Raw genomic sequence first — 57,671 nt, forward strand, 5'->3', positions numbered from 1 at the left:
CTCGGGAATGACAGCCGCTCATTGCGGAGCAAACGACTTTCCCGGCAAAACCTACGACAGCGCCGTACGGATACCAAACAGAATGATGATAATTCCGGCACCTTTTGCAAGGGCACTCTGGAAGCCCGGTTTATGCAGCCAGCGTTTCATATAGCTGACGGTTTCAACGACAAGCAGGAACCAGGTCATCGATATAACCAGCATAATGAGAGCTAAAATAATCAACTGTATTACTCCGGATATTTCCGCATCCTGCATGACGAACTGCGGCAGAATCGTAATATAGAATATGAGTACTTTAGGGTTCAGTATATTGCTTATAAAGCCGTTCATATAAGATGAGCGCAGACCGTTCGATTTCGGATTTTTATCTTCCGCATGATCGAGCGATGACGCCGATACAAGAGTCGTCGCCATAAAGCTTTTCACACCGATATAGATTAAATACGCCGCACCCATATATTTAATAATATTAAATAAGGCCGGAGAATTCGTAATAATAACGGCAAGACCAAGAATCGACACGACAATCCACAAAAAGTGGCCAGCCAGTATGCCAAGCACTGTCATACGCCCCGCAGATTTTTGATACATCATCGTATTCTTCATTACAATCATCGAATCAGCACCTGGCATTATCGTCAGCACTGTTACGACCAGTATGTATGACACTATTTCATTCATGCTTCAGCCCTCAATTCAACGACAACAACTTCCGGATGATTAAACACTCTGAACGGAAAACGGCTGTTGCCGAGACCGCGGCTTACCACCATCGTTGTGCCGTTCTGTTCATGCATACCTTGTGTATACTTAGGATTCACACCCTGATGCGGCGCATACAAACCCTTCACTACCGGCAGACGAATCTGCCCGCCATGTGCGTGACCACAAAAAACAATATCTACATTGTTTTTACTGTATATCGACAACAGCTCCGGCCGGTGCGCAAGCAGCACTGTAAAACCGTGAGGCAGTCCGCTCACTTTATCTCGAAGCTCATTTTGGAAATTACGGTACGTTTTAGGATTTCCTTCATCACCAAAAAACCAGACGTCATTAATACCGGCAATATTAATCTTCTCGCCGTTACGCTCGAGCTCAGCACTGTATTTCGTAATATTACGGACCTCAGACCTGCCGATTACATCATAGAGCTTATTAAAATGCTTATAATGCGCTTCATGATTGCCCGTCACATAAAATGTCTGTCCAATTCCAGTAATTTTTTCGATTAAAACCGCTGCACGTTTTAAATTCGGCGTCCGGCGGTCCACAATATCACCCGTGATAACAATCGCATCAGGTTTCGCTTCTTCGACCGCTTTCAGCAGATTTTTCGAACGGCGTCCCAAATAAGCATTGTGAAAATCCGACACCTGGACGATTTTATAACCATCAAAACTCTTCGGAAGCTTTTTTGAACGGTACGTATAATGCGTCGTTACGATATGTTTATCTTCGGTCCATAAAAAACGGGCCGAGGCGATTATGAAACTAGGAATAACATGGCTCACCTTTAACTTATTTAATATTTTCATCGTTCACGCCTCATTTTCCCTGCATCAGCTCAGCATCTAATTTTGTAATTTTTACGAGACGGATCATATTATCTTCCATCTCCATTATTTTGAATTCCAGATTATCGAGATGCGTAATATCGTTTTCTGCCGGAACTTCCTCAAACACAGACAGCAGGAATCCTGACAGCGTATCCTCTTCTTGCGGAATCTCCGTTTCAAACAGCTGATTCAGACGGTGCAGCGTAATTTTCCCGTCGCAGAGAATTTTATCGTCGCTGAATGCACGGACTACTGAATCATTTTTAAGATCTGTTTCATCTTCGATTTCAAAACCAAGCATCGTTTCAATAATATCTTCATGCGTCAGAATTCCTTCTGTCCCGCCGTACTCGTCGAGTACGATGGCCATGTGGCGGCGCTGCTTGCTCATTCGGCGCAGCACATCCTCAACATTCTGGAACTCTCTTATCGTAAATGGATCGTCGTCGCAGAAATTCATCAGAGGCTGTTGTGGATCGAGCGACCACTGCAACAAATATTTTGAGTGGAACATACCTACGATATTATCCAGATCTTCATCGTATACCGGATATCTCGTATGCATTTCGTCGATAATTCTGTCTCTCACCATTTCAAAACTGTCGTCAACATGTATCGCGACCATTTCTGTACGCGGTGTTGTCATAACGTCTTTTACGTTTAAATCCCTAAAATCCAAAATCCCTCTCAGACGTTGAGATTCTGCACCTTCGAGGGCACCTTCACTATTCGCAATCTGCACGAGATTAACAATTTCTTCGCGTGACACTGTCCAACTAGGCTGAGCTCCTTTTGATAAGAAACGCGTTATCACGTCCGTCAATGAGTTAAGCAGGAATGTCAGCGGATAGAGTACGACATTCAAAAAAGATATAACCGGTCTGACCAAATGCGATATACGTTCTGGAAATGCAGCAGCAATTGATTTTGGAATAACCTCTGCGAAAATAATAATCGTCACCGTCAGTACAACTGATGCGATTGTCACACTCCAGCCGTACTGAATTGCCATCGACGTCACAAGTACCGGTACGATTAAGTTCGCAATATTATTACCAATCAGTATCGTTGTAATGAACTGACTTGGTTTGCTGACCAAATCATACAGCTTTTGGGCTTTCTGATCGCCCCCTGCCGCTTTCGATTGTAATTTAAGCTTGTTCACTGCAGTTAATGCAGTTTCACTGCCTGAAAAGAACAGTGACATGAACAGTAAAAATATAACCACAAATATCAAGCGTGGTATCCCCCTTATATTTTTTATAATCTTATAGAACATTCTATCATTATCTGATTTAAATTTACATAAACAAAGAATCATCCGCTGATTTACGCGGATGATTCCTATGATTAAAACTACCTTTGTTCTGCTATTTTACATCGTAACCCTGATCTTCAATTGCTTCAGTCATTTTTCCGCGGTCGACAATTGTATCATTGTATTCCACAGTGACATTGTTCTCTTCTAAATTAACGGCTGCTGTAGAAACACCGTCCAGATTGTGAAGCGCCCCTTCTACTGATGATTTGCAGTGTCCGCAAGTCATGCCTTCTACATCGATTACTGTTTTAGCCATAATATTCATCCTCCGTTATAATTTTATTTATACTCTTATATACCTATATTTTAACACGTTTTAAACGTAATGCGTTTGCTACAACACTCACAGAACTAAACGCCATCGCAGCGCCCGCTACCCATGGTGCTAAAAATCCGAGTGCAGCAATTGGAATCCCGAGCGTGTTGTACAGAAATGCCCAGAACAAGTTCTGCTTAATATTTTTAATTGTTTTGTGGCTTAAGTTAATTGCTCTTGGTATCAGCGTTAAATCTTCACCTAAAATAGTCAGGTCAGCCGCTTCAATCGCTACTTCAGTTCCTGTTCCCATTGCGATACCAACATCTGCAAGTGCCAGTGCCGGTGCATCATTGACGCCGTCTCCGACCATTGCAACAACTTTTCCTGTCTCCTGAATCTTACGGATTTCTTCCGCCTTTTGTTCGGGCAGTACTTCTGCAATGACTTGATCAATGCCGACTTCACGCCCAATTGCTTCTGCTGTTCTCACGTTATCACCTGTCAGCATAATTACTTCAAGTCCCTGCTCGTGCATTTCTTTAACAGCCTGTTTCGCTGTCTTTTTAACTGTATCAAGGACTGCAACAGTTCCGCGCAGTTTACCGTCAGCAGCGACAATCATTGCTGTCTTGCCTTCATATTCAAACTGCTTCATATCTTCTTCTATTGAAGAAATATCTATATTTTCATCCTTCATCAGCTTCCGTGTACCGACCAGCACCTCATGTCCGTCAATAACCGCACGGATACCATGTCCGGGTATAGCTGAAAAATCGGCCGCTTCAGCAAGTTCAATATTATTCTCAGCTGCATAAGCCGTAATCGCTGATGCCAGCGGGTGCTCTGATCCTTTTTCTGCACTCGCGAGAAGACGCAGTGCCTCGTCATCACCTGAGAAATCCGTTACCTCCGGTGTTCCGTTCGTAATTGTCCCGGTTTTATCGAGTACAACAACGTCGACTTTATGTGTTTTCTCTAAATGCTCGCCGCCTTTATAAAGAATACCGTTTTCAGCACCTTTACCTGTACCGACCATAATCGATGTCGGGGTTGCAAGACCAAGCGCACATGGACACGCGATAACGAGCACTGAAATCGCTGCAACGAGAGCAGGTTCGAGATTACCCGGTGAGGCGAAGAAATACCACACGATAAATGTCATCAGGGCTATAACAATAACTATCGGCACAAAGTAGCCTGAAATAATATCAGCCATCCGCTGAATCGGCGCCTTATTCCCCTGTGCCTCTTCAACAACTTTGATAATACCCGCAAGGGCAGTATCTTTCCCTGTTTTTGTTACTTTTAAATTCACTGTACCGTTCTGGTTCATCGTCGCGCCGATTACCGAATCACCTATTTCTTTTTCTACCGGAATTGATTCGCCCGTCAGCATTGATTCATCAACTGACGTCCGTCCGCGGACCAGCTCGCCGTCCAGCGGGAATTTCTCACCCGGCTTAACGATAAGCACATCGTTTACTTTAACGTCTTCAACCGGAACCATAGACTCTATTCCGTCACGCACAACACGCGCTTCTTTCGCCTGCATATCGAGCAGTTTTGAAATCGCGCCGGTCGTTTGGGATTTCGCTCTTGTTTCTAAATATTTACCGAATAAAATCAGTGTAATAATAATGGCACTGGTTTCAAAGTACAGATGCGGATGTTCGACTGCACCTGTCATCCATAAATACGTCTGATATAAACTGAAACCGTATGCTGCTGTTGTCCCCATAACAACGAGTACATCCATATTCGCTGTAAAGTTTTTTAAATTTTTATATGCCCCGACATAGAACTGCCAGCCGAGTATAAACTGGACCGGTGTCGCGAAGGCCAGCTGGAACCAGGGGTTCATAAAGATTGCCGGCAGGCTCATACCGAATAAATGATCGAGCATTGTAACTAAGAGAGGCAGTGATAATAATGATGCTATAATCACTTTCCACTTCATCTTTTTAAGTTCTGAATCCTTATGTGAAATTTTATCTTCAGCTGATTTTTTCGGTTCTGCACCGTAGCCGAGATTGCCGATACGGCCGATAATTTCACGCTCGTCAATGACTCCGGGATTATATTCAATCGTCGCATTTTCCGTCGTTAAGTTAACTGTAGCTGATTTTACACCATCTGTTTTATTGAGCACTTTCTCTATTCTGTTTGAACACGCAGCACATGTCATGCCTGTAATGTCCAAATCACTTTTCTCGTACAGTACACCGTAGCCGATATCTTCGATGCGTTTCGTGATATCTTCAACTGAAGCTTTGTCTTTTTCGTAATCGACACTTGCTTTTTCAGTCGTTAAATTCACGCTCGCATCGACACCGTCCATTTTGTTCAGTATTTTTTCTATTCTGTTTGAACACGCTGCACATGTCATGCCGCTGATATTTAAATTAACACGTTCTTTTTCTGTCATGGATAAATCCCCCTTTCCCTATTTAGAAAATTGTTTGAGCACAGCCATTAATTCTTCAATTGAGGCTTCTCCGTCACCTGAATTTATCGCATCGGTCACACAATGCTTCATGTGGCGTTCTGTTATCGTAATTCCCGTATTTTTTAAGGCACTTTGAATTGCGCTGATCTGTACTAAAATATCAATGCAGTAACGATCTTCCTCGACCATCGTCTGAATGCCGCGCACCTGTCCTTCCACGCGTTTAAGACGATTTAAGATTTTCTGCTTCTCATCATCCGGACGCGGTCTCGACATATGTTTTACGTCTTCCATCATTTACACCCACTCTCATTTTTATCTTTCATTACTTTTATTATATACCCCCATAGGGTATTAGTCAAGTGTTGAAAAAACCGGCTGTCTGTTATCTGGACAGCCGGCTGAAGTTATTGCTTCTATTGACCTAATCCGAGTGCAACATTGACATGTGCACGGACCCCGTCGATAAATGCGTCTTCATCAATTGCAAATTTAGGGTGGTGATGCGGGTAGATATAATCTTTCTCTTCATTATAAGTTCCGAGAAGAATATATACCCCCGGCAGGTTCTCAGTGAATGCGCCGAAGTCTTCGCCGCCCATCATCATTTCCTGTTCAATGACTCTGTCGTCACCGAATACTTCATTTAATGTCTGTCTGACTCGTGCAGTTTCAGCTTCGTCATTCATTACTGCTGCATAGCCGTACTCGTAGTTCAGATCGTACGTCGCACCGTAAATTTCACAGTTCGCTTTTATTACCGCTTCAATTTTCTCTTTGGCAAGTGCTCTGATTTCAGCACTTGCTGAACGGACACTCGCGCTAAGTTTCGCAGTATGCGGAATAACGTTTTTAGCACCAGTTCCAGCATTAAAGTTCGTCACAGAAATCACTAAATTATCCATCGGTCCGGCTAAACGAGATACGATATCCTGCAGCTGTGTAACGATACGGGAACCGATTAAGAGCGGATCAACTGAGTTTTCCGGCTGTGACGCATGCCCGCCCTGACCATTGATCGTTACTTCAAACTGGTCAGAGTTCGCAGTCACTGCACCGGATTTAATATGAATTTCACCAAGCGGTTTGGACGTCATAATATGCTGTGCAAACACAACATCCAGATCATCGAACAGACCCGTTGCGACCATTTCCTGTGCTCCACCCGGCGGCAGTTCTTCCGCGTGCTGGAATATAAGATAAATTTCGCCGTGAATTTTATCTTTATTATCGGCCAGCACCTGTGCCGCACCGAGCAGCATTGCAGCATGTGAATCATGCCCGCATGCGTGCATTACGCCGTCAATTTCAGAGACGAAATCCAGGTCGTCGCGGTCTTCCTGAATCGGCAGCGCATCAATGTCCCCGCGCAGACCCACTTTACGTCCCGGATGATCACCTTTAATAATACCCAGCACGCTCGTTTCTGTCGGCCGGCTTATTTCAATACCGTTCATTCCTTTTAAAGCCGTTTCAATATATTCGCTTGTCCAGTACTCTTCAAATGAAAGTTCAGGATGTCTGTGCATCGCACGTCGCCATTCAATTACTTTCGGTTCAACTTTTTTAATTGCATCATCTATCATAAAATCATTCATCTCCCTGTTTTAAAATCAAAGACCCCGATATTTATCGAAGTCTTCTGATAATTTAAATATAGTATATCATTATTTTACTATGGCAGGTAAATTGGACCATTTGGACCGACAGGCAGGCCGATCAGGTACCAGATAATAATAAATGCTGACCAAGTAATCAGAAGCGCAATTGAATACGGCAGTAAGTTCGCAATCACTGTACCGAGCTTAATGTCTTTCTGATAACGCTGTGCGTACATAATAATCAGCGGCAGGAACGGCATCATCGGCGCAATCGGGTTCGTTACCGAGTCACCGACTCTGTAAAGCATCTGCGTAAATGCCGGGTCATAGCCGAGGAACATAAACATCGGTATAAATACCGGTGCAAGAATCGCCCACTTGGCACTGGCCGAACCAATCAGCAGGTTAATGAGCGCAACGACAAGAATAAAGCCGATAAACAGCGGAATACCTGTCAGGTTAATTGTCTCCAGTAAATCTGAACCGGATACAGCTAAAATTGGGCCCAGATTACTCCAGTCGAAATATGCCAGCATTTGGGCGGCAAAGAACACGAGTACTATGTACTGTCCCATTGACCCCATTGAATCGCCGAGCATTTTTGCAAAACCTTTAGTGCCGTCAATATTTTTCATTAACATACCAAATACTAAACCTGGTACAAAGAATAATATTGTAATCAGAAGTACTGCCGAGTCCATCAGCGGTGATTCCCGAAGTATTGAACCTGTCTCAGCATTACGGAGTATTCCGTCAGGCAGCAGTGTTGCCACCGCAATGATAGCTACGGTAATAAGTGCTGATATATTAGCCCACAGTAATGATGATTTTTCTTTTTTAGATAAAGGCTCCTCATCAACAGGAGGACCATCGTATTTTCCTAAACGGGGAATTGAAATTTTCTTCGCTACAAAGTAAATAATCATCATTAAAAATATTGCTGATACAGCAATAAAGTAATAGTTCATTGCAATATTTCCGGTATAATCCGGATTGACTAACTGTGCTGCCGGTTCAGTAAATGCTACTGCCAATGCATCTGTCATACCCAATATAAAGTTTGCAGCAAATGCACCGTTCGTCGCTGCATATGCCATGAATATTCCGCCGATCGGATTTAATCCGAGACGTATAAATATCATTGCTGCGATTGGCGGCAGAATTACCGGCCCCGCATCACCAGCAACGTTACTGATAATCCCTACAAAAATTACCATCGGAATAATTAAAAACGTCGGTGTGATTTCCAATGAACGTTTCATCAGTGCTTCAAAGTATCCTGTTTTCTCAGCGATACCGATACCGATCATAACGACAAGCACCATCGCAAGCGGCGGGAACGCGCCGAAATTACTTATCGCTTCAGTAAGTATCATTACTAGGCCTTCGCCGGATAATAAGTTTACAGCTTCAATCGTTTCCCCATCAGCAGGATTTTTAACGGATACACCGAGCATGCCGGCAATCCATGAAGCGACAAGTATTAATGCTGCGATAAGCATGAATAATACTATCGGATCCGGGAGTTTATTACCCAGTTTTTCAATAATGTCCAAAAAGGACTGTCCTATTCCTTTTTTCTTTTTTTCATTTTCCAAAAGATGACATCCCCTTTTATGTATTTTTGTCAGTAAGCCTTTTCACAAAGACTTATAAAAACGATTTTACTATACTTCTGTCTAAATAAAAACAAACCTTTGCAGAAATACTGCAAAGGTTTGTGAATTATCTGATAAAATTTTATATATTTATTTTTCTTTTAAAAACCCGAGAATATTCCACAGCGGTGCGGGGATTGTCAGTTTTTCATCGTCGCCTTCAGCTAACAGTGACTTGGGTAATTCATTATTTTTTAAATGGTCAACAAAGTCCGGGTTAATTAAATGGGCTTTGCCGACACTCATTAAATCAAAGCCGCTGCCAATTGCTTCCTCTGCATCTTCGACAGATTTTATCCCCCCCGCACCCATTATAGGAATTTCTTTCAGCTTATCACCAGCATTATCCAGATATTTTTCTAAAAGCAGCTGCTCGTCTTCCGTGTCGATAATTGATGTCCGCTGCCAGTTATTTATACTGAAATGGAAATAATCTATCGTGTAGTCCGCCAGATGATTTAACAGATACATCGTATCTTCAAAATTAATACCCGGTTCTTCCAGTTCCTCAGGAGAGAAACGGTAGCCGATTATAAAGTCCGGTTTATTTAATTTCACTGCAGTTTCGCGCACTTTTTCAGTAACTCTTCTCGGAAAGCGCAGTCTGTTCTCTCTGGATCCGCCCCACTCATCATCGCGTCTGTTTGAATGCGGTGAGTAAAACTGCTGCAGCAGATATGTATTCGCACCGTGCAGTTCCACACCGTCGAAGCCCGCTTCAATCGCACGGCGTGAGGCATCAGCAAACAGCTGAATCAGCTCTTCAATTTCTTCCACTTCAAGCGTGCGGGGTTCTGCAGCATTATCACGCAGCGCTGCAATATTGCTCGCTGAAATCGGCTGACGGCCTTTATTCAGTTCAGGTGTGCCCATGCGCCCTGCATGATAAAGCTGAATAATCGCTTTCGACCCTTTATTTTTAATGCCTGCTGCGAGCTTTTTCAGACCTGGGATTTTATCGTCTGTATCAGCACCAAGTGCGCCTTCGAATGCACGCCCGTAATTGTCGATAAAAGTACTTTCTACGATAACTGCTGCCGGCCCGCCTGCGCGGAGTGAATAATATTGAACCAGCTCATCGGTAACCGAACCGTCATGATAAGAGCACTGCGTTGTCATCGGCGCCATGACCAGTCGGTTTTCAAATGTCTGTCCGGATGATAATTGAACTTTATCGAATATATTTTTAGTCATTATAAATTCTCCTATCTTCTGCTGATAAAACATATTTTATATATACTCATTCTACATGTTATCCTACTAAAATAACATATTACTTTAGTATGAATTGTAAGTTTAAATTAAATTCTAAATTATCTGATAATATATTGCCTTTTTATTTCCCAGCTGATACAATGATAACAATTTTCAAATTTGATAGAGACAATTTAGGGGGACCCAATGTATGACACAGCAACTTCAAATAACTAAAGCACGAAATTTAAAAGAAAAACCTGAAGTGGCGGGTATTCCTTTCGGAAGTTACTTTACAGACCACATGTTTTCAATGGACTACTCGGCAGAACTTGGATGGCATGATGCGTCTATTATTCCATACGCGCCTATCGAAGTATCACCCAGCGCACAGGCGCTGCATTACGGACAAACCGTATTTGAGGGACTAAAAGCATATAATGTAGATGGTGATGTCACTTTATTCAGACCGGATGAAAACTTTAAACGGCTAAACCGTTCGCTTGAACGTCTGTCTATGCCGAGAATCGATGAAGAATTTGCACTCCTTGCCTTAACCGAACTTCTGAAACTGGAACAAGATTGGGTACCGGGTGGCGAAGGCCAGGCTTTATATGTACGCCCGTTTGTATTCGCCAACGAACCTTATCTCGGTGTACGTCCGGCTAAAAATTATAAGATGCTGATTGTACTGTCACCGGTGGCGGGATATTACGGCGCGCAGCTTAATCCGACAAGTATTTTCGTTGAAGACAGCTACGTGCGTGCAGTACGTGGCGGTGTCGGTGAAGTGAAATTCGGCGGTAACTACGCTGCCAGCCTTCACGCTCAGCAAAAAGCGGCTGACCTCGGCTACGAGCAGGTATTATGGCTTGACGGTGTGCATCAGGAATATGTGGAAGAAGTCGGCAGCATGAATATTTTCTTCGTAAGAAACGGAGAATTACTGACACCTGAATTAAACGGCTCAATCTTACCGGGTATTACTAGAAAATCTCTGATTGAACTCGCAAGCGGTATGGGCTATACAGTAAATGAAGAACGCATTCATATTAAAGATATAGAAGAAGGAATCAAAGATGGCTCTGTCACTGAGGTATTCGGTGCAGGCACTGCTGCTGTAATCGCTCCCGTCGGCATTATGAATATCCACGGCACGGACTACAGAATTAACGGCAATGAAATCGGTGAAGTGACACAGAAACTCTACGATAACCTGACAGGCATTCAGACATGTGAACTTGAAGACAAGTACGGCTGGGTGCATCAGGTAACATCGACGGTGAAATAATATAATTTAAATAACGGATCGGCTCTTTGAGCCGGTCCGTTTTAACTCAGTAGCTCCAGGAGCTGCACAAGCAAATGCATGGCTAGCTTCAGATTTATTAACTTACTTGACCGGAACAGTTTTAAACGTAAACGGCGGTTATACTTCAATGTAATAGTGGTTTTATCTGCACAGAAATCTTAGTTTTTGTGCTTTTTTTGTTTTCTTCGGTTATTGATTAGTAAGCTGCTGGTGTGGACTGGCGTGATTGGGTCTCATGTGTATCCCAGACTTCCAGAACTGGCGTGATCGGGTCTCATGTGTATCCCAGACTCCCAGAACTGGCGTGATTGGGTCTCATGTGTATCCTAGAACTCTATTTTAAACTTCTTCTAAAAATCCATCCAGAATTCCGACAATCTCATCTGCACTCTTCCCGCCTATTCCGACCAGCACTGTATCATTAAAGTTTTCTTCCAATGAATATGCAGACATACAAATAATTTTATGTTTTTCTGCCTCACTCCGCAGATCAGCTCCGGGTACCTTAAGGACAAAGTGCATGCCCGTATGTTCTCCGCTGATTTCAATGTCTGGATAACGGCTCCCCAATTCTGCAACGATTTTCTCCATCTTATCTCCGTAAAATTTCCGGACCCGGTTTATATGCCTGACTAAATAACCATCATCAATAAATCGCGCGACGATATGCTGCATCTGTCTTGAAACGTTGCATGACAAGCCGCTCTCATAATATTTCTCAGCCAGTTCCGGCGGCAGTATCATCACAGCAACTCTCAATGATGGATATATTGATTTCGAAAATGTATTCATATATATTGTTCGGTCATTATGATCCAGACCCTGCAGAGAGGACAACGGACGTCCTGTATAACGGAATTCACTGTCGTAATCGTCTTCTATTAAATAACCGTTCCGCTCACTCATCGCATTTAACAATCTGATTCGTTTGTTCAAAGACATTACCGCGCCGCTCGGGAACTGATGTGACGGTGTAATGTGCGTCAACTTATTATTCAGCTGTTTTACTGTTTCAATATTAATTCCATCAAACTCCACTGGTGCCGTGTCATAAGGTATTTTTAATCTCTCCAGCACATTCTTGACCGTTGGATAACCCGGATCTTCCAATGTCACTTTCGGATAATCCAGCAGATAAAATACCTGTTCAAGCAAATGCTCTGTTGAAGGCCCGATAAATATCTGTTCCGCGCTGCATTGCACACCCCGGTTTACATATAAATATTCACGAATGGCTTCTTTCAGTTCAGCTTCACCGCTTTTATTTCCGCTATTTAACAATGATATATCCGAAAACACTGCAGCACTCAGCTGTCTGATGACATCGTTCTGGACAATCGACGTATCCACTTTTCCGAGCGGCAGTACAGATTCACTTAATTTAGGCAAACGAATGGCCGAAAGTTTTTTATCCTGCGTACGGAGGGTTTCTGTCGGCACAACAAAGTGACCACTTTTTTCTTTCGTATAAATCATATTTTCATCAACCAGCAGATTGTACGCCCGCTCAATCGTTGTCATGCTGATTGCAAGATCCGCACTCAGCTGTCTTTTACTCGGCAATTTCGTCTCTCCAGCCAGGTGTCCGTTTAAAATCTTCTTCTTAATATCCTGGTACAGCTGTTCATATAACGGTATAGTGTTTTCTTTATCGAGATTGATAAACATAATCTGACCCCTAATTTTTTATGTATTCTGACACTTATAGAATATCACATTATATTTTAAACTGATATTAAATTAAGAAGGAAGAGGGATAAATATGGGATTGGCAGAAGAATTAAAAGGCGGCGTCATAATGGACGTTGTTAACGCGGAGCAAGCAAAAATCGCGGAGGCAGCAGGGGCAGTTGCAGTAATGGCCTTGGAACGTGTACCATCGGACATTCGTGCAGAAGGCGGCGTAGCCCGTGCGTGTGATCCGACAATTATTGAAGAAGTAATTAATGCAGTATCAATACCGGTTATGGCGAAATGCCGTATCGGACACATCGTTGAAGCGCGCGTCTTGGAATCAATGGGTGTCGACTACATAGATGAGTCGGAAGTGCTGACACCGGCTGATGAAGAATACCATCTTAAAAAAGATGACTACAAAGCACCCTTCGTCTGCGGCTGTAAAGATTTAGGGGAAGCTGCAAGACGTATCGGTGAAGGTGCATCAATGCTGCGTACAAAAGGCGAACCTGGTACAGGAAATATCGTTGAAGCAGTCCGTCACATTCGTTTAGTCAATCAGCAGGTCAAACAAATCAGCGTGATGAGTGATGATGAATTAATGACTGCAGCGAAAGATTTAGGCGCTCCGTACGATGTTCTTAAACAGATTAAAGCAGAAGGCAAACTGCCTGTAACGAATTTCGCAGCAGGCGGCGTTGCAACACCTCAGGATGCAGCATTAATGATGGAACTCGGTGCAGACGGCGTCTTCGTCGGCTCAGGTATTTTCAAATCGGAAAACCCTGAAAAATTCGCAAAAGCAATCGTTAAAGCAACAGAAAACTATACAGATTATAAATTAATCGGTGAACTGTCTAAGGAACTCGGCAGTGCGATGAGAGGCCTTGATGTTCACGGTCTATCACTTGAAGAGCGCATGGCAGAACGCGGCTGGTAACGTGAATCGGTCAAAAATAAGCTCCCCAAAGGGAAGCTTATTTTTTTATTTCTATTTCAACACTGCCGAATCCTTCAAAAATACCTTCATACTTTCCAACTTCCAGTTTCACCGGCAGAATGAATGTACCTGACGAAACAAATTGTCCCACCTCAAGCTGTTTGCCCTGGCTGCCCAGTTTTTCAATCAGCCATTTCATTGCGTTTACAGGATGTCCCATCACTTCGCCCGACTGTCCGCTTTTAAGTTCTTCCCCGTTGAAATTAAGTGTTCCGGTAATATTATCTAGCTCATCATAGCTCGCTGATTTAGCTTCCCCGATGACAATTGCACCGGCAACGGCACAGTCTGCAACGACTTCGTATTTTGAAATATTCGGAAACCAGTCATCATATCTGCCGTCCGGCAGTTCAAGTGCCGGTGCCACTGTACATTTCGATAATATATTTTCAGCGTCATCTTCTAAACTCAGCGTTTCATTCACATAAAACACAAGCTCGAGCTCTGCCAAAGGAATATTATAATCTGCTAAACTCATTTCAGAAATAATCTGGCTTTCAGTAAATGGACCAAAGACCGGTTCACTGCTGTCAAACAGTCTTTGAGTCTCAGGACTCGTCATACTGATTTTATAGCCTGCTGCAGATTCATTCTGCATATTTAAAATTTCATCTTGAATTTCATATGCCGCTTCAACAGTATCAGTTGTGATATCCTGTCCCGGCCTTAAATTAGTTCTTTTTAATCTTGCATCATATAATTTCTGTGCATCATTCATGCTACCCCTCCTGAATATTACAATACAATAAATATATCATAATATTCACTCAATTCTAAAATATAATTGCGACTATTTTAAGCGGTGTATCTTCAGTGTTTACTAAACCGTGCGACTGACCTGAAGTAATGATGCAGCAATCACCTTTCGTTACAGATTTAAATGTACCATCCGAATCCTGGAATTCACCTTTTCCTTCTATTATATGATAGATTTCGCCCTCATCTATATGCTGGTGATAGCCGATTGATGCATGCGGTTCAAGTTCAATTTCCAGCACTTTGCGAATACCTTCAAAATCCCCTTCTTTAATATAAGATGTCGAAAAAATGCTGCCCCTGCCGTCAAATCTGTTTTTTAATTCAATAGTCTCTTGTGGATTGATAATCATTTAATCCGCTCCTTTATTTAAGTAAGTTTGGCAGGAATGTTGAGATTGACGGCACGAATATAATCAGTACCACCATAATCGCTACAATAAATAACACGTGCAGGATGTACGGGAGTGTTTCTTCGATTCCCATCTTTTTATCGGTTACAGATGCCCCGGCAATCAATGACAGTCCAACCGGCGGTGTAATGTTCGCTAGTGCAAAGTTCATAATCATAACCATGCCGAAGTGAATCGGATCAATACCGAATTCCATCGCAATTGGCATAAAGATCGGTGTTAACAGAACAATCAGTGATGTCACCTCTGTCAGCATTCCTAATATTAATAGTATCAGAGATACGGCTAATAGGAATACAAGCGGTGAATCCGCGAAGTTCAGGAAGAATCCTGATACTGCATCGGGAATATGATTCACAGTCAGTACGTATGTAAAGACGTTCGCCATCGAAATAATAATTAGAATCGTTGCAGATGTTACCGCAGAACCTGACATAATATCTTTAACTTTAGCCCAGTTCAGTTCTCTGTAAAACAGCGATAAAATAAAGCCATACACCACTGCGATTACAGCCGCTTCAGTTGCTGTTGCATAGCCTGAAAAGATGCTGCCTAAAATAAATATCGGTGTTAAAAGCGGGAAGAATGCGGATTTCGTAACTTTCCATAATTCTTTCCCTGTAATTTTTTCTGTCCGTATATCACCGAATCCTTTTTTCTTACTCATATACCAGACGTAAATACATAGTGCGAGCGCCAGCAGCACCCCCGGTATAATACCTGCGAAGAATAGATCGCCGATTGAAATATTTGCTGTAATACCTAAAATAACCATCGTAATACTCGGCGGGATAATCAGCCCAAGTACCCCCGCTGGTCCAATAATGCTCGCGATAAACGAATTAGAGTATTTCTCTTCTTTCAATCTCGGCACCAGTACGGAACCAACTGCGTAAGTCGTTGCGACTGTGGAGCCCGAAACCGCTCCGAACAGCGCTGAGGTCACAACAGTCGTAATTGCCGTCCCGCCTGACAGCTTGCCGACGAAAGCATTCGCAAATGCCATTAAGCGTTTCGTGAGGCCGCCTTTTCCCATAATGTCCCCTGCCAGTATAAATAACGGAATCGCTAAATATGAAAAGTTATTAACACCGGCAAAGCTCCGCTGAATAATAATTTCGAGCGGCACGCCGCCAGCGAGCAGCATGACAAGTCCGACAATCCCGATAACAAATGCGATTGGCATTCCTAAGAACAGGAGCAGAAAGAATAATATAAGCATACTGATTGCGAGCATTAAACCGCCTCACTTTCTTCTTGAGGTTTCCAGGCATTTAATATTAAGAAGTAAAGCGATAGTAAACTGCTGACCGGTATCGCGAGATAAAATACAGTCATCGGCAATTGCAGCGTCGACGATGTAAAATCAAGCGACTGATAAGAGAATACAAAACCGTATACTGTCAGGACCAGGAAAAACAGTCCGAGCAGCATATTGACCATTAAGTATAAATAAGGACGCACCTTATCACTCGCACGTTTAACAAAAAAGTTAACCGCGAGGTGTCCCCGTTCATAAACAGCAACGCTCATTCCGAGGAACGTCATCCAGACAACTAACAAACGGGAAAGCTCTTCAGTCCCTGGCATTGAATAATCAAAAAATCTCGATATGACCTGCGTCAGAACAATTAATGTGAGCAGAGCAATAACAACTGCACACGCAATATATAAAACCTTTACTAATGCTTTCGTCATATTACTCATCATCCTCCCATCCGGAATTCCTGCGGTACATATTCATCATTTCTTCACCGAACACGTCCTCTTCCCACTGCTCGTAAACAGGCAGCATCGCTTCTCTGAATGCTTCTTTATTCACATCATCGTTAACTTCCATACCGTTCTCAGTAAGGTATTTTATATGCTCCGATTCTGTATCATCGTTTGCATCCTGAATTTCTTTAGAAATTTTATCGATTTCATCGGTAATTATCTGCTGATCCTCGGGATTGATTTTCTCCCACGTTTCACCGTCGAACACAACCATCACAGTGTTATAGAAATGTCCGGTCAATGATAGATAATCCTGCACTTCATTAAAACGAGGTGCAACGATGTTCGCGAGCGGGTTTTCCTGTGCATCGAGCGCGCCCTGCTGCAGCGCACCGTACACTTCACTGAACGCCATTACTGTAGGGAGCGCACCGACCTGTTCAAACGTATCGACACGAAGTGCAGTTTCAGCAACCCTGATATTCATCCCCTGTAAATCTTCCGGTTCGACGACCGGTCCTTCATTATTCGTCACGTGACGGAAGCCCCATTCCAAATATCCCGCCGTGTGCATGCCGTACTCCCCTGCAATATCTGCTATGTAATCTCCAAATTCACCATCATATGCATCACGTGCCGCATGTTCGTCCGGCCACATATAAGGCAGGTCTTCAATCGCGAGCCTCATATCCATCGTCTGCATCGAACCGACCATCACTGCAAGTCCGTGCATTGCACCGACATCAACCTGCTGCAGCATTTCAGTTTCACTGCCGAGCTGTGAGTTCGGGTAAATTTCAAATTTCACTCTGCCGTCGGTCTCCCTTTCAACAGCTTCGGCCATTTCATTAATTTTAATTGCCTGATTTGTATCCGGCGGCAAGGCGTGTCCAAGTTGCAAGGTCACACTTTCATCTTCATTGCTGCATGCACTGAGTAATAATAAAAACGATAAAATACCGATTAATAATATATGTTTTTTCAAACCCACATCAGCTCCCCTTTGTTATTTTCCTTATAATTATAAGTTAAAATGCAATATTATACAAATATGAATTCAATTTGCTTTTTATTAACTGAAAATTCTATAATAGAAAGAATAGTTCATTATAGGAGTGAAATAAATGCCAGAATTAAATCCGCGTGCAACAGCATTATCCATCCCCGGTATCAGAGTATTTTCAAATCAGGTTCAGCTGTTTGAAGACGGTGTCAATTTAACAATCGGACAGCCTGACTTCCCGACACCCGACAGCGTAAAGAATGCGGCAATCACAGCAATCAATAATAATAAAACCGGCTATTCATTAAACGCAGGTATCGTTGAACTTCGCCAGGCCGCTGCAGAATTTTTTGCAGATAAGTATAACGCTCACTACACTGCCGACGAAGTGGTTATTACGAACGGCGCAAGTGAGGCATTGGACTCAGTACTCCGTACGATATTAACAGATGGTGATGAAGTGATTATTACGGCACCTGCCTATCCTGCATATGAATCGCTGATTAAACTGAACGGCGGTGTTGTTAAATACCTTGATGTCAGCGATACAGAATTTGTTCCGAATATTGAGAAATTAGATGCTCTAGTTACTAATAGCACTAAAGCTGTGCTCTTAAACTACCCATCGAACCCGACGGGCGCATCTTTATCGGAAAAAGATGTGAAGGATATCGCCAATTACATAAGCACTAAGGACTTATTCCTTATCAGCGATGAAATATACAGCGAAAATGTTTATGAAAATAAACATATTTCGTTTGGCAGCATGGAAAATATACGCGATAAAACAATACTGATTCACGGCGTATCTAAATCACATTCGATGACAGGCTGGAGAGTCGGCTATACATTATCACCCAGACACTTAAGCGATGAAATATTAAAAGTACATTTAAATAACTCAATCTGTGCAGCAGTACCAAGCCAGTACGCGGCACTTGAAGCGTTAACGAATGCCAAAGACTTCCCTAAAGTAATGAATGAAGCATACTTAAAACGCCGGGACTACGTTTACGAACGACTCATTAAGATGGGGTGTACCGTAGAAAAACCGGGCGGCGCATTTTATATATTTCCGAATATCGCATTTACGGGAATGGACGACTGGGACTTCGCTACAGCATTATTAAAAGAAAAACATATGGCAGTCGTCCCGGGATCTTCGTTTTCAGAGCACGGTGCCGGCCACATCCGAATATCTTTCGCGAGCACGATTGAAACATTGGAAGAAGGCATGAACAGACTGGAAGCATTTGTGAAAGACTTGAGTTAATAAACAGAAAAAGGTTCGCCGGAAAATTTCCGGCGAACCTTTTTTGATGGGTATTTGGGATTATATCTGAGGAGCGTGCCACCGTCAGTTCTCGGTGGCACAGAATCATACTTTGCGCGCCGCCGTGGGATTTCAGCCACCTAATAAAAACAGGACAGATTCCCATTAAGGAGTCTGCCCTGCCTCATTTCTTATGCTTTTCTCTTCCTGTAAACAATTACGGCAATAACCGCAGCAAGGATAATCCCTGCTCCAATTGCTATTTTAATTATCTTATCCTGCAGTTCCTGTTTTCTAGCTTCTTCAGCAGCTTTTTCACGTTCTGCCGCTTCAAGCGCTGCCTGTTCTTCAGCGGCTATTCTTTCTTCTTCAGCTTTTCTCTCTGCTTCTTCACGGGCTTCCTGTTCTTCACGCAGGCGCTGTTCTTCCGCTTCACGCTGCGCCGTTTCATCGGCTTCCCATTTCTCTTCCAGATTGCTGTTTAAATTATCGACTTCAGCCTGCTTCAGGTTTTCATCGCTGGCGATATAACTTTTCGAGTTGGCCAGTGCACGGGTTAATGTTTCTCCCATTTCACGGTCAGTATACGCTGCTTCCACTTCTGCAATTGTCGCTTCAAGTGCCGATGTATCGGCATCCGGTATACTGCCTGTCAGCGCTGAACGTGTATATGATTTATACAGTTCTTCGCCGCTGGCGTTTTTCGCTACAATATGAAAGTCATAAGTCGTATCTGTATTTAATCCTTCTATTATGAAACTGCTGCCTGCTGTTGTTCCGACAGATTCACCGTTACGGAACATTTCGTATTCCACTGCATCTTCGTGCGCATCCCAATACATCGTCGCAGTGTTTCCTGTAACTTCTCCGGTTGATAAAATCCGGTGGTTAAAGTCATCGAAGAATGCATGAGTTCTCGGCGCTTTCTCCGCCAATTCTGCACGCGATTCCGCTGTGTAGTAATACATCGCGAATGTTTCACCGAAATATTCGCCGACCATATCGTAATACTCACGCTGCGAATTGCTGTTCATCAGCTGATCCACCTCAGCAGCATGAATTGCTCTGAACTCCTCAGTCTCACTGACCTGCACACCGACCGTAAATGAATCGACGACATGTCCGTATTCATGGAGTTCCAGATTAATCGTCGAATGTCCTCTGCCGTATTCACTGTAGCCGATCCGTGCCATCGACACATGACCGCCTGCCCCAGGTATGTCATCCCAGGAGTTTGTATGGCCTCTCGGTACTACTCCTTTTAAATGTGCAAATTCCGGCTGTTCAGTAATCGGTGTATCCGCAAGAATAAATACAGCACCGTTGTTATTAGTCTGATATAAAATTTGGTTTTCTACATTATTCATACGGCTAATCATCCGCTGTGCTTCTTGCCAGCTTTCGTCAGATGATGCACGAACATCAACCATATTTTGCAAATACGGGTTGATTGCTTCCTGTGCATTAGCATTTGGTACCCAAAACAATAATATTACCAGTGTAAATAACGTAACTCTCCTAGCTGCCCTCATCACTATCACTCCGAACTTTTAGAACTCGTAATTCGTTTCCATATCCCATTCCTGAATTTTATAATCTCTCGCACCCAGCGAAATGTAGGGATCCTGCTCTGCGAGTGAAACCGCTGACGCCTCATCTTCAGCACGGTAAATAATAAGACCGCCTGAACCATCGGTGAAGCGCCCGTTCATCAGCACCGTGCCCGCATCTCTTTGACGTGTCAGAAAGTCCAGATGCTCCGGTCTATGTACACGTGATAATTCTTCATCTTTCATCGATAATAATACTGCGAAATACTTCATCACTTCATCTCCTTACCAGTAATATACACTAAATGAAAACAGACTGGAAACTCCAGCCTATTTCAGTGACTCTATACGCTCTGTTAAGATTTTGCTGATTTCTTCTTTACTCTGCTCTGCCGGTTTATAAGCAGTCAGGTGCTCGCCATTTATAAATACTGTCGGAACAATCTTCAGTCCGCGTTCATTAAAATCTTCGAGCACTGCCGCACCGCGTTCATACGCCGCAGTTTTTTCAGGTAGCCCCAATGTATCTTCACACATTTCGAGTGTTTTTCTGAAACTCTTCACCCAAGATTCCTGGGTCTGGAATAATTTCTTCATTGCGGCAAAACCTTCTACTGGATCATCGTGGTCGACATAGTTATTAGCAACAGTTCCGCGGAGCAGCTGCTCCTTCGTCCGGTCTACATGCTTAACTACAAATTTCACGTGACCGCTGTCTGTATACGGTTTAATCACTTCAGATGCAATTTCAAAAAACTTCGCACTGTACGGACACCCAAGATTCACAAAAGCTTCCACTTCAATCGATGCGTTCTCGAGCCCCACTGTTAAGTATTCTATATCAGCAGTATATCTGTTCTTCACAAAAACTCCCCCAATTTTTATTTCGCTTAGTACTAAACATACCCAAATTCACTGCTGCGCAATCTCATTAATAAAAGAGAACAGACACTTTCCCGGGCGGAAAGTGCCTGTTAAGGGGTTATATATTTTAAAACAGCTAAGCAAATTTAATTATCTTCTAAAATATCATTACTTCATTATCAATGTCAATATGTTTTCAGAAAATTCAGCATTTTTAATTTGCATCTAAATAATCATAAGCAAACTGGGTGAGTATCGCCGCCCCGTAATGCAGCGCATCTTCATCTACATTGAATTTCGGGTGGTGGTTCGGATACGCGGTATCTTCACCGCCATTTGTCCCCAGTCTGAAGAATACGCCGGGGACTTCACGTGCAAAGAAAGAGAAATCTTCGCCGCCCATGCTCGGATTAACATCGAGCAGCTGTCCTTCTCCGAGTATTTTATCGACTGTTGTTCTGAGTGTCGGAATTAAGGCCGGATCATTAAATACTGACGGATAGCCGTATGTGTATTCCAGCTCATATGACGCCCCCATCCCGCTCGTGATACCGTTTAAGTATTCATGCATTGTTTCTTTCACCTTCGGACGGAGTTCAGGATTTAACAAGCGGACTGTTCCTTCCAGTGTGACTTCAGGCGCAATGACATTTCTTGCAAAGCCCCCTTCAATTTTCCCTATCGTAAGCACAATATTTTCAAGCGGATCAATATTTCTGCTGACAATCTGCTGCAGAGACGCAATGACTGTTGAGGATATCGCTATCGGATCAATTGATAAATGAGGGTGCGCCGCGTGCCCGCCTTTACCGATAATTTTAATATCGAAAGAATCTGTACATGCTGTCGCAAATCCTTCTGTAATTGAAGTTTCCCCGCTTTTAATCGTCGGATGGACATGCAGTCCCGCTACAGCATCCACATCGGGATTTTTCAAAGCGCCTTCCTGCACCATAACATCAGCTCCGCCGTACCCTTCTTCCGCCGGCTGAAACAAGAGCTTGATGTTACCGCGTTCCGGCGGATTTTCACTGATGATATGAGCAGCTCCGAGCAGTATCGCTGTGTGAGCATCATGACCACAGAGATGACCCACACCGTCCACGGTTGATTTATATTCTGTCTCGCCTTCTTCCTGAATCGGCAGAGCATCCATATCGGCACGCAGAGCCACCGTCGGCCCTTCCGTTTTTCCTTTTAACGTCGCAACCAATCCTGTTTTCGCTACCGGGTACTCAATTTCAAAATTGAGTTTCTCCAGTTTTTCTTTTACAAATTCCGCTGTTTTGTATTCTTCAAATGATAATTCCGGGTGCCTATGCAAATGTCTGCGCCATTCGATGATTTTATCTTTTAATTCTTCTGCGTAAGGTAAACTAGTATGATTACTCAAATACTGCATCCCCTTTAATATTAATTTGATTTAAACCTACCTTAGGCGAATAATCATGTCAATCAATAGTCTGAATAATCTATTAAAAAGAACAGTTAGATTTACGCCTATACACCAATTCCAAGAACGAAGAGCCAGACTGGCAGAGCTATCAGGCTTAACAGCGTGGTGATAAAAGCCCCAAGGGAGACGGTGTCCGGTTTCGTATTATATGCCGCAGCAATCATCGTTGCATTCGCTGCGACCGGCATCGCGTTCAGTATGATAAAGACCAGTTTAAACGTATCGTCAATCGGCATGAATAAAGTCAGTACCATTGCAATGACGGGCGACACAACCATACGCATTGTCACAAGCCCTGTAACTTCAGTGATTCTACTGTGACCCATTTTCATTTCAGCGAGCTGCATACCTAATATCAGCATGACGATTGGAATCGATGCCGCACCGAGCATTTCAATAATTTCCATAAATGCCGGCGGGATTTCGAAGTTTATCAGCTGCAGTACAATCGCAATGACTACTGCATATATTACGGGTACACGCATAACGCTCCTTAGACCTTCACGCACGGTAATTGCTGCACCGTTGCCGTACGATGCTATAAAGATTCCAACCGTGCTGATAATAAATGTATGAATAACTGTCAGCATAATTGCATAATCAAATGCCGCGGCATTTATCGCAAACAGGACGACCGGTGCACCGTAGTTTCCGCTGTTTGGAAACAGCACGCCAAGCAGCATCGCACCGATTTCCGCTCTGCCGTATTTTAGAAATCTCGCAATCACTATAGTAATTGCTGTTAAAATCAGCATTAAAATTACCGAGAACAGCAGCGCATATAAAAATTCCCCGTCCAGCGGATTCGTATAAAATGTCGTAAAGGCCAGTGCGGGAAATAATATGTAAAGCGAGACGGATGACACAGATTTAATGTCCATTTTCAAAAGTTTTTGTGCGGTAAAGCCAATCACAAAACCAGGAATACAGGCACGACAATCATTAATAATGACAGCATTGGCATTCCCCTTCTATATACTATGTTTTATTTTATTCTATCATCACTGTCAAAATCAGCTGAAATTATAATAGAAATAATTTTATATTTATTTTAAATTTACACTATAAAATTTCATTGTAAGTTTTCACAATACATTACAGAACATGTGTAAAATCAAATTTTTCATATGTGAAAAACCGAGGGCAAACTGAAATATATTAATCGTTATGTTATAGTTATAAAGTATAAATTTGCTCAACTTTATAAAGTAAAGGAGACAACTATGTTAAGTATAAAGAATTTAACTAAGATTTACGGCGGCAATAAGACAGCCGTTAACGACATTTCTCTCGATATCGATGAAGGTGAATTTATCGCGTTTATCGGTACAAGCGGCAGCGGTAAAACGACTGCGCTTCGCATGATTAACCGGATGATTGAAGCGACTTCCGGCACGATTACAATAAACGGTGAAGATATTACAAAGAAAAATCCCGTGGAACTCCGCCGCAGCATCGGCTATGTAATTCAGCAGATTGGCCTCTTACCGCATATGACGATTAAAGAGAATATCACTTTAGTCCCGCGACTTTTAAAATGGTCCGACGAAGATAAAGATAAAAAAGCAAAAGAATTAATTAAGCTCGTCGATCTGCCGGAAGAATTTTTAGACCGCTATCCTTCTGAACTTTCAGGCGGACAGCAGCAGCGTATCGGTGTTGTCAGAGCACTCGCAGCCGAACAGGACATTATACTTATGGACGAACCTTTCGGGGCACTTGATCCAATTACACGCGATACATTACAGGACCTGGTTAAAGAACTTCAGCAGAAACTGGGCAAAACATTTATTTTTGTTACTCACGATATGGATGAAGCGATAAAACTCGCAGACAGAATTTGTATTATGAGCCACGGCGACATTATTCAGTTTGACACACCTGACGAAATTCTGCGCAATCCGGCAAATGACTTCGTCCGCGATTTTATCGGTGAAGGCCGCCTGATCCAAGACAGACCGAATATGCGTACTGTTGCAGATGCAATGATTACGCCCGTCAGCATTACTATCGACAAGTCTATTAACGATTGTATTGCACTGATGCGCGAAAAACGCATCGATACAATTCTTATTACCGACAGTCATAAAAAGCTGCTCGGCTTTATCGATATTGAAGACATTAACGATGGCTACCGTAAAGGTATGGATATCGTTGACTTAATGGGTCGCGATATTTACAAAATCGGCATCGATTCAAAACTCCAGGATTCTGTCCGCACGATTTTAAAACGTAACGTCAGAAACATTCCTGTAGTCGATGATAATAATACATTAATCGGCTTAATCACGCGCTCTAACTTAGTAGATATCGTGTACGACACAATCTGGGGCGAGGAGACGGCTGCTCCGGTTACGTCAGGAGCTGATGAAGTATGATGGAATTTTTAAGTGTAAACGGCTCAGAACTGCTCGTTAAAACCTGGGAACACTTTTACCTGTCAATTATTTCATTAATTATTGGTGTTCTGATCGCTGTGCCTTTAGGCATGTCGATTGCCAATACTAAAAAATTAAGTAACTATGTCCTAACTACTGCAGGCGTGCTGCAGACTGTACCGACACTCGCAGTGCTCGCGCTGATGATTCCGCTCTTTGGAGTCGGACGCGTACCGGCGATTATCGCGCTTAGCGCCTATATCCTCCTGCCAATTTTAAATAATACGATTATCGGTGTTAAAAACATTGATCCAAACGTCAGAGAAGCAGCGAAAAGTATGGGCATGACACGTATGCAGCTAATATGGAATGTCGAACTGCCGATCGCCATACCGCTGATTTTAAGCGGTATCAGATTATCATCGGTCTATGTCATTTCATGGGCAACACTGGCCAGCTACATCGGTGCCGGCGGTCTTGGAGACTTTGTTTTCAACGGATTGAACTCGTACCAGCCTGAACTGATTATCAGTGCTGCCGTTATGGTTACCCTGCTCGCACTCATTGCAGATTTTATTTTATCGCTGACAGAAAAATGGGCGACGCCAAAAGGTTTAAAAGTATCCCGATAGGAGGAGTATCATGAGACAAATGAAAAAATTATTAGCCGTCGTACTGGTATCTCTGACTGTCTTATCCGGGTGCAGCCTGCCCGGTCTCAGCAGCAGTTCCAGTGATGGTATTGCAATCACATCAATGACAACAACAGAATCACAGATTGTCTCTCACATGTCTCGCTTAATGATTGAACATTACAGCGACGGAGAAATCGAACCGACGATGATTAACAACCTCGGTTCATCAACAATTCAGCACAATGCACTGCTCTCAGGAGATGCACAGGTATCCGGTGTACGCTATACCGGCACTGAGCTTACCGGCGTGTTAGACAAAGACCCCGAAAGCGATCCTGATGTTGCACTGGAACAGACACAGAAAGCTTTTGATGAAGATTTCGATATGAAATTTTACGACTCTTACGGTTTCGATAACACGTATGCCTTTATGGTAACGCGTGAAACTGCTGAAGAATACGATCTTGAAACGACATCAGATTTAGCCGACTACACGGATGAATTCGCAGTCGGCGTTGATACTTCATGGTTCAATCGCCCAGGTGACGGTTATCCTGCATTCCAGGAAGCATACGGCTTCGAGTTCGACAATATCCGTGCGATGCAGATCAGTCTTGTATATGAAGCATTAAACACTGGCAGTCTGGACCTTGCACTCGGCTATACTACTGACGGCCGTATCCCCGCATATGATTTAGTTGTCCTGGAAGATGATTTACAGTTCTTCCCGCCGTATGATGCGTCACCATTTGCGACACATGAAATAATTGAAGAATATCCGGAAATTGACGATGCGCTATCTCGTCTGGTCGGCACAGTTTCAACAGAGACAATGCAGAATTTAAACTACCGTTCCGATGAAGAAGGCATTGAGCCTGCGCTCGTTGCGGAAGAATTTTTAGAAGAACACAACTACTTTGAAGAGGAAGGTGAATAATATGACAGGTAATTTATTAACAGATTTATATAATTATTTCGTCAACAACTTCGCCTACCTGCTGAGCCTGTTTACAGACCACCTGCTGATGAGTATTTACGGCGTGCTTTTTGCAGCAATCGTCGGTATTCCGATTGGGATTTTTATCGCGCGTTATGCGAAACTCTCAGGTGTTGTGATTACACTTGCGAATATTATCCAGACGATTCCCGCCCTCGCGATGCTGTCGATTTTAATGCTCGTTATGGGACTTGGTACAAATACGGTTATTCTGACGGTATTTCTGTACGCACTCCTGCCGATTATTAAAAATACTTACTCAGGTATTACAGGTGTCGATAAAAATATTACCGACGCCGGGAAAAGTATGGGCATGACGCGCAACCAGGTACTGCGCATGATCGAGCTGCCGCTTGCACTGTCAGTGATTATCGGCGGACTCCGTATCGCTCTAGTCGTTGCCATCGGTATTGTTGCTATCGGTTCATTCATTGGTGCCCCGACGCTGTCTGATTTAATTATCCGCGGTACGAATGCAACTGACGGCACGGTATATATTTTGGCCGGTGCAATTCCAATCGCATTAATCGCGATTATGATCGACTTTGCGCTCCGCTTTCTGGAACGCAAACTCGATCCGACTTATAACCCGGACGATAAAACACCGAAAGCCCAAACGGTTAACGATTAACATCTTTTCAGTCCTGCCGTTTTGGCGGGGCTGTTTTTTATTAACTTATAAAAGGAGATTATCAGATGGCTTTAATGCGAATTAATTTTTTCTCGGAAGCACTCGGTAAACATCATCACTTTAATTTAATACTGCCGGAGCAGCAAGAACATTATGATATTAGTGAGGTACCTTCCCACTTGCCGTCAGTGATGATACTTCACGGTTTATCGAGCGATAACAATTCATATTTACGGTTTACGAATGTTGAACGCTACGCAAATGAACACAATATCGCAGTCATTTTACCGGATGGCGACCACAGTTTCTATGCTAATATGCTGTACGGTCACAGCTATGCCGATCATATTATGGAAGTGTGGCGCTACGCCCACCAGGTATTCCCCTTGTCAAAAGAGCGGAAAGATAACTTTTTAGCCGGTCATTCCATGGGCGGTTTCGGAGTCATTAAAACAGCATTTGAGCAAGCTGAGCTCTTCGGGAAAGCATGCTTTATGTCCAGTGCGACTGACATCGAACGGCTGTTAAACTACGACTGGCCGGATTTTAAAATGTACGGTATCATCGGTGACGTTACAACAACAGCCGGCACTTCTCTAGATATTAAAAAGATTGTTAAAAATGGAATTGATGCAGCTGGAATTAAGGAACTTCCTGAGTTATACATGATGTGCGGCACTGAAGATTTCATATATAGCGATAACGTGGAGTTCAAAAAGTTTCTTGACTCTAAAGGTATTTCATTTAAATACGAGGAAGGTCCCGGGGAACACGACTACGCATACTGGGATCAAGGTATCCTGAAAGCGATACAGTGGATGACGAAAAATGAGCAAGGCTGAAATCAGCCTTGCTCATTTTTTTATTATACGTTGGGTCCGTAGAGTCGTTTTGAGTCATCTATCTGTTCTCCGGCAAGCAGTTTATCGAGTGTTGATTTCCAGCTTGGCGGCGTATATTCAGAATCCCGCAGATTCTCCATCAGACCAATATTTCCACGATTATGGTACAGAACTTCGTTCATCCGGGCAATCGTCCATTCCGGACATGGTCGTTCGATCAATTTAAATGTATCGCCGGCTTGGATATTACCTTCTTTAAGCACACGGAAATACCAGCCGGTACGGCCTGTATCTTCAATTTTCTTCGCTAAATCGATATCCTGATGACGGCGTGCCGGTTTCCAGCACGGCCGGCGCGGCTGCGATACTTGAATTACTGCTTCACCAAGTTCGTATATATCGCCGATGTGCACAGTCGTTTCATCCATATGCATGACCGCAATATTTTCACCGTTGCCTCCGGCTTTAATATCCGGATTGCCGAGCTCGCGCTGCCATTTATCGTAATGAGCCAGACTGTACGCAAATAATGCTTTTTCAGCGCCGCCGTGATTTTTCTTATCTGCACATTCATCGCCTTTCAGCCCTTCTTCAGATAAAAATATAGGCTCATCTGTCTCACTTTTAAACGCGCCGGTTTTCCACTGCTGATCCATTTTACTCTTTGCTTCAGGATTTCCAATAGTCTTTACTCTGCCTTTGTAAAGTGTATGAATTTTTCCGTAGATCGACATCACGCATCATTCCTTTTCGAATCGATTAGTCAGACGGCCGAGCGATTCAATTTCAACCGTAACTGTGTCACCGTCTTTAATCCATGGTTTATCAGCGGTTTTATAACCTGACGCCACGCCTTCAGGTGTCCCTGTTAAAATAATATCACCAGGTTTCAAGGTCATATATTGCGAAATATGACTGACCAGCCCCCTGCTCTTAAACACCATATCATTCGTATTCGAATCCTGGCGCAGCTCGTCATTTACATACGTCTTTATACGTAATTTGTGCGGCTCACCGATTTCTCCTAATGTCGCGATATATGGACCAACCGGACAGAAACCATCATATGTTTTCCCCGCCAGCCACTGGCTCGTCTCAAATTGTGAGCTTCTTTCGGATACATCATTCGCATTCGCATAGCCGAATATGTAATCCATCGCATCTTCCCGGTTAATATTGCGGCCTTCTTTACCGATAATAATCGCGAGCTCGCCCTCGTAATCAATCATATATTTATCCTGCGGTATTTTTATCGTACTGTTATGCGCAGCCAACGTATTATTAAACTTTGAAAAAATAATTGGCGTTTCCGGAATTTCTATTTTCATTTCTTCCGCATGGCGCTTATAATTCACTCCGATACAAATAATCTTTTCCGGATTCGGCACGACCGGTCCAAGCTCGAGTTCGTCGATACGCTTCAGTTCGATATACTCCGCTTCCAGATAAAATTCAATCAAAGCCTCTGCCTTTTCTTTGTTCGCCATGACATCCTGCAGCGTTTCAAAATCCTCGGAAATATCCAGTACACCTTTAGATGTCAGCACACCAAGATGATATTTTCCGGTTGTTTCATCTACAAAAGTCAGTAATTTCATGTCAATTTCGCCCCATTTCTGATTGCCTTATCTATCTATCATACCCTTTTAACCAAAAACGATAAACTCCTTTGAAATATTGCAGATAGAGAATGATATAATTACGTTAAGTTATCTTTAGGAGGAAATTTCATGAGCGCTTATGTAGCAGAAAAAGAAATACAAATATTATATGCCGATACCGACATGATGGGAGTTATTTATCACGGCAACTATATAAAATGGCTGGAACTCGGACGCATGCAGCTGATTGAAGATATCGGCTATGATTATTTAAAATTGGAACGTGAAGGATATCTAGCCCCTGTCCATAACGTCAACATTACATACGCGAAATCTCTTAAGTACGGAGATCGCGCATTCGTCCGCACATGGGTGGAAGAAAATACAGGTGTCCGTACAGTCTACGGCTTTGAAATCGTCAACGGAGACGGCGAAGTCTGCACACACGGTACAACAACACTGATTGTTGTTAAAAAAGTAGACGGCGAATTCCAGCCCGTCATTTTCAAGCGCGTTTTTCCGGAATGGTACGCCAAATACGAAGAAATCAAAGTTAAAAAATAATATTTATTTGGGAACGCGCCTGGCGGCGCGTTTTTTTGTTTGGATTAGGTCGGATGTTTATCATAATCGTGCTCGGTGGCGCGCAATCCTTTGTTCTGTGCCACTGTAGTTTCTCGGTGGCGCGCAATCCCTTGTTCTGTGCCACCGTCGTTTTTCGGTGGCGCGCAATCCCTTGTTCTGTGCCACCGTCGTTTTTCGGTGGCGCGCAATCCCCTGTTCTGTGTCACCGTCGTTTTTCGGTGGCGCGCAATCTAAATTTTAGTCAGATGATTCTTGTATCTTCTAATATATTCCTGGTTTCCAACCACATCTTCATAAGTACCGTAATTAAATTCATAATAGCTCGCCGTACTCATCTCGAAACGAGTACAATATTTACCCAGCATTCTCACAACCGTGCGCGGGCTTAGTCTATAATCGATAAACTCCAAAAATCGTTTCCTTGTCAGTTTTTCATTCATAAACAAAACAGTATAATCACTCAATGCCCGAATGATGTGATATTCTTTCGTTTCTTTAGACCCGCATGAAGTACAAAAGAAGTGATATGATAATTTCTCAACCTCAAAACTCCCGCAGTTTCCGCAATATAATCCTTTACGCACCGCTTCAAAATCCGCACTTTTATCAAAATATGGATTATCGATAATATGTGCCGAAATCGCGTCCACAATACCTTCTGCGTATCGTCCTGCATAATCATTTTTAAACTGCTTTAAATAATCCCGCAGCTCCGACCGCATCACCAGCTTTTTCCGCACTTCCTGATTATCGCAGTTCAATCGGAAATCAATATGCGGAAACACAACTTTCCCTGATATCTCGAAATTCAGCCGGTGAATGTACTGAAGCCTGAGCAGTTTGTTCATCGCACGCTTCAGCTGAGACGGCGGATCATCAGGCACTTCAAAATTCCCGGCAAACCATTTTTCCTTTTCCACACGATAAAAACCCGAGTAGTTTTTAATCTCATTAACTGTAATCCCCGCATCGCTCACGATTAACGCATCGTACTGTGCAAAACTATCTTCAATCCCTAAATAAATATCGCGGAACACAAAAACAGAACCGTGCCCAACATCATCAAATACTTCATCGTAAATACCTTCGCCAGCAAACCCGCGTTCCAGCACCGATAATTTTTTCGCATCTTCACCGTTCAGCTGGCACCGAAAACTTAATGCTCTGTAATACGCGAGTTCTTTACTGATTTTCCGTTCCGATATAATCATGAGTTCCTCCTTATAAAAAAGTCCCTTCATACTATATATACGGAAAATCAGCGATTTATTTTTATTTCGTACAGGTTAATTTATAAACCTGTAAATACTGAAATAATTCCCGCCAAAATGGAAAAAACCGCCCGAAGGCGGTCCATGATCATTAAATCTCTATAATCTGCAGCGCATCGCGCATTTCATGCACGATATCTTTCGTCCGCCACTCGCGTTTATAGCCGAGACATGCACAGAGATAATCCGTGCCGCCTTCACTGACCTGATGTCTAAAATGAATATGTCCCATAATGCTGTAGCGGATATCGTAGTCTTCGTAAAACTGATCGAAGTCCGATGTGCCGATGAAGGCGTTATAATAATCGAAAAGACGGTTCGGCATGGGCACCCGGAACGTTTTGTGCGTGACAACGTGCGTCATTAGAATAATCTTCTTATCCCGCACTGCTTCCAAATCGGCCGCGGCGCGTGCCGCCATCAACTTAGATACTTCCGGATCCGTCATACCCCAATTTATTTTTACTTTATCCTGCCACGTGCCGCCGTAAAATTCCCGCTGACTTAAACGTTCCTGAGAAAAACGGTCGCTCGCATACGTATAATCGTACCAGGCCGGATTCATTACAAGTGCCCAGTCATCACCGAGATCAATCGGCGAACCTTCTTTAAAGTACTTCGTATCCTTAAAGTATTCATATATTTCCCGGGTACTTTTCTGATCCCCGCTGAAGTTCCAAAAATCGTGATTGCCGGGCACGAAATAAATCGTCACACCGGTCATCTGCTCGAGTTCCTGCATAAAGCGGTACGAACGGACATGGTCGTTTGAAATATCGCCGGCAATCAGCAGCATGTCGAGCGCCGCTCTCGACACTTCATTTGCAAGCGTGAGAGAAAAGTCTTTCTGCTTCAAAGTCTCGCTGTTGTAGCGATCGATATGCAAATCTGAAATAACTCCAATTTTCATTACTCATTCGCTCCCGCATCAATTTATTTATTCAATGCTACCACAACTTTTATCCTTCATAAAAAGTTCCGCTTCACGCTACTTATCTTTCACACTGACTTTTGGAATGACAACCATTGCGAAGACAAATGCCGCTATTAAGAGAACAACGTTAACGATAAACGCCGCGCTCCCCGCTGCTGCGACTGAAACTGTGTTCGACAGTGCCGAGTAAACTGCGACGATAATCGCAATACCGAATGCCCCGCCGAGCGTCGATGCCATTTTGAAAATCGCAGACGCAACGCCGACTTTATTTTTCGGCGTCGTTGACACGGCCGTATCGAGCGCTGGTGTCGCAAACAGACCAATACCGATACCGAAAAATCCGAATCCAATCAGGCTTGAAACAATATATGCAGTACTGCCTAAGAATGTTAGAGACAGCATAATTAACCCGGCACCTAAGAGTAACGGTGCAGACACAAGCGCAGGTTTCGGCCCGAGTTTAGCGATGCTTTTCTCTCCGATTTTAATGGCAATGAGCATCGTTAAAATATAAGGAATCGTTATAAGCCCAGCTGAAAATGCAGTCATACCAAGTCCCTGCTGCGTATAAATATTGAATAATGCGAGCGAACCGACCGCTGTATTTAACAGGAAGTTCGTTACGACAGTGCCTAAAAATGCTTTATTCGAAAACAGAGTTAAATCGAGAAACGGCGCATGTTTTCGCTGTTCTACAATAACAAAAACAATCAGTCCGATAACGAACACCGCTATCAGCAGAATCGATGTAAGACTGCCCCACCCGAGCACCTCTCCCTGCGTAATAAAAATACTGATTGCACCGATCATCACAACGAAAATAGATAAGCCTGCAAAGTCGAATTCAATCGGCCCGCGGTTTTTATCTTGTACGTCTTTAATGTTTTCAAGTAAAAATAAAGCGATAACCGACAATACAATCGACACGATAAAAATCCACTGCCATGCAACGAATGTTGCCATCGTTCCTGCGAAAAGTGATGCAAGACCGGTACCGCCGAATGCACCGAGCGACCAGTAACTGAGCGCTTTGCGGCGCTGCTCGCCTTCAAATATGTTATTAAAAATTGAAATAGTTGCCGGCATAATCATTGCTGCCGAGAAGCCCTAAACAATACGTCCGATAATTAAAAATGATGTATGGAATGGCAGAATAATAATGATTGACCCGATAATACTTAAGAAAATACCGATATAAGTAATCTTCGTATAGCCAATCTTATCTGCGATGTTTCCTGCTGCGACCATGAAAATCCCGGTAATCAGCGATGTTAAACTGACAGACAGGTTAATAATACTGCGGCTCGTCGTGCTGTAAGTTGCTTGAACTTCAGGTGCAATGTTTAAAAATGCTTGGGCAAACAGCCCGTAAGTCAGGATGGATAAAATAACACCCAGTATTACCTTATTAGGGGTTTGCGCTTTCATAATTGTCTGAGACAAAATTCTCATCTCTGTTTTTGTTAGCTTCCCGTCCATTATAAATGAAAACGCTTAAAATTATTTGCTGGAACATTGAAAGTCACAAAAAAGTCATTCTGATTAAAAAAATGCCGCCGAACCCGGCAGCACCTAATCAATTATTAATCATCATCTTCAATTTCGCTGTCTTCTTCATCATCGTCGTCGGAATCGTCGAGCATATCGTCTTCCATATCAGACTCTTCGACGCCCGTTTCTTCAACGCCTGTGTCTTCATCTTCTGTATCCTCGCCGCATGCCGCAAGTGCGAGTACTGCGAGCATTGTTGAAACAACTGCGAATTTCTTCATAAGTCCGATCACTCCTAATTTCTGAATTAATATGTATATACCCATGATTTGATGATTTAACACCGCAGAACTATAAGAAATTGCCGCAGGTTAAACACCCGCGGCAATATAATATTCATTTTTATTTAAGCGCCATCGTCTTCAGTTTCTGTACTTTCTGTATCTGTTTCAGTCTCTGTACCTTCCGTGCCTGTTTCTTCAGTTTCTGTTTCAGTACCTTCTTCTTCTGTTCCTCCTCCGCATGCTGCAAGTGCTAATACGCCTACAAGTGATCCGACAGTTAAAAGTTTCTTCATCTAAAGTTCCAGCTCCTTAAAAAGTATAGTAGATTCCAGACTGATCATTGATGTTACTGTCACCATACCTCAGATAAAACATCTATATGCATAATTTACCGAGCCTTAACAATTTCGAAAACTTATGCAAAATCATAACCAGTCATCACTTAAACTGAATTGGCCACTCTTCTTTTGTCTCACACATATCCCAAAACATGTACTCATACAGACTTGTTTTCACGACGATTTCTTCAAGCTGGATTAATTCGCGCTCCGGTTTCCCATCAGCCAGTTCGTTCAGCAGCGTCATCGCGGTACCGTTTAACTCGCTGAAATCCTCTCCCGAATATGTTTCAACCCACTGCTTATAAGGATTATTCTCCTGTTTCGGATATTTATCCGCCAAAGCCCTGCCAATATAATTGTAGCTCCACGCGCAGGCCAGAAGGCACGCAGCCACAGACGCCGCATCACCCCGCTGTGCATGATTCAGCATATAGCTCGTGTAAGCCGTGTTTACAGCAGAAGATTCCGTCCTAAGCAATTCGCTCTCTTCAATACCGAACTCCGCAGCATATTTTCGGTGCAATTGCATCTCGCCAAACAGCGTCCCGTGCAGCATTTCAGAAAACATATTCATCGTTTGTAAATCCGGCGCCTTCTCGGCACCAATGGCCATCAATCTTGAATACTCGATTAAATACACATAATCCTGCTTCAGCCAATGCTGAAACTTTTCGAGCTCGAGCGTCCCGTCACCAAGCCCTGTAACAAACGGATGACGAAGATAGCCATTCCAAATATCTTCCACACTGTTCCATAGTCTGTCAGTAAACTTCATTATATTATCCCCTTTTCTTTTCAGCTGAAGACGATAAAAACCCGAACCTCATGAGAAGGTCCGGGCTGAAATTTTATACATATATCAGCTCAGACTTCCCTGCGCAGGTACTAACCTACAGGTTCGAAGGGTCGATATTATCTCTCAGCACTTTCAGTGCGCCCCCAGCCGTTTATATTTTTTTTACACTTCTACTGTACTACAGTTTAAAAGCTTTTACTCAGGGAATTAATAAATTGTATATAATTTTAAGGAGGAATAATGAATGGCTCACGAACAGCATCAGCAATTACTTAAAACACTGCACGAATGTATGGAAGCGTGCAATCGTTGTTTCGACGCGTGCCTAAAAGAAACGGACGTAAAAATGATGGCAGACTGTATCAGACTTGACCGTGAATGTGCAGACATGTGCGCACATTTAGAACAGGCAATTACGAGAAATTCAGCGTTTGTTAAAGAACTTGCAGGTGTATGTGCGACGATTTGTGAAGCTTGCGGCACTGAGTGTGAGAAACACGACCACGATCACTGCCAGCAATGTGCGAAAGCATGTTTTGAATGTGCAGAAGCATGTAAAGCAGCAGCGTAAAATAAGAAAAAAGACAGGCATAAAATTTCTGCCTGTCTTTTTTTATGTACGGACGGTCCTAAAGGCAAAACTTTCCGTCCTGAAGTTTTTGGGAAATCCCCGTCGAAATCAGATCATCAGCACGATTGTATTTCGTGTCCAGCATCCGGATTCTTAAAACGTAATCAGATAAATAAACCGTAAATTGTAATCCATCAAATTATCATATAAGAAAGGGACCTGATTTCTGCCAAAATTTTTACATCGATTTGAGATTCACTTCAATCGTTTCCGTACTGTTGAACTTATCAATAAGCATCGACTTTCGGTTTACTTTTACTTCAAGTTTCTCAATATATTCAAGCACTTCTTTCTCATTAATAATACCCTCTTCAACAATACCGACGCCGGATACAGTTTTAATACGCTCACGATGATAGCCGAAAGCCGTATTATTCTGCAGATTATTGACGATATCCCTTTCCAGTTTCAATGATTCCAGCACTTCAGATGCTGTATATTCTGCGTCATCAATTGTAAGTACTCCCGTCGTATTCTTATGATGAACAGCTGCTTTAAGCGTGATAATATCGTGTTTCAGCTGTTCAATCTTTTTAAGGGAATCTTTCACATCCGCCGCCTTGCCCTCATTCACGATATTCTCGTTATTCACGGCAACCGGCACGCGGTATTCAGTATCAAATTTTGCGTATTCCTTATTAAGCTGAGTACGGAGATTGCTGACTGTAAAAATTGCTTCCTGCAAAGTAAATTCTGTCATAAGTGCCTCCCGATTTTTTTAATTTAACTCATATACTTCTTAAATACTTTACCCATTTCATTCAGGAAATATTTGCCTTCCTGATTGGACGGCCAGTTATCTGAGAACACTGAGAAAATCAGCTGCTTGCCGTTAAGCTGAATCATGCCGAATTCATGCTCGAGCGCTGTCACAGACCCTGTTTTCGACGCGATAAATTCCGCTTCATGGTCTTCATCAATATTAAAAAATCCGCCGACTCTGTCGTTAATCTGCTGTTTTTTCATGACTTCAAAGAAGGTCTGTCTGAGTTCTTCAGGGAGTACATCATTTTCTTTAATGACATACTGCATCGACGTGAACATATCAGCGGCAGATGTTGCGTTGCGTTTGCCTTCATTAATCCCTGTCGTGTCGTAGTAATTCCGTGCGAGTGTTGTATCGTGGAGACCAAGTGCCGTAAATCCTTCGTTGATCCGCTCGATGCCGATATTATCAATCAGCATGTTCGACGCAGTATTATCAGACACGATAATCGACAGGACAATTGTATCCCATAACGTCAGGCGTTTAACGCTCTGAAGCGTATGAAGTACGCCGCAGCCCCCGACCTTTTTTCCGACCGTAAGTGAAATATCTTCATAGTTATGAAAATGCTGCTGCAGATTAATTAAGCTGATCGGCACCTTTATCGTGCTGGAAGAAGGATATACCTGGTGTTCATTATGTACGTACACCTTATTATCAAACTGGATCTTGTAAGAAATATCTTTCGTTGGCTGGCTTTCAATCAATGCGTTGATTTCATCTATAAACATCTAGTCATCTCCTCTATTGCTGTTTAAATAAAGAGTATCACAACAGAGTCTCCGTTTGCACTTAGTCCATACGGGGAATAAAACAGTAATTACTAATTTACATGGAGGTTTGACATTATGGGGCAAATTGAATTGATTGCGAATGAACATCACTTAAAGGAAAGATTGCAGCATTACAGAGATTTAAAAGTACCCGAGAAAAAATTAACCGTGGTGTCGACACGTGGCTATGAGGATTTCCTCTTAGATTATCCGGGAGTGAACGAACGTATGACTGCCGGTAACACTCTGGAAGAACTACTTATACAGCTTGACGGCAGCCAGCGTCTCACGATGACGAATCAGGAACGTGAAAACTACTCAAACGCTCTGAATAATGGAGAACTTCTGTTATACATTGATGATGTATCTGAACTGGATACACCTGAAGGCGAAGAAACATTTGAACTTCGTGAAGAACGGCTTGCAGTAAGTAAAGAAAAAGTCCAAACAGGAGAAGTCGTCGTTGAGAAATATACGGATTCAAAAGTTGAAGAATTTGATGTCCCTGTGAATATGGATAACGTCACGGTAGAACGCCGTGCAGTTGAAGGCGAGCCTTTGTTTGAAACCTATAATAATACAGAAGACTCGGATGACGACCTCGGGATTATTCGAATTCCGGTAACAAAAGAACGTATCAGAGTAATTAAGGAACATGTGGTAACAGAAGAAATTGTGATTACAAAAGAAGTCGTTGAGAAGATGGAGCATGTATCAGGCACTGTGAAGCATGATGATATCAGAGTCAATGAAGTGAAGAATGAAGACGTTAAGGTCAGAGAAGTAAAGAATATAGATATTGATAAATAATAAAAATCCGGACCTCTTTGAGGACCGGATTTTTCTCTATTTCTTCTTATTATTCTTATTTGTATAGTTGGAAATAATCGGCTTAACGTAATTCATCACTTTTTCTCTTTTAACAGGATCTTTCATTGTTTCCTTAATTACTCTAATAATTAAGTTCTTCATATATTAACCTACAATCTTCTATTTAAATTTTCTTAATCTTATCATGAAGAGGCATTAAAATAAAAGATTACTTATTCAGGACGCTGATTCTGTACTTTTAAATTCAGCCCGAAGACGATAAATGAAATAATCACAATGATTAATATTACTATCCGGTATACGTCAAATGAAGGATCTATTCTCATAATCATGAATAATTCAAAGAAACCCCAGCCGACTATCACAGTAATGAATGCAGCCTTAAAAGATTTTGCCAGCATCTTCTCTTTCACTTCTTTACTGAGTTCTGTATCTTTGAAAAACTTTACACTATTAACTATCGCATAAATTAAAACAATAAGGAGCACTGCACCTATCGTAATCATATTGAGTAATCTCCTTTTACTAAGCCGACAGCGAGAATCGAACTCGCATTGCAGCCTTACCATGGCTGTGTTCTGCCATTAAACTATGTCGGCATATTTTTAGTACCAGCTATTACTATAGTATAATTCTCATGTTTTATCTACCCCTCTGCCCTCGTCAGGTGCGGTATAATAAATGTAACAAACCTTTAAAGAACGGAGGGCGGAATATGAAGAAGGCATTGGTTATCATTAATAAGACTGCCGGTATGGGCAAAAAAGCACAGCTGGAAAATACGTTAATCCGTAATTTGAAGTCTCAAGATTATGAACCGGTGATCAGATACACTGAAGCAGCAGGGTTTAAACATATCATTCAGGAACACGCACCGGATACTGACCTCATTGTTGCTGCGGGCGGTGACGGGACAATCAGTGAGCTTGTCAGTATACTCGGTAAAGAAAATATTAATATCCCCATTGCGGTAATACCTGCAGGTACAGTAAATGACTTTGCCAGAGCTAACAACATTCTGCTTAATCCCATTACGGCAGCAAAAGATCTTGATATATCTGTAACCAAAACAATAGACACCATTAAAATCAATAATACATATGCCGGTTACATGGTCGCCTTCGGCAACTTTATGGCATCATTTGCGAAAGTGAACAGCTCGGTGAAAAACAAAGTGGGACGCGGTGCCTACCTCATTAGAGGAATCAGGACGCTGATAAAATTAAACCCTTACCGGATACACATCAAAATAGATAAGCTGGAGATGGAAGTCGACTCTGTGTTTACACTTGTCTCTAAAATCTCATCAGTCGGCAGTTTAGAAAAACTGCTTCCTGAAGCGAAACCTTATGACGGTCTGCTTCATATATTAAATATCGAACCGATTAATATTAAAGAGATTGTGCAGCTGATTTATCTGGCATTTACGGGAAACATTACGAAACATCCTAAAGTAATGTATTTAACTGCAGAACAGGCAGAAGTCCGGACGGAAAATTTAAAAGAAATGAATATCGACGGGAATTTATACGACTATAAAGATGTGACGGTATCGGTTGTTAAAGATGGACTGACGCTTACAGATAATCAAAAAAATTAGAAGCCGGTCTTTAAAAGACCAGCTTCTATTTATTTCCTTACGACTTTCGCCAGTATTGTTCCGATTAAAAGTGCCCAGACCGGTGCACTGATATAAAATATAGAAATTCCCGACACAGAAATAATATAGGTGAAAATGACTGACATTGTGTATTTGGAATTCCCAAAGCTTGTTCTCATCGTTGAAGCAAATACGCCTAGTAAAACAAACCCTGCCAGCATCGCCATCAATGCTTCCGGCAATTCAAACATCAGCGGCACCAGTGCCCATGCAAATAGTCCGAAGATGAGCATAATAATACTTGATATGACTGAAGCAACGTAACGTTTATCAATCTCACCTGACTCTTCATCAGAAGCGATTGTCGTCATCATTCCTGCAACGTTGGCCGACTGTCCACCAAAGAAACTTGTAAATATCGACAGAATCCCGCTCACCGTTAAAATATTATTTGTCGGTGCATGATAACCGCTGCGTTCAAGCGCACCGACAGCTGGTGTCGCATCATTGCTTAAAATCATCAGTGCCAGCGGAATTGAAATTGAGACTGCCCCCGCCAGTGAAAACTCCGGCATATGCACAATCGGCATTACAACTTCCGTGCCAAGTGCGGACATATCAAATTCATGAAATACGAAGAAAACAATCACACTTGTGAGCACTGATCCAAGCATCGGCGGAATTCTTAAATCCCACTTTGTTAATATAAAGTAGACGGCAATTGCGGTAACGCCGACAATCGGCAGCTCTTGTGCTGCTGGAATTAATCCGACTACGTAACTCGTTATAATACCGGCGAGCATGGCGGAAATAATCTCCCTTGGAATCCAGCTCATGACCTTTTTAAATATACCGGAAATACCAAACAGCATAATTATAATGGCGGTAATTATAAAACCGCCGACGAGTTCTGAATATGTAAAGTGCGGAGTAACGGTGACTAAAAATGCGACGCCGGTAATAGAATGAGCCCCGACAATCGGCATGCGGTAATAGAATGCCATAAGCAGGCCGAATAAAGCACCAAAGAACTGCACGGCGTAAAACCAGGAGATTGTCTCTATGTGAGAAAACCCGCCCGCTGCCGCCGCTTCAATGACGATAATCGGCGCACCTACGATGCCAAGTGTCCCTGTTATAATACCGGCAGAGATATTCTGTGTGTTTAGATCATTTATAAATCCTCTATTATTATAAGTGTTGTTCATATGGATATCTCCGTTAGCTCAAATACGTAATACTCTGATAATACAATTAGTTATTCTCATATAAGCTTAAACTATTAAAGAAAATAGCTCCTGAAGTACTTTCCATACTACAGGAGGCTAACTTATAAGTAATTCCTTATTGTTTCAAACTTTTAAAGACAGAGTAATCACTACTAGATTTTCGTACAAAACTCTCTATTATTTTTTTCTCACTTTGATAAGACCAAAATACTTTTAAATTTTTTCTAGCTCTTGTTATCGCAGTGTAAAAAATATCATGTGTTATTCTCTCGTCCACTTCATCAGATATAATAATTTTAACCTCATTATACTCTAATCCCTGTGCCTTATGAATAGACACCGCATAACTAACTTGAAAAGGAACTGTGTGTTCATCTAACGTATTATCTTCATCAGTGTCTGTTAATCCATAAACTTTAAATCTAATTATAGAGTTCGTAGAATTATAGTTTTCTATCATAACTAAATCATACCCGTCTATTTCCATCTCATTAAAGACTTTATCTACTTCTATATCAAATATGATATCTTTTTCATCAATCTCAATGCCCCTAATAACTCCTTTTAAATTATTGAATATTAAAGGTGAAAATCTTTGACTCTCATTAAAAAGGATTGGATCCCCAACTTTATATATATTATAACCCCATTCTACTTGTGGAGTTGGGTTACTAGATTGTAAATAGCTATTAACATTATTTATTCCATATAGCCCATCATAGTTTAAACATAATATAATTTGATCCTGACTATAGTCAGCCGATAATCTCTGAAAGATATTAGAGTCTAATTTGATAGAATAACTATTTCTTGCCATCAATTCCGATACACCATGTTTCATATTCTCAACTGTTTCCCATAATGTTATTAGATTATCATTTTGAGTTCTATAAGGGATATTCAGCTGGTGAATAACATCTTTTCGTTTCTCAAAATACTTTTTACAAAAACTGAACCAATTACCGAATGTAATCGATTCTATTTGATGGACATCACCGACTAAAAGCAATAGTTTAAAATTACTTCTTGTTAATATTCTTTTCATATCTCTATTTGAAATGGTACTACACTCATCAATAATCAATAAATCTGTTTCAATTTTTTTTTGAGAATTTAAGTATTTTGTTGTAGTCATAAACATATTTTCTTCACTTGGTATTCTACGTCTAAGATTATCAATTGCGGGGTTAGTATTTGCTAAATATAACTTATCAATATTTGAATAAAATTCAGAAATGTGCTCGATAACAGTAGACTTCCCTGTACCCGCTGCTCCATATACGAAAGAAACTTTCGTATTTACAAACATATCTTTTACAATCTCTTCTTTATTCTTATCATCAATTACATAGGAAGATTTCTTCAACCAATCAACTACTGAATCTTTATAGTTTGTAACGCCTGACAACGATAATTTTTCAATTTCGTTCAATATCACTTCTGTACTTTCCTTATACTCTTGTATATAATAATGACCGTTTCTCATCTCGATTTCTCTTGATGGCCTATGCCCACTATACAGTCTTTCATTATATTCTCTTTGTAAATCACCTATAGCATCAAATGTCTCCAACTCTCGAGGTGAAGTAAATATTTGATTATACTTCTCTGTATTTGTTTTTATAGTACGTGCTAGAAGTTCATTCTCTCTGTGACTTATATCTATACATTTAAAGAGATCAACTAATTTCGGATTATGCCGTATTAAAGACGATGAGAAAGGAGAATTATCGAAAGGTATAGCTCCAAAACTCAACCTTAAATAACTTAGTAAATAACAGCCTTCAGAATAATACTGTTTTTTTATGACCTTATTATTCATAGTATAAAGTAAATATCGTAAAATATTAGAACCGTTACGATCGTTAAGGACTATCTCTCTACATTCATCTAGAACTTTACTAAAATTATAGGTTTTTCCATTGTTAGAAATGAAGTCTATAAATTTATTATAATCATCATCATCTCGCAATATTATATCAACTAAAGTTTTTCTACTCTGAGTGAGATAAGTCATTAAATTCCTATACTCTTTATGATTACGATTCATTTCAAGATTAACTCTAAAAATTTTAGAAAAATTGTTAATCTCACAAGGTCTAATAGAAACTTCCCATTTATCTATAATTTTTATAGGCATTGTCATTCCATTAATATCAATAAATTCATTTCTATACTGTAAATTTACTGCATAGTTATCTTCAATTTCTAGATCTGTAAATGCTATTTGTCGATCAAACTTACTATTATTATCTATTGCAACTGAAAAGGTAATCTCATAGTATATTTTATCTTTTAAGTAAAACGGCCTTGTTCGGTGGATATAAAACCTACCGTTCTTTAGAGAATTATTAGTCTTACTGTTAATTTTATTAACTATAGGAGAATAATAATCTGATAATAATGGATTTTGATGTATCGGAAAATCATTTAAGTTATGTAGAATATTTATATCGAATTTATTATACATATATTCTTTAGTTTTAATTAAGTACGCTAAATATTTAATCATTAGCCTCTCTGCATTATCTTTATCTATAGCATAATGTGACCTCGCCGTTTGTATAAATAAATGGAAATCAATGAGAAACTGCATTTCTTTATTTCCATTTCCTTTAAGGTAATTTACTGCTACATCTATGTTGTCATACGTAACTTCTAAATCTTTTTTTAACAAATCTGAATGAATTTTTAGAAGGCAATGTTCTATAAAATTACGTAATTCAGATAAAATATGTTGGGATGATGATCCTATATCTATAACCTTCGTATTTGAAATACTTTCGCAAATTGTGTCATTTGTTTTTAATATTTCTTCTGTAATTCTATCCATTAAATCTCCCCCTCTTAACTTTTTAATCAAAAATTTATCATATGTAAATTCATTAATTAAAGTATTTCAAGATTTATAAATAAAGAATATTCAGTCATTAATTATCTTAAAAAGATTCTCTAGAGATTTATTAAAACCCCTATAGAATCACGGTTTTTTTCTTCTAATTTTCGCTTTATATCCCTGTATTATTATTTTATGTAGCTCATCTTTCGCCGGAGAATTAAGAACAGATAATACTTTTTCCCTGTCCACCACCTCAAAAATTTTATGATCTTCTTCATTTCTCGCACTTCTAACTACTCCAGCTATACTATTTGTTAACGCATACTGCTTTACTATCCAGTTAAAAACATTATCTACTTTATAATTTTCTACTAGATAAATATAGTTTTTTATTCGATTCATTTCTTCTTTAGCATCGTTGTACTTCATGAATTTTTTCATTTATCGATCTCCAGATATACTTCTTAAAAATCACCTAGTCATAGTATCTTTAATGATTAAATCAATAATCTCTTTCATCTCACGATTATATTTATAATATTCAAAAACATCATTTATATCTATTGCATATGCATAAATATAACCATATTCTGTTTCAAGACCTTTTACTGATGTTTTCCCAATGTATTCGAATGAGTTTGATACAATTTTAGGAAATATAAAAATATTATACGTCTTCTTATAATATTTTTTTAAAGACAAATTATAGTACAGCTGTTTTACAATACTTGGCCAACCAGGAAACTTCTTGACCTGTCCAGAGTCAATAGAATAATATTTAGCATCAATAATCACCAATGAATCATCCTTAGTAATCAATATGTCAGGGATTTGCTTCGTGTAATTTTTTATCCCATTTATTTCCCAATATGGTTTCGGTACAAGTCCTTGTAATTCTTCTTCATGATTAAATAATTTCCTAAGCATTAATTCCCACACATTATAGAAGTATGGGGTCGCTAAAGTAAAGGCTAATTTTCCTGAATGTTTTAATTCTAAATAGTTTATTAGTTGTTTTAACAGACTAATTTTACGGTCAGTATAAACTGTATTTAATTTTTTATGCAGAATTATTATTTGTTGATCTATACTATATGGTAATTCAATTTCTTCATGAACCTGTTTTAGGTTATATAATAGTCCGATTTCTCGTATACAATTTTGTATAACTTTTTTATGGATAAGCCGTATAATATCGTTAATATTTTGCTCGTTCCTCTTAGTATACATATCTAGATAAAGTACTTCATCGTTAATGATATAGGGCATCTTTTGTCTCAAAGTTTTATTCCAGAGTACTCTACCCTTACCATTCGTTTCAATTTTTGTTTCCTCATTTTGATAGTATCCATTTTCTTGATAATCGTTAATTAACCAGGTAACAGTTTTAACATAATTTTGATTTTTTATCTGCTTACCGTTCCATTCAACTTCTTCATCTGTAAGTGGATTACTTAAATTATGGTTTAATAGTATCTCATAAAGTAACTTAATACTTTTAATTTCTTGATTTTTTGGCAGATTGTTTAGGTCATATCCTTTTGGCATAAATACATATAGAATATTATTAAAATTAATGAGTCCACATACTTTAATAATTATATTGCCATTACCTTTACTCTCAACATAACCTGCTTTTAAAAATGATTCTGGGATTTTTTCAGAAGAGAGAACTGATCCTTCTACAAAAACTTTAAATATTTTATCCATCCTGATTACACCCTTTATTCAGAGATTTCATCAACTTCTGAAATATCCACACTTTTTATTCTTGAAGTGATTCCAGGCACAAAACAAGCTAAGCCTTTTGCTTTAAATAAAGTAATTAACTTTGCGAAAGAGTTCGACTCTACGAAAACTTGCTCTCTATTATATCGAACAACATCATCCCATAAATACATAAGCAATTTCGAACTAACTGTATCGATATTCTGCATTTCATACTTTGTCAGAAATCGTTGTCCAATCAACTTATCCTCATCAATTTTAAGTATTTCAGATAAATGATTATTTAGTTCTTCTCCTAAAACCTGCCAAGGAATATCAAATCCGGCTACTTCCACATCGCTTAACTCGTTATTAGCAAAGTTTATTGGTAAATATTCAAATTCCCATCTTCTTTTGAATGCACTATCCAATACATACACACCCTGATCTGCACTGTTCATCGTAGCAATAATACTCATATTAGAAGGAATTCTAATTTTGGTTATATCATATCCTGTTTTTTCAAAAATATATTTACTAATATCTTTATTTAGAATTGGATATATACTTAATCCTTTATCATCTCTATCTAACAACTGGAACACATCTCCAAATACAGCTGCTGTATTAGCTCTATTTAACTCTTCAATTATTAGCCCGTGTTTTTTTTCGGGTGATTTGAGCGCAGATATTAATGTATCTACAAACGTGCCAGGCGCAAAATTGTAATTTATACTTCCCGTATCATCATTTTGAATTGGTCTAAGTCCACCTATAAAATCAAAATACGTTATTTCTGGGTGGAATGTAATTCTATTATAATCAGAGAATTTTTCATTTACTTTATATGATTTCCCTGTACCTGGTGCCCCATAAAATATTTTATTTATGCCACCCTCTATACATGAATCATAATCAAATGATATATCTTGATGATCACTTTCCTCAGTTTTATCTTTTTTTGATTCTTCACTCAAATTACTTTCTAGTATAAAACCATAATATAGTGATGCAGCATTGTTTTGATCTAACAATAATAATAAACTTGATAAAACTTCATCTTTATAACCCACATTCAAATCTTTAATCTCATTTTTAAAGATATTTTTTAGTATATCTTTGTTTTGATATTCTTTAAATAAATCTGGGTTCCTAAAGAAATCTACTTGTTCATCACTATCACTATTATATTTTCTATTGACAAACTTCAAATATTGAACAATATCATTTACGTTTGCTACATTATTATTTTTCAACCACTCTGTGAATCGCCGTTCATTATTCATAAGATTCCTCCTTAAAATATTCAAATATACTCATTTTAGAATACAGAGCCTCTTTAAAGAGTTGTCTATCATATCTCTTAGTAATAATATTTTCATACTTATGAATTTTTTTCTTAATGTCTTCAACATATTCATCACGAATTTTTATACTATCGGAAGTAACTTCCAAACTTTTAATTTGATTGAACAATCCAAAAATCCTAACTTCGCTTACTTTCCCTCTTATTTTCTTAACTTCTTCTAAATGATTAATTCTAGATTTAACTATGTACTCAATACATTGATATACATCATCATAGTTGTGCGTCGAATAAACGAATGCATAGAATTCATCTTTTGAAATTGCAAACCTTTCTGTATATTCATATGCTAAGAGTAATACTTTATATAAAACAAATAATGGGTGTAATAAGACTTCAGACTCCTCACGTTTTCTATTTACAAACATTTTTTCTACTTGTTGTTCAAAAATGTCATAATACATTTCAACCTTTTCAAAATTACCATCACATCTTTTTTGTATCTCAAAAAATGGATCAGCTATTTCTCGTTCGAGATTTTTGCTATACACACCCTTTACCAATCCAATATAAACTGCATTTGGTACTATCCTGCTCGTCGCAGTCAATTTATGGCTATCTATCCCTTTTTGGAGTGTTTCACTTTGCTGTTTATAAAATTGAACCAATCCCACTTTTTCACCAATTTTATTATACTCTTTAAATTTCTCCAAAATAAAAGCACTGTAACATAAATCAATTATGGACCATTCATGTTTTGGGGTATACCAAGTGATTTCTTTAAGATTTTCATGTTCTAATAAATAATCAATACGATTTTTAAAGTTCATAAAACATCACCTTTATCTTTGATATTTTAAAATGACATTAGCTATTGCCTCAGCCAATAATGGCGGGACAGCATTACCTATTTGTTTCCCAATCGAACTTTTATTTCCATAGAATACAAAGTCATCATCAAACGACTGTATTCTTGCTGCTTCTCTAGGAGTTAGCGATCTATTGAGCTCTGGATGTATAACTCTTCCAGCAGATGGTGTATCAAATCTTGTTGTTATTGTTGGTGAACTTTTATTCCACTCTAATCTACCGTAAGACCCACTGTGAACTGACTTAATACTCTCATGATCTTTTAAATTACGATAATTTTCTCCTTGCTTAATTTCAGCAATCCTAGCAATTGTTTTTTCAGCATGTAGTGGAGCAACATGGTTATAAAGGTTTTCTGTCTTTGTTCTTCTAGCTATTTGATATTTTTTCAGTGTTGGAGATTTATATTCGCTAATAAATTCTCCGTCACCACTTTCTAAATAATTAAGGTCGCTGATAGCGTCTGATACGGTGACATCGTCAGGAATTTTTCTTGCCTCTGTAAATTCTTTCAAGTCAGCTAATATATCAATTTTGTGTGTTTTCGATCCTAATATTATTAATCTCTTTCGTTTTTGTGGAACTCCCGCAATGGTAGAATCTATAATTTTTGTTTCAATATTGTATCCATGCCCACTAAACTCCGAGGCATCAGAAAAAATCTTAGTAATTTCATTTAGGATATCACCATTTTTTAAATTCACTAAACCTGGTACATTTTCAAAAACAAAAAATTCCGGTTCGAATATCTGTAGAAGTTTAAAATAATATTTAAATAAAAAGTTTCGTGGATCTTCAATGAACTCATTAGTTTTTCTAATCCTAGCTCCTGCCATACTAAATCCTTGACAAGGAGGCCCTCCAATAATGACATCTATACTAGACAATTTACTGCGTATCTCATCTCTTCGCTCTGGATCATCTATAAGAGCTAAATTCTCTTCTATACATTCTTTAAAATTATCTGCTAGATATTTTATATCTCTGTTGATCATCAATGTTTCAGGGTGGTTCTTTCTATAAGATTCTGCTATCATAGGATCGATTTCGTTAGCCAAAATGATATCATATCCGGCTTTTTTAAATCCTGAACTCAATCCACCTACTCCTGAAAACAAGTCTATAACATTCATTTCATGGCCTCCGACTATTGTAATTCTCTAGCTCATCATTCATTCTATAACTTAAATTATACTGTCTTAGGTACTCTAGCTCTCTAGTAGTCAAATCAAATAAACTTCCTAATAATAGATTAATCTCATCAATAATCTCTTTAGATTTTTTATGCTTAAATGAATAATCCGCTTGTTTAGTACCAATGAATTCTTTGTTTCTCTCTATATCATCCTCTAGTAATTTTGTATATTTGTTAATTTTAATCTCTGATAACTCAGTCAATTTATTGAAATCAAATTTAAAGTATTTCAATTCTTTATTTGTAATATGCCATCCGTCTGAGATGCTTTCCCAATAAAAATAAAATATATCTGAATTTAGTAACAAATAAAATAAATTTCTTACCTTAATATCTTCAAAAAACAGCTTTTTATATTCTGATGATTCATTAATCACTGGAAATGCCTTCATCCAGAAAGTCATTCTAGTACTCATAGACAATGGATGTTGTCCTTTTGGACTCGTCATACTTAGTATATTCGTTTCGTTAGAAGTAACTTTCTTCAGTATCTCTTCTTCTATTTGATTTCCATATTTAAAAATAAATTCTGAGGTCTCAAAAATATTTCTTCTATATTTTATATTTTTAAATAAATTATCTCTTTCTTTTTCATACCAATGTATATAACTTGTAGTGTATATTTTAGGCACAACAGTCTGATTTTTCTTAGCAATTACAATTGATAATTTTTGGTGTACTCCGTTAAATAATGTGCCAGGTCTATCCGCAAAATTAGCAATAAAAATTTCATTCATATTTTTATATAAATACTCTCTTACGTAGGACATCCTCAATGTAGACACTAAAGAAATAGGAACAATCAAGCCCAGCACTCCATCTTCAGTGAGTAAGCTAATTGATTTTTCTATCATAAAAGCATATAGATTACCACTTTTTTTTGTTTCATAATTTTCCAACTCATAATTTTGAATTTTTGAATACTCTACGTATGGTGGGTTTCCAACAATACAATCAAACCTATCTGATTTATCCGAGATGATACTAGACCAATTATTATAAGTTAAAGAATTTTGCTCATAAAAATTTAGTTTAGGAATTTCTTTTAATTCCATATTATATTTCTGAAGTATTTGAATGCTTTTCAATATCACTCTGAATCTTGCAATATCCAATGCATCGGGCATAATATCTATACCATGTATTATTTTTTCCATAATATACATTAGGGTAGAATGAATATCTAACGTTTTTTCTATCGCTTTACAACATAAAACATATACTTCTGTCAGATATTCAATAGTAGCAACTAAAAACGCTCCTGTTCCAACTGAAATATCTGCAACCTTAAACTCTTTCAGAACATCTAATAACTCATATACTTCATGTTTTTCAGCAGATATTAATACTTTTTCAAATAATACTTTCTTTTCATTTGATTCATTCATAGAATCAGTAAAATTGCTCATAAACTCCACTTTAATTTTATTTTCAGCATTCAACTTATTTAAAAGTGCCCATAAAATTGAAGAATCTAGGATATATTGAATAGTGTCTTCATCTGTATAGTATGCACCATTCTCTCTCTGGTTAACATACTTCTCAAAGACTCTTCCAATAATATCTGGAGTAAGAGAATTCTTTTCTTCTTTAAGTGACCAAGAATATTTGTGAACAATGTTTTGTATATAGCTTAAAAAAAGATTATAATCCATGTCTGGTTTTTCAAAAGATAATAGTTTATATAATCCATTATTGCTGCTAATTTCTTCATGTTCTAAAAATTGGTTAACAATCTCATAGTTAATAATTTTCGCTATTTCTTTTCTACTTAAATCACTATTAATATAGATATATTCATTTATTTTTTTATAGTCTCTATAAAATTGGTTGATACGTTTATTTGTAGACTCCAACGGTAAATACTCCTCTTGATTATGCTGCTCTCTTTTAACATTTCTCTAATTTTATGAAAGAGCACTTTTATTATTAAGTATATCAATTACAGCAACTAAAATTTGCCTCCAAATTAGTATACTTACGCAAATTTCCACTAATTCATTCTAGAGTCTTTTTAGTTGCTTTACAATTTAAATAAAATTAAAAAAATACTCTGAACACTTTGTTCAGAGTTTCATTCTATTTAATTCATCCAAATATACAAACCTGAATAGTGAACATATGTTCTACTCCTATAATACTTAGTATATATTTTTAGATTTAATTTGTCTAATTACCAAAATATAGTGTTTTCGATCAATCTGACCAGCACTAAACCTAGTTTCATTTACATACTCATTTAATTTAAGTAATCAGCGTTGATACTGCTCGTACTAGTATCAACGAATACAAGACCTCCTTAATATTAAGGAGGTCTATAGATTCTTAATTTATCTAATTATTAAACTCTCTATATCCCTTGGATATTCCGTTATTAGAACTGTATCATCCTCTGTTAGTACTACTGTATCAGAATGCCTGAAACCACCTACACCAGGAATATATATACCCGGTTCAATACAAAACACCATTCCAGCTTCTAGTTCCAAATCATTATCGAATCTAAGTGATGGTTCTTCATGAACCCCTATACCTATGCCATGACCTGTTCTGTGAACAACATATTCTTTCAACCCCGCCTTGTCTATTACATCTAATGCTTGTTGATTCACTTCTTTTGCTGTAACTCCTACTTTAATATAATCCAATGCTGCTTGTTGAGATTCAACCATTACATTGAACACTTCTCGCTGTTTCTCAGTAGGTTCTCCAATAAACATTGTACGTTCGCATTCAGCTCGATATCCATTCAATCCAACTTGTCTACTGTGAATAATAATATCTTTTTCTTCCAGTTTTCTTGAATTTGAAAATACATGTGGCATATTTGTTCTTTCGATTCCAGATGGTGACATTACAAAATAATCAAACGTAGAGTCAGGATATTTTTTGGATACTTCTTTAAAGAGATATTCATTACCAAAATAGTCCATCTCCAATTCACTTATACCTTGCCTAGCATTTTCTACCGACTCCTTCAGTGCCTGACTTACTAATTGACCTGATTCTTTAATCATTTCAATTTCTTCATCACTTTTAACAGCACGCATTTCTGTAATATCTTTTTCGATATTTTCAATACTAGAACCAAACTCTTTCAGCATTAGAGTAATCTGTGTTGGTAAAGCATTATATTCTATACCTATTGTCATTTCTGAACTTAATGTGTTAAGCATCACCTGTACTTGTTCAAGATAAGAATATGCTCCCTCTTTGTCTTTTACCTCATGATAAATATATAAGTGGTCAACATCAGTTTTATCTTTAGCATGATTTTCTTCCAAAGTTGGTATAATTAAACTTGTTTCTTTATCAGTAACGAGTATAAGAATCGGTCTCGAATACGTAATTGCTTTTAAACCGCTAAAATAATACTGATTTTCAAAATTTGATATTAACACTGCATCTAATGACTTTTCTTTCATAATTGTTCTTAACTTTTTAATTCTTGACTTGAAGTCCATAACTATTCAATCTCCTTTTAAAATTAATTAATTTTAAAAACTGATTCTCCTCTAGCGAATACTCTTTGAACCGTATTTAAGTGTTCTAAGTTTTCCAGTGGATTATCTTTAAGAATAACTAAATCTGCTTCGTATCCCTCTAAAATTATTCCTTTTTCTCGTTTCAATATTTTCCCTGCTGTGACTGTCGCTGTTTTTAAAGTTTCCTTGTTATCTTGAATCGTTTCATTCATTGCATATATTTCATCTTTCAGTGCATGATGACTGACACCAGGAGAACCCGCATCAGATCCTGCCCCGATTAAAATATCTCTCTTATGATATTTTTTAAACGCGGCATCATGAATCTTCACAATATCTTTTGCTTTTTTTCGTGCATATTCGGGCACTCCCTGATGTTCTGCAACCTGTCTATAAACAAATAATGTCGGATTCCACGCAACTTTATGTTCTTCCATTAAATCCATCAGCTCATCATCCATATAATGTCCGTGTTCTATTGTATCTACACCAGCAAGTATTGAATTTTTTATACTTTCCCTGCCGATAGCATGAGACGCTACATCTAAACCAAACTTATGTGCTTCGTCACAAATAATAGTCATCTCTTCTAAACTGAGTTCTGATTGACCAGCTGATTCACCTTCACTCCGCCCATAAACTCCTCCTGATGCACTAATTTTTATAACTGTTGCACCTTTATAGATTTGCTCTCGCACACCTTTTAATGCAGCATCTTTACCGTCCACAAAATTTGCCCAAAACGGATCATGACCGCCGGTCATCGTTAACGTCTTTCCACTTGTAATTATTTCAGGGCCTTTAATTACTCCTCTTCTTATTGCCTTAGAAACATGAATTGAAATATCGTCAATTGATCCAATATCTCTTACCGTTGTAATACCATGTTCTAAGTAATGATGCCCATTACTTACTGCTCTCATAAGCATCTGTTCGTAACCTTCTTTTTCTGTCATACTGACCGGATCTTCTGAACCATCCCAAATTACATGAACATGTAAATCAATCAATCCAGGAATCAAATATCCATCTTGGCCATCAATTTCATAGTCGGATTTTTCTTTACTCATTGGAGCGATTTCACTTATTACTCCATTTTCAAACCATATTTCATGGTCTTCAATCAATTCAAGCTCTGCGCCATACAGTATATTTATATTTCTGATTACACTATTCATTTAATTGCCTCCAGATATACAGGAATCTATTCAGCTGGTTGTACTTCTCTATTTTGTTTTTGTGTTAGCAAACTCACGATAATTAACGAAGCTACTGATAATGGTAATGCGACAATCACACTGTTCCAATCATTAGGACGATTCAGTACCATCTCCCAAATAAGAGTAGATCCTCCACCTAGTAACATAGATGTTAATACACCTGCTGTTGTTGCTTTTTTCCACATTAATGCAGCAAGTATCGCGGGTGTAATTGACGCACCATACATCGTATATGAATACATTTGAATTTCTAATACTGTTGGGAAAAACCTTCCAAGAACATACGCAAGTATACCTAAAATCACGACTGTTCCTCTGCTAAACCACAGTGTTTGTTTTTTCGTTAATGGTTCTTTTTTTCCACGGATAAAATAAAATAAGTCATAGACGATATTTCCAGATGCTGATAAAAGATATGACGTCGCTGTTGTAATAATAAATGCGACCGCTGAACATAAAATAAGAACCCCAACGAATACAGGTAAGCCTTCTACAGCTAATGTGAGTATTGCTGCGTCCGCTTCAATTTCTGGAAATATAACAATTGCAGTAGTCGCAAGTATAATTGTTAACCCTATGACTAAAAAATTACCCGCTATAAATCCGAGTACTGAGTTTTTAGCTACTTTTGCACTTTTAGCAGCCGAGAATCTTTGATACATATTTTGATCACCTAGAACTAATAAGAACAAGGGGAGGAAAAAACCTAATAGTTGAATAAATGACAGACCGCCGTTCCAAGTCTTTGTATGCTCAGGTAATGAAAGTGATAATCCTTCAAGTCCACCAGCTGTATTTAGTGCAAATGGAACACCTATTATAAATCCTAGAATGATTAACACTGCACTCAATGCATCAGAATATGCTACTGAGAACAATCCTCCACTTATAGTTAAAAATATTACTAGTAAACCTATAACAATTGCGCCCCATTCAAGCGACATCCCTGTCGTTAATTGAAGGACATACGCCCCACCTGTAAACTGATATGCTGTTATACCAATAAATGCGAATAAAATTATAATTGATGCAATGAGTCTTGTGACGCGGCCAAATCTCTTCTCCATAAGTTGTGGCACGGTATAAGTTGCACTATTACGCACTTTATCAGCAATAAAGTAAAGTACTATAGCCCCAACGATACCGCCTGATAAATTAAATATAGCTGCAAAAGGACCGTACTGATAAATAAAACTGGCGCCCCCAACAACGGTTCCTGAGCCTACAAAAGTAGCTAAAAGAGTTCCTATTACAACAAATAAAGGAAGACTTCTCCCTGCTACCATGAAATCATCACTATCTTGAATTGAGTTTTTAGCAAAATAGACACCCATCCCAGCCATTATTAGCAAGTAAACAATTACTGCAATTAAATATATACTCATAACTTCATCCCCTTTTAAGTTATTACTATACAATCAGTCCATTTTTAAAGATTAGTTTTTCTCCTTTTAAAACTTCTAAGTTTTCTAATGGATTGCTATCAATTACAAGTAAATCTGCTTTTTTTCCATTTACTATCGCCCCAAGATCATCCCTGTCAATACAATCAGCAGCGACACTAGTAGATGCTTTAATTACTTCCATAGAATTCATTCCAGCATCCTTCATGATTAATATTTCATCATAATAATACTTAGGCGGAGTCATTGGCCCACCACAATCAGTACCTGTTGCAATTTTCACACCAATCTCGACAGCTTGCTTAAGCATTTCGAAATGAGGTTTTACTACCGCTTCTGCTTTTTTTAATGCCCATTCAGGAATATCGGGGCTACTAGTTAATTGTCTCATTACCTTCATAGTCGGTACTAAAAACGTTCCTTGATTTTTCATAATCTCTAATGCATTTCGGTCAGCGTATATTCCATGTTCAATTGTATCTATACCAACTTCTAAGCAATTCATAATACCTTCAATTCCATCCGCATGAGCAGCTACTTTTTTATTCTTTTTTAATGCTTCTTCTTTAGCTGCACTCAGCTCATCTAAATTTAACTGCACAGACCCTGGTTCTTCTCCTTCTGTATATATTCCACCGGTCGCCATAACTTTCACTAAGTCTGCTCCCTCTTTTAAGACGCGTCTGGTGTTTTTACGTACTTCACTGTCACCATCAGATTCATATCCTAAGTAATGGACATGTCCACCTGTCATTACTACTGGAGGTCCTGAACATATGATTGTCGGCCCAGGTAATTTGTTTGCATTAATTTTATTTCTTAAGTTCAGGACAGTTCCTCTAGGAGCTCCCAAGTCTCTCACCGTCGTTATACCTAACTTTAATGTCTCCATAGCATGTGCATAGGCATCTAATATGATACTTTCGTCTGGTTCATAATTAATTACTGCTTGCGGATTTGCACTTCCATCCCAGACAAGATGTACATGACAATCTATTAACCCCGGCAATATATACTTACCTGAACAATCATGAACTTCATATTTATCCAGATCCTTTGGAACCTCTTTGGTTACTTCGATAATCTTGTCGCCTTCTATCACTACATTAAAATTCTCCTTAATCTCGTCTGATAGCCCATCAATTAAGTTACCGTTCTTAAGTAAAACTTTCACCATACTATCCATCTCCTTTATATATTCTAAATATTATCAATATACTGTTAATTTTATATTGATTTTCTCCACAAAAAATTCAGTGTACCGTTGTACTACGTCAACAACACACTGAATCAATTTCATTTATTTTTTTCATACATCTTGAGCGCTAACACTACAAGTGCATAGTTAGAACTTTGATTTATATCTATATTTAATAAGCCATTAATTTGAGAAAGTCGATATCTCACTGTATTTGGATGAACAAACATCTCTTCTGCTATTGCCTTGATGTTAAAGAAATGTGATAAAGCACTTTTTAAAGTATTGATTAAATTTCCATCTTTCTTTTTATCATATTCTATTATTGGTAATAGTATCTCTTCATCTAAACACTTAAATAACGAAAGTTCATCGATATTATAGACTAATTTTTCAATTCCTATATTATTCCACTTAGAAAGCTGTATTCCATCTTTTTTAGAAGAAAGCATTGCTGTTCTAGCCTGCATATTCATTTTACTAATCTCATCTAATGAGGTTTCTACATGTTCCGCGCTTAACCCTATAGACTGATAAGAATACATTTCCAGTATTTCTATCAATTCATTTAATTCTTCATCATTTTCCAAATACGCGATAAGCGTCCTATTATAAATCCACGTTAATACGTTTGAATTCTTCTCCATGAATACTGTATTAACTGAGTTAAATGCTTCTTCAAGAATTCTCTTATCTTCAAATGATACTCTCATACAATAACTTAATTTAGAAATAGGTATATAAAAATCATTTTCTTTTAAACTATTA

General features: G+C 39.4%; 57 protein-coding genes, 1 tRNA gene, 1 pseudogene and 1 riboswitch (1 of these 60 running past the window's edge). Of the genes and pseudogenes, 12 read left to right on the forward strand and 47 right to left on the reverse strand.

The window, feature by feature from the left end; genetic code table 11:
- Positions 1-51 precede the first annotated feature (51 nt).
- From H625_RS0104435 to H625_RS0104475, 9 genes are all read right to left on the reverse strand, one after another.
- The gene (locus H625_RS0104435; RefSeq protein ID WP_026858844.1) at positions 52-684 is read right to left on the reverse strand and encodes a LysE family translocator; all 633 of its coding nucleotides are present in this window, start codon (positions 682-684) and stop codon (positions 52-54) included.
- Positions 681-1,541, reverse strand: coding sequence for a metallophosphoesterase (locus tag H625_RS0104440; protein WP_026858845.1), 861 nt, complete (start codon positions 1,539-1,541; stop codon positions 681-683). The genes H625_RS0104435 and H625_RS0104440 overlap by 4 nt, the downstream gene beginning before the upstream one ends.
- Before the next feature lie 10 nt (positions 1,542-1,551).
- Positions 1,552-2,790, reverse strand: a complete 1,239-nt coding sequence (locus tag H625_RS0104445; RefSeq protein ID WP_342664936.1) for a hemolysin family protein — start codon at positions 2,788-2,790, stop codon at positions 1,552-1,554.
- 142 nt (positions 2,791-2,932) lie between these two features.
- On the reverse strand, positions 2,933-3,139 hold the full coding sequence (gene copZ, locus H625_RS0104450; protein WP_026858847.1) for a copper chaperone CopZ: 207 nt from the start codon (positions 3,137-3,139) through the stop codon (positions 2,933-2,935).
- 43 nt (positions 3,140-3,182) lie between these two features.
- Positions 3,183-5,567, reverse strand: coding sequence for a heavy metal translocating P-type ATPase (locus H625_RS0104455; protein ID WP_026858848.1), 2,385 nt, complete (start codon positions 5,565-5,567; stop codon positions 3,183-3,185).
- 18 nt (positions 5,568-5,585) lie between these two features.
- Positions 5,586-5,885, reverse strand: coding sequence for a metal-sensing transcriptional repressor (locus H625_RS0104460; RefSeq protein ID WP_425402150.1), 300 nt, complete (start codon positions 5,883-5,885; stop codon positions 5,586-5,588).
- A gap of 119 nt (positions 5,886-6,004) precedes the next feature.
- Positions 6,005-7,174, reverse strand: a complete 1,170-nt coding sequence (locus H625_RS0104465) for a M20 metallopeptidase family protein (RefSeq protein ID WP_051238968.1) — start codon at positions 7,172-7,174, stop codon at positions 6,005-6,007.
- 89 nt (positions 7,175-7,263) lie between these two features.
- The gene (locus H625_RS0104470) at positions 7,264-8,787 is read right to left on the reverse strand and encodes an AbgT family transporter (protein ID WP_026858851.1); all 1,524 of its coding nucleotides are present in this window, start codon (positions 8,785-8,787) and stop codon (positions 7,264-7,266) included.
- A 150-nt stretch (positions 8,788-8,937) separates the two neighbouring features.
- The gene (locus H625_RS0104475) at positions 8,938-10,041 is read right to left on the reverse strand and encodes an NADH-dependent flavin oxidoreductase (protein ID WP_026858852.1); all 1,104 of its coding nucleotides are present in this window, start codon (positions 10,039-10,041) and stop codon (positions 8,938-8,940) included.
- Positions 10,042-10,252: 211 nt separating this feature from the next.
- Here H625_RS0104475 and H625_RS0104480 point away from each other — a divergent pair, with 211 nt between their 5' ends.
- Positions 10,253-11,332, forward strand: coding sequence for a branched-chain amino acid aminotransferase (locus H625_RS0104480; protein WP_026858853.1), 1,080 nt, complete (start codon positions 10,253-10,255; stop codon positions 11,330-11,332).
- Positions 11,333-11,692: 360 nt separating this feature from the next.
- Here the strand turns inward: H625_RS0104480 and pdxR are convergent, their stop codons facing one another.
- A complete protein-coding gene (gene pdxR / locus H625_RS0104485) occupies positions 11,693-13,021 on the reverse strand; it encodes a MocR-like pyridoxine biosynthesis transcription factor PdxR (protein WP_026858854.1) in 1,329 nt (442 codons plus the stop codon).
- A gap of 94 nt (positions 13,022-13,115) precedes the next feature.
- Between pdxR and pdxS the strand changes: the two genes are divergently transcribed.
- Positions 13,116-13,970 carry a pyridoxal 5'-phosphate synthase lyase subunit PdxS gene (pdxS, locus tag H625_RS0104490; RefSeq protein WP_035785178.1) on the forward strand — a complete coding sequence of 285 codons (855 nt, stop codon included), beginning with the start codon at positions 13,116-13,118 and terminating at the stop codon, positions 13,968-13,970.
- Between the two features lie 37 nt (positions 13,971-14,007).
- On the opposite strand, the gene H625_RS0104495 is transcribed toward pdxS, so the two are convergent.
- From H625_RS0104495 to H625_RS0104515, 5 genes are read right to left on the reverse strand one after another with little or no spacing between them, the layout of a single operon-like run.
- Complete coding sequence (locus H625_RS0104495) at positions 14,008-14,748, reverse strand: 2-keto-4-pentenoate hydratase (protein ID WP_026858856.1); 741 nt, start codon at positions 14,746-14,748, stop codon at positions 14,008-14,010.
- 55 nt (positions 14,749-14,803) lie between these two features.
- A complete protein-coding gene (locus H625_RS0104500; protein ID WP_026858857.1) occupies positions 14,804-15,139 on the reverse strand; it encodes a cupin domain-containing protein in 336 nt (111 codons plus the stop codon).
- Between the two features lie 13 nt (positions 15,140-15,152).
- Positions 15,153-16,436 (reverse strand): TRAP transporter large permease, encoded by a 1,284-nt coding sequence (locus H625_RS0104505; RefSeq protein ID WP_026858858.1) that lies wholly within the window; start codon positions 16,434-16,436, stop codon positions 15,153-15,155.
- Positions 16,436-16,897 (reverse strand): TRAP transporter small permease, encoded by a 462-nt coding sequence (locus tag H625_RS0104510; protein WP_051238980.1) that lies wholly within the window; start codon positions 16,895-16,897, stop codon positions 16,436-16,438. The genes H625_RS0104505 and H625_RS0104510 overlap by 1 nt, the downstream gene beginning before the upstream one ends.
- A gap of 1 nt (position 16,898) precedes the next feature.
- Positions 16,899-17,906 (reverse strand): DctP family TRAP transporter solute-binding subunit, encoded by a 1,008-nt coding sequence (locus H625_RS0104515; protein ID WP_245573097.1) that lies wholly within the window; start codon positions 17,904-17,906, stop codon positions 16,899-16,901.
- Positions 17,907-18,039: 133 nt separating this feature from the next.
- Between H625_RS0104515 and H625_RS0104520 the strand changes: the two genes are divergently transcribed.
- The gene (locus tag H625_RS0104520) at positions 18,040-19,191 is read left to right on the forward strand and encodes an aminotransferase class I/II-fold pyridoxal phosphate-dependent enzyme (RefSeq protein ID WP_026858861.1); all 1,152 of its coding nucleotides are present in this window, start codon (positions 18,040-18,042) and stop codon (positions 19,189-19,191) included.
- A 191-nt stretch (positions 19,192-19,382) separates the two neighbouring features.
- On the opposite strand, the gene H625_RS13195 is transcribed toward H625_RS0104520, so the two are convergent.
- From H625_RS13195 to H625_RS12545, 5 genes are all read right to left on the reverse strand, one after another.
- Positions 19,383-20,723: an anthrax toxin lethal factor-related metalloendopeptidase gene (locus tag H625_RS13195; protein WP_051238969.1), complete on the reverse strand. Its 1,341-nt coding sequence runs from the start codon at positions 20,721-20,723 to the stop codon at positions 19,383-19,385.
- Between the two features lie 18 nt (positions 20,724-20,741).
- A complete protein-coding gene (locus tag H625_RS0104530) occupies positions 20,742-21,014 on the reverse strand; it encodes a YciI family protein (RefSeq protein ID WP_026858862.1) in 273 nt (90 codons plus the stop codon).
- Between the two features lie 57 nt (positions 21,015-21,071).
- Entirely contained in the window at positions 21,072-21,605 is a 534-nt protein-coding gene (locus tag H625_RS0104535) for a thioredoxin domain-containing protein (RefSeq protein ID WP_026858863.1), read from the reverse strand.
- Positions 21,606-21,819: 214 nt separating this feature from the next.
- Positions 21,820-22,998, reverse strand: a complete 1,179-nt coding sequence (locus H625_RS0104540; RefSeq protein WP_026858864.1) for a M20 metallopeptidase family protein — start codon at positions 22,996-22,998, stop codon at positions 21,820-21,822.
- 107 nt (positions 22,999-23,105) lie between these two features.
- A complete protein-coding gene (locus H625_RS12545) occupies positions 23,106-23,942 on the reverse strand; it encodes an AEC family transporter (protein WP_245573098.1) in 837 nt (278 codons plus the stop codon).
- Between the two features lie 342 nt (positions 23,943-24,284).
- Between H625_RS12545 and H625_RS12550 the strand changes: the two genes are divergently transcribed.
- The 5 genes from H625_RS12550 to H625_RS0104570 all read left to right on the forward strand — a co-directional run bounded on the left by H625_RS12550 (position 24,285) and on the right by H625_RS0104570 (position 28,544).
- Positions 24,285-25,439 carry a betaine/proline/choline family ABC transporter ATP-binding protein gene (locus H625_RS12550; RefSeq protein ID WP_051238971.1) on the forward strand — a complete coding sequence of 385 codons (1,155 nt, stop codon included), beginning with the start codon at positions 24,285-24,287 and terminating at the stop codon, positions 25,437-25,439.
- Positions 25,436-26,071: an ABC transporter permease gene (locus tag H625_RS0104555; protein WP_026858865.1), complete on the forward strand. Its 636-nt coding sequence runs from the start codon at positions 25,436-25,438 to the stop codon at positions 26,069-26,071. The genes H625_RS12550 and H625_RS0104555 overlap by 4 nt, the downstream gene beginning before the upstream one ends.
- Before the next feature lie 10 nt (positions 26,072-26,081).
- Positions 26,082-27,011 (forward strand): osmoprotectant ABC transporter substrate-binding protein, encoded by a 930-nt coding sequence (locus H625_RS0104560; protein ID WP_026858866.1) that lies wholly within the window; start codon positions 26,082-26,084, stop codon positions 27,009-27,011.
- A 1-nt stretch (position 27,012) separates the two neighbouring features.
- The gene (locus tag H625_RS0104565; protein ID WP_026858867.1) at positions 27,013-27,702 is read left to right on the forward strand and encodes an ABC transporter permease; all 690 of its coding nucleotides are present in this window, start codon (positions 27,013-27,015) and stop codon (positions 27,700-27,702) included.
- Positions 27,703-27,767: 65 nt separating this feature from the next.
- Entirely contained in the window at positions 27,768-28,544 is a 777-nt protein-coding gene (locus tag H625_RS0104570; RefSeq protein WP_026858868.1) for an alpha/beta hydrolase, read from the forward strand.
- A 23-nt stretch (positions 28,545-28,567) separates the two neighbouring features.
- Here the strand turns inward: H625_RS0104570 and H625_RS0104575 are convergent, their stop codons facing one another.
- Complete coding sequence (locus H625_RS0104575) at positions 28,568-29,278, reverse strand: MOSC domain-containing protein (protein ID WP_026858869.1); 711 nt, start codon at positions 29,276-29,278, stop codon at positions 28,568-28,570.
- Between the two features lie 6 nt (positions 29,279-29,284).
- Complete coding sequence (locus H625_RS0104580; RefSeq protein WP_026858870.1) at positions 29,285-30,142, reverse strand: fumarylacetoacetate hydrolase family protein; 858 nt, start codon at positions 30,140-30,142, stop codon at positions 29,285-29,287.
- Positions 30,143-30,274: 132 nt separating this feature from the next.
- On the opposite strand from H625_RS0104580, the gene H625_RS0104585 reads away from it, so the two are divergent.
- Entirely contained in the window at positions 30,275-30,709 is a 435-nt protein-coding gene (locus H625_RS0104585; protein ID WP_026858871.1) for an acyl-CoA thioesterase, read from the forward strand.
- Positions 30,710-30,960: 251 nt separating this feature from the next.
- On the opposite strand, the gene H625_RS0104590 is transcribed toward H625_RS0104585, so the two are convergent.
- From H625_RS0104590 to tenA, 7 genes and pseudogenes are all read right to left on the reverse strand, one after another.
- Positions 30,961-31,941, reverse strand: coding sequence for a nuclease-related domain-containing protein (locus tag H625_RS0104590; RefSeq protein ID WP_026858872.1), 981 nt, complete (start codon positions 31,939-31,941; stop codon positions 30,961-30,963).
- 151 nt (positions 31,942-32,092) lie between these two features.
- Positions 32,093-32,911, reverse strand: coding sequence for a metallophosphoesterase (locus H625_RS0104595; protein ID WP_026858873.1), 819 nt, complete (start codon positions 32,909-32,911; stop codon positions 32,093-32,095).
- 78 nt (positions 32,912-32,989) lie between these two features.
- A pseudogene (locus tag H625_RS12555) lies at positions 32,990-34,033 on the reverse strand (MFS transporter); the annotation flags it as partial.
- Positions 34,034-34,045: 12 nt separating this feature from the next.
- Positions 34,046-34,390, reverse strand: coding sequence for an MFS transporter (locus H625_RS13865; protein WP_245573100.1), 345 nt, complete (start codon positions 34,388-34,390; stop codon positions 34,046-34,048).
- A 131-nt stretch (positions 34,391-34,521) separates the two neighbouring features.
- A complete protein-coding gene (locus H625_RS12560; protein ID WP_035785199.1) occupies positions 34,522-34,710 on the reverse strand; it encodes a hypothetical protein in 189 nt (62 codons plus the stop codon).
- A gap of 125 nt (positions 34,711-34,835) precedes the next feature.
- Complete coding sequence (locus tag H625_RS13570) at positions 34,836-35,006, reverse strand: hypothetical protein (RefSeq protein ID WP_156897183.1); 171 nt, start codon at positions 35,004-35,006, stop codon at positions 34,836-34,838.
- A gap of 145 nt (positions 35,007-35,151) precedes the next feature.
- Positions 35,152-35,829, reverse strand: coding sequence for a thiaminase II (tenA, locus tag H625_RS0104615; protein WP_026858874.1), 678 nt, complete (start codon positions 35,827-35,829; stop codon positions 35,152-35,154).
- Between the two features lie 79 nt (positions 35,830-35,908).
- Positions 35,909-36,005: riboswitch (TPP riboswitch) on the reverse strand.
- 89 nt (positions 36,006-36,094) lie between these two features.
- Between tenA and H625_RS0104620 the strand changes: the two genes are divergently transcribed.
- Complete coding sequence (locus H625_RS0104620; protein ID WP_026858875.1) at positions 36,095-36,421, forward strand: four-helix bundle copper-binding protein; 327 nt, start codon at positions 36,095-36,097, stop codon at positions 36,419-36,421.
- A gap of 238 nt (positions 36,422-36,659) precedes the next feature.
- Here H625_RS0104620 and H625_RS0104625 read toward each other — a convergent pair whose 3' ends face one another.
- Together H625_RS0104625 and H625_RS0104630 are read right to left on the reverse strand one after the other, a co-directional pair.
- A complete protein-coding gene (locus H625_RS0104625; protein ID WP_026858876.1) occupies positions 36,660-37,181 on the reverse strand; it encodes a hypothetical protein in 522 nt (173 codons plus the stop codon).
- A gap of 23 nt (positions 37,182-37,204) precedes the next feature.
- On the reverse strand, positions 37,205-37,978 hold the full coding sequence (locus tag H625_RS0104630) for a serine hydrolase (protein WP_026858877.1): 774 nt from the start codon (positions 37,976-37,978) through the stop codon (positions 37,205-37,207).
- 117 nt (positions 37,979-38,095) lie between these two features.
- Between H625_RS0104630 and H625_RS13200 the strand changes: the two genes are divergently transcribed.
- On the forward strand, positions 38,096-38,830 hold the full coding sequence (locus H625_RS13200; protein ID WP_051238972.1) for a YsnF/AvaK domain-containing protein: 735 nt from the start codon (positions 38,096-38,098) through the stop codon (positions 38,828-38,830).
- 36 nt (positions 38,831-38,866) lie between these two features.
- Here the strand turns inward: H625_RS13200 and H625_RS13965 are convergent, their stop codons facing one another.
- The 3 genes from H625_RS13965 to H625_RS0104650 all read right to left on the reverse strand — a co-directional run bounded on the left by H625_RS13965 (position 38,867) and on the right by H625_RS0104650 (position 39,450).
- Positions 38,867-38,992, reverse strand: a complete 126-nt coding sequence (locus H625_RS13965; protein ID WP_256440543.1) for a hypothetical protein — start codon at positions 38,990-38,992, stop codon at positions 38,867-38,869.
- Positions 38,993-39,063: 71 nt separating this feature from the next.
- Positions 39,064-39,357 carry a hypothetical protein gene (locus H625_RS0104645; RefSeq protein ID WP_026858878.1) on the reverse strand — a complete coding sequence of 98 codons (294 nt, stop codon included), beginning with the start codon at positions 39,355-39,357 and terminating at the stop codon, positions 39,064-39,066.
- A 22-nt stretch (positions 39,358-39,379) separates the two neighbouring features.
- Positions 39,380-39,450 (reverse strand) — tRNA-Thr (locus H625_RS0104650).
- A 116-nt stretch (positions 39,451-39,566) separates the two neighbouring features.
- On the opposite strand from H625_RS0104650, the gene H625_RS0104655 reads away from it, so the two are divergent.
- Complete coding sequence (locus H625_RS0104655; protein ID WP_026858879.1) at positions 39,567-40,451, forward strand: diacylglycerol/lipid kinase family protein; 885 nt, start codon at positions 39,567-39,569, stop codon at positions 40,449-40,451.
- A gap of 29 nt (positions 40,452-40,480) precedes the next feature.
- Here the strand turns inward: H625_RS0104655 and H625_RS0104660 are convergent, their stop codons facing one another.
- The 13 genes from H625_RS0104660 to H625_RS0104720 form a co-directional block, all read right to left on the reverse strand.
- Positions 40,481-41,659, reverse strand: coding sequence for a benzoate/H(+) symporter BenE family transporter (locus H625_RS0104660; protein ID WP_026858880.1), 1,179 nt, complete (start codon positions 41,657-41,659; stop codon positions 40,481-40,483).
- A gap of 136 nt (positions 41,660-41,795) precedes the next feature.
- On the reverse strand, positions 41,796-44,513 hold the full coding sequence (locus H625_RS0104665; protein ID WP_026858881.1) for an ATP-dependent DNA helicase: 2,718 nt from the start codon (positions 44,511-44,513) through the stop codon (positions 41,796-41,798).
- A gap of 147 nt (positions 44,514-44,660) precedes the next feature.
- Complete coding sequence (locus tag H625_RS0104670) at positions 44,661-44,960, reverse strand: hypothetical protein (protein ID WP_026858882.1); 300 nt, start codon at positions 44,958-44,960, stop codon at positions 44,661-44,663.
- A 30-nt stretch (positions 44,961-44,990) separates the two neighbouring features.
- Positions 44,991-46,229 (reverse strand): LlaJI family restriction endonuclease, encoded by a 1,239-nt coding sequence (locus H625_RS0104675; RefSeq protein ID WP_026858883.1) that lies wholly within the window; start codon positions 46,227-46,229, stop codon positions 44,991-44,993.
- A gap of 14 nt (positions 46,230-46,243) precedes the next feature.
- The gene (locus H625_RS13205; RefSeq protein WP_051238973.1) at positions 46,244-47,512 is read right to left on the reverse strand and encodes an AAA family ATPase; all 1,269 of its coding nucleotides are present in this window, start codon (positions 47,510-47,512) and stop codon (positions 46,244-46,246) included.
- Complete coding sequence (locus H625_RS0104685; RefSeq protein ID WP_026858884.1) at positions 47,505-48,362, reverse strand: hypothetical protein; 858 nt, start codon at positions 48,360-48,362, stop codon at positions 47,505-47,507. Before H625_RS0104685 ends, H625_RS13205 begins: the two co-directional genes overlap by 8 nt.
- Positions 48,363-48,374: 12 nt before the next feature.
- On the reverse strand, positions 48,375-49,535 hold the full coding sequence (locus H625_RS0104690) for a DNA cytosine methyltransferase (RefSeq protein ID WP_026858885.1): 1,161 nt from the start codon (positions 49,533-49,535) through the stop codon (positions 48,375-48,377).
- A 1-nt stretch (position 49,536) separates the two neighbouring features.
- Positions 49,537-51,453: an Eco57I restriction-modification methylase domain-containing protein gene (locus tag H625_RS0104695; RefSeq protein WP_026858886.1), complete on the reverse strand. Its 1,917-nt coding sequence runs from the start codon at positions 51,451-51,453 to the stop codon at positions 49,537-49,539.
- Positions 51,454-51,927: 474 nt separating this feature from the next.
- On the reverse strand, positions 51,928-53,061 hold the full coding sequence (locus tag H625_RS0104700; protein ID WP_026858887.1) for a M24 family metallopeptidase: 1,134 nt from the start codon (positions 53,059-53,061) through the stop codon (positions 51,928-51,930).
- 23 nt (positions 53,062-53,084) lie between these two features.
- Positions 53,085-54,260: a metal-dependent hydrolase family protein gene (locus tag H625_RS0104705; protein ID WP_026858888.1), complete on the reverse strand. Its 1,176-nt coding sequence runs from the start codon at positions 54,258-54,260 to the stop codon at positions 53,085-53,087.
- Between the two features lie 26 nt (positions 54,261-54,286).
- Positions 54,287-55,687 carry a sodium:solute symporter family protein gene (locus H625_RS0104710; RefSeq protein ID WP_026858889.1) on the reverse strand — a complete coding sequence of 467 codons (1,401 nt, stop codon included), beginning with the start codon at positions 55,685-55,687 and terminating at the stop codon, positions 54,287-54,289.
- 25 nt (positions 55,688-55,712) lie between these two features.
- The gene (locus H625_RS0104715) at positions 55,713-56,882 is read right to left on the reverse strand and encodes a metal-dependent hydrolase family protein (RefSeq protein ID WP_026858890.1); all 1,170 of its coding nucleotides are present in this window, start codon (positions 56,880-56,882) and stop codon (positions 55,713-55,715) included.
- Between the two features lie 119 nt (positions 56,883-57,001).
- Positions 57,002-57,671: the end of a helix-turn-helix domain-containing protein gene (locus tag H625_RS0104720; RefSeq protein ID WP_026858891.1), read on the reverse strand. Its footprint extends 887 nt past the window's final position; only the last 670 of its 1,557 coding nucleotides appear in the window; its start codon lies off the right edge, out of view; its stop codon occupies positions 57,002-57,004.

It is taken from the genome of Jeotgalicoccus psychrophilus DSM 19085 (assembly GCF_000425845.1).
In the GTDB taxonomy this organism is placed as follows: domain Bacteria; phylum Bacillota; class Bacilli; order Staphylococcales; family Salinicoccaceae; genus Jeotgalicoccus; species Jeotgalicoccus psychrophilus.

Coding starts and splice junctions, on each gene's coding strand:
- H625_RS0104655 (WP_026858879.1), top strand. CDS start 39,567: ATGAAGAAGGCATTGGTTATCATTAATAAGACTGCCGGTATGGGCAAA.
- H625_RS0104670 (WP_026858882.1), bottom strand. CDS start 44,960: ATGAAAAAATTCATGAAGTACAACGATGCTAAAGAAGAAATGAATCGA.
- H625_RS0104435 (WP_026858844.1), bottom strand. CDS start 684: ATGAATGAAATAGTGTCATACATACTGGTCGTAACAGTGCTGACGATA.
- H625_RS13200 (WP_051238972.1), top strand. CDS start 38,096: ATGGGGCAAATTGAATTGATTGCGAATGAACATCACTTAAAGGAAAGA.
- H625_RS0104705 (WP_026858888.1), bottom strand. CDS start 54,260: ATGAATAGTGTAATCAGAAATATAAATATACTGTATGGCGCAGAGCTT.
- H625_RS0104555 (WP_026858865.1), top strand. CDS start 25,436: ATGATGGAATTTTTAAGTGTAAACGGCTCAGAACTGCTCGTTAAAACC.
- H625_RS12550 (WP_051238971.1), top strand. CDS start 24,285: ATGTTAAGTATAAAGAATTTAACTAAGATTTACGGCGGCAATAAGACA.
- tenA (WP_026858874.1), bottom strand. CDS start 35,829: ATGAAGTTTACTGACAGACTATGGAACAGTGTGGAAGATATTTGGAAT.
- H625_RS0104625 (WP_026858876.1), bottom strand. CDS start 37,181: ATGACAGAATTTACTTTGCAGGAAGCAATTTTTACAGTCAGCAATCTC.
- H625_RS0104685 (WP_026858884.1), bottom strand. CDS start 48,362: ATGAACTTTAAAAATCGTATTGATTATTTATTAGAACATGAAAATCTT.
- H625_RS0104480 (WP_026858853.1), top strand. CDS start 10,253: ATGACACAGCAACTTCAAATAACTAAAGCACGAAATTTAAAAGAAAAA.
- H625_RS12560 (WP_035785199.1), bottom strand. CDS start 34,710: ATGAAGAAATTCGCAGTTGTTTCAACAATGCTCGCAGTACTCGCACTT.
- H625_RS0104590 (WP_026858872.1), bottom strand. CDS start 31,941: ATGATTATATCGGAACGGAAAATCAGTAAAGAACTCGCGTATTACAGA.
- H625_RS0104645 (WP_026858878.1), bottom strand. CDS start 39,357: ATGATTACGATAGGTGCAGTGCTCCTTATTGTTTTAATTTATGCGATA.
- pdxS (WP_035785178.1), top strand. CDS start 13,116: ATGGGATTGGCAGAAGAATTAAAAGGCGGCGTCATAATGGACGTTGTT.
- H625_RS0104630 (WP_026858877.1), bottom strand. CDS start 37,978: ATGTTTATAGATGAAATCAACGCATTGATTGAAAGCCAGCCAACGAAA.
- H625_RS0104620 (WP_026858875.1), top strand. CDS start 36,095: ATGGCTCACGAACAGCATCAGCAATTACTTAAAACACTGCACGAATGT.
- H625_RS0104460 (WP_425402150.1), bottom strand. CDS start 5,885: ATGATGGAAGACGTAAAACATATGTCGAGACCGCGTCCGGATGATGAG.
- H625_RS13195 (WP_051238969.1), bottom strand. CDS start 20,723: ATGAGGGCAGCTAGGAGAGTTACGTTATTTACACTGGTAATATTATTG.
- H625_RS0104575 (WP_026858869.1), bottom strand. CDS start 29,278: ATGTCGATCTACGGAAAAATTCATACACTTTACAAAGGCAGAGTAAAG.
- H625_RS0104580 (WP_026858870.1), bottom strand. CDS start 30,142: ATGAAATTACTGACTTTTGTAGATGAAACAACCGGAAAATATCATCTT.
- H625_RS0104675 (WP_026858883.1), bottom strand. CDS start 46,229: ATGGATAAAATATTTAAAGTTTTTGTAGAAGGATCAGTTCTCTCTTCT.
- H625_RS0104495 (WP_026858856.1), bottom strand. CDS start 14,748: ATGAATGATGCACAGAAATTATATGATGCAAGATTAAAAAGAACTAAT.
- H625_RS0104665 (WP_026858881.1), bottom strand. CDS start 44,513: ATGGATAGAATTACAGAAGAAATATTAAAAACAAATGACACAATTTGC.
- H625_RS13205 (WP_051238973.1), bottom strand. CDS start 47,512: ATGAATAATGAACGGCGATTCACAGAGTGGTTGAAAAATAATAATGTA.
- copZ (WP_026858847.1), bottom strand. CDS start 3,139: ATGGCTAAAACAGTAATCGATGTAGAAGGCATGACTTGCGGACACTGC.
- H625_RS0104565 (WP_026858867.1), top strand. CDS start 27,013: ATGACAGGTAATTTATTAACAGATTTATATAATTATTTCGTCAACAAC.
- H625_RS0104595 (WP_026858873.1), bottom strand. CDS start 32,911: ATGAAAATTGGAGTTATTTCAGATTTGCATATCGATCGCTACAACAGC.
- H625_RS13965 (WP_256440543.1), bottom strand. CDS start 38,992: ATGAAGAACTTAATTATTAGAGTAATTAAGGAAACAATGAAAGATCCT.
- H625_RS13570 (WP_156897183.1), bottom strand. CDS start 35,006: ATGAAGAAACTTTTAACTGTCGGATCACTTGTAGGCGTATTAGCACTT.
- H625_RS0104455 (WP_026858848.1), bottom strand. CDS start 5,567: ATGACAGAAAAAGAACGTGTTAATTTAAATATCAGCGGCATGACATGT.
- H625_RS0104560 (WP_026858866.1), top strand. CDS start 26,082: ATGAGACAAATGAAAAAATTATTAGCCGTCGTACTGGTATCTCTGACT.
- H625_RS0104570 (WP_026858868.1), top strand. CDS start 27,768: ATGGCTTTAATGCGAATTAATTTTTTCTCGGAAGCACTCGGTAAACAT.
- pdxR (WP_026858854.1), bottom strand. CDS start 13,021: ATGTTTATCAATCTCGATAAAGAAAACACTATACCGTTATATGAACAG.
- H625_RS0104715 (WP_026858890.1), bottom strand. CDS start 56,882: ATGGTGAAAGTTTTACTTAAGAACGGTAACTTAATTGATGGGCTATCA.
- H625_RS0104520 (WP_026858861.1), top strand. CDS start 18,040: ATGCCAGAATTAAATCCGCGTGCAACAGCATTATCCATCCCCGGTATC.
- H625_RS0104510 (WP_051238980.1), bottom strand. CDS start 16,897: ATGACGAAAGCATTAGTAAAGGTTTTATATATTGCGTGTGCAGTTGTT.
- H625_RS0104500 (WP_026858857.1), bottom strand. CDS start 15,139: ATGATTATCAATCCACAAGAGACTATTGAATTAAAAAACAGATTTGAC.
- H625_RS0104690 (WP_026858885.1), bottom strand. CDS start 49,535: ATGAATGTTATAGACTTGTTTTCAGGAGTAGGTGGATTGAGTTCAGGA.
- H625_RS0104710 (WP_026858889.1), bottom strand. CDS start 55,687: ATGAGTATATATTTAATTGCAGTAATTGTTTACTTGCTAATAATGGCT.
- H625_RS0104585 (WP_026858871.1), top strand. CDS start 30,275: ATGAGCGCTTATGTAGCAGAAAAAGAAATACAAATATTATATGCCGAT.
- H625_RS0104530 (WP_026858862.1), bottom strand. CDS start 21,014: ATGAAGTATTTCGCAGTATTATTATCGATGAAAGATGAAGAATTATCA.
- H625_RS0104440 (WP_026858845.1), bottom strand. CDS start 1,541: ATGAAAATATTAAATAAGTTAAAGGTGAGCCATGTTATTCCTAGTTTC.
- H625_RS12545 (WP_245573098.1), bottom strand. CDS start 23,942: ATGGACATTAAATCTGTGTCATCCGTCTCGCTTTACATATTATTTCCC.
- H625_RS13865 (WP_245573100.1), bottom strand. CDS start 34,390: ATGAGAATTTTGTCTCAGACAATTATGAAAGCGCAAACCCCTAATAAG.
- H625_RS0104465 (WP_051238968.1), bottom strand. CDS start 7,174: ATGATAGATGATGCAATTAAAAAAGTTGAACCGAAAGTAATTGAATGG.
- H625_RS0104660 (WP_026858880.1), bottom strand. CDS start 41,659: ATGAACAACACTTATAATAATAGAGGATTTATAAATGATCTAAACACA.
- H625_RS0104700 (WP_026858887.1), bottom strand. CDS start 53,061: ATGGACTTCAAGTCAAGAATTAAAAAGTTAAGAACAATTATGAAAGAA.
- H625_RS0104475 (WP_026858852.1), bottom strand. CDS start 10,041: ATGACTAAAAATATATTCGATAAAGTTCAATTATCATCCGGACAGACA.
- H625_RS0104505 (WP_026858858.1), bottom strand. CDS start 16,436: ATGCTCGCAATCAGTATGCTTATATTATTCTTTCTGCTCCTGTTCTTA.